The 52,162-nt window shown below is 74.6% G+C and carries 55 protein-coding genes and 5 pseudogenes (1 of these 60 only partly in view); 25 read left to right on the top strand and 35 right to left on the bottom strand.

The genetic code is table 11. From position 1 onward, the window contains the following. Positions 1 to 705: the 3' portion of a phosphotransferase family protein gene (locus ACZ7C5_RS23435; protein ID WP_470323383.1), read on the top strand. Its footprint begins 42 nt before the window's first position; only the last 705 of its 747 coding nucleotides appear in the window; its start codon lies beyond the left edge, outside the window; the stop codon is at positions 703 to 705. A gap of 307 nt (positions 706 to 1,012) precedes the next feature. Here ACZ7C5_RS23435 and ACZ7C5_RS23430 read toward each other — a convergent pair whose 3' ends face one another. The 5 genes and pseudogenes from ACZ7C5_RS23430 to ACZ7C5_RS23410 form a co-directional block, all read right to left on the bottom strand. Then, positions 1,013 to 1,378: an iron chaperone gene (locus tag ACZ7C5_RS23430; protein WP_188301210.1), complete on the bottom strand. Its 366-nt coding sequence runs from the start codon at positions 1,376 to 1,378 to the stop codon at positions 1,013 to 1,015. A 139-nt stretch (positions 1,379 to 1,517) separates the two neighbouring features. Next, positions 1,518 to 1,787: pseudogene (locus ACZ7C5_RS23425) on the bottom strand (nitroreductase family protein); the annotation flags it as partial. Between the two features lie 36 nt (positions 1,788 to 1,823). Further along, a complete protein-coding gene (locus ACZ7C5_RS23420; RefSeq protein ID WP_401090446.1) occupies positions 1,824 to 2,027 on the bottom strand; it encodes a DUF397 domain-containing protein in 204 nt (67 codons plus the stop codon). Positions 2,028 to 2,102: 75 nt separating this feature from the next. Further along, complete coding sequence (locus tag ACZ7C5_RS23415) at positions 2,103 to 2,309, bottom strand: DUF397 domain-containing protein (RefSeq protein ID WP_401090448.1); 207 nt, start codon at positions 2,307 to 2,309, stop codon at positions 2,103 to 2,105. Beyond that, positions 2,294 to 2,907 (bottom strand): annotated as a pseudogene (locus ACZ7C5_RS23410) (DUF5753 domain-containing protein). Before ACZ7C5_RS23410 ends, ACZ7C5_RS23415 begins: the two are co-directional and overlap by 16 nt. Between ACZ7C5_RS23410 and ACZ7C5_RS23405 the strand changes: the two are divergent. Beyond that, the gene (locus ACZ7C5_RS23405; RefSeq protein ID WP_401090452.1) at positions 2,891 to 3,187 is read left to right on the top strand and encodes a hypothetical protein; all 297 of its coding nucleotides are present in this window, start codon (positions 2,891 to 2,893) and stop codon (positions 3,185 to 3,187) included. The pseudogene ACZ7C5_RS23410 and the gene ACZ7C5_RS23405 overlap by 17 nt on opposite strands. A gap of 224 nt (positions 3,188 to 3,411) precedes the next feature. After that, positions 3,412 to 4,383: an RICIN domain-containing protein gene (locus ACZ7C5_RS23400; RefSeq protein WP_470323382.1), complete on the top strand. Its 972-nt coding sequence runs from the start codon at positions 3,412 to 3,414 to the stop codon at positions 4,381 to 4,383. Between the two features lie 873 nt (positions 4,384 to 5,256). Here ACZ7C5_RS23400 and ACZ7C5_RS23395 read toward each other — a convergent pair. From ACZ7C5_RS23395 to ACZ7C5_RS23380, 4 genes and pseudogenes are all read right to left on the bottom strand, one after another. Next, on the bottom strand, positions 5,257 to 5,715 hold the full coding sequence (locus ACZ7C5_RS23395) for a hypothetical protein (protein WP_401090458.1): 459 nt from the start codon (positions 5,713 to 5,715) through the stop codon (positions 5,257 to 5,259). A 342-nt stretch (positions 5,716 to 6,057) separates the two neighbouring features. Then, positions 6,058 to 6,540, bottom strand: a complete 483-nt coding sequence (locus tag ACZ7C5_RS23390) for a hypothetical protein (protein ID WP_401090460.1) — start codon at positions 6,538 to 6,540, stop codon at positions 6,058 to 6,060. Beyond that, positions 6,483 to 7,004, bottom strand: a complete 522-nt coding sequence (locus tag ACZ7C5_RS23385) for a hypothetical protein (RefSeq protein ID WP_470323381.1) — start codon at positions 7,002 to 7,004, stop codon at positions 6,483 to 6,485. The genes ACZ7C5_RS23390 and ACZ7C5_RS23385 overlap by 58 nt, the downstream gene beginning before the upstream one ends. A 93-nt stretch (positions 7,005 to 7,097) precedes the next feature. Beyond that, positions 7,098 to 7,390 (bottom strand): annotated as a pseudogene (locus ACZ7C5_RS23380) (DUF6875 domain-containing protein). A 179-nt stretch (positions 7,391 to 7,569) separates the two neighbouring features. Here ACZ7C5_RS23380 and ACZ7C5_RS23375 point away from each other — a divergent pair. Next, entirely contained in the window at positions 7,570 to 7,947 is a 378-nt protein-coding gene (locus ACZ7C5_RS23375) for a hypothetical protein (RefSeq protein ID WP_470323380.1), read from the top strand. A gap of 241 nt (positions 7,948 to 8,188) precedes the next feature. Here the strand turns inward: ACZ7C5_RS23375 and ACZ7C5_RS23370 are convergent, their stop codons facing one another. Both ACZ7C5_RS23370 and ACZ7C5_RS23365 read right to left on the bottom strand, forming a co-directional pair. Continuing rightward, complete coding sequence (locus ACZ7C5_RS23370; RefSeq protein ID WP_470323379.1) at positions 8,189 to 9,688, bottom strand: FAD-binding protein; 1,500 nt, start codon at positions 9,686 to 9,688, stop codon at positions 8,189 to 8,191. Between the two features lie 63 nt (positions 9,689 to 9,751). Continuing rightward, positions 9,752 to 10,090 carry a hypothetical protein gene (locus ACZ7C5_RS23365; protein ID WP_470323378.1) on the bottom strand — a complete coding sequence of 113 codons (339 nt, stop codon included), beginning with the start codon at positions 10,088 to 10,090 and terminating at the stop codon, positions 9,752 to 9,754. Between the two features lie 272 nt (positions 10,091 to 10,362). On the opposite strand from ACZ7C5_RS23365, the gene ACZ7C5_RS23360 reads away from it, so the two are divergent. Beyond that, positions 10,363 to 10,668 carry a YciI family protein gene (locus tag ACZ7C5_RS23360; RefSeq protein WP_401090468.1) on the top strand — a complete coding sequence of 102 codons (306 nt, stop codon included), beginning with the start codon at positions 10,363 to 10,365 and terminating at the stop codon, positions 10,666 to 10,668. A gap of 203 nt (positions 10,669 to 10,871) precedes the next feature. Here the strand turns inward: ACZ7C5_RS23360 and ACZ7C5_RS23355 are convergent, their stop codons facing one another. Then, the gene (locus ACZ7C5_RS23355; protein WP_401090470.1) at positions 10,872 to 11,210 is read right to left on the bottom strand and encodes a hypothetical protein; all 339 of its coding nucleotides are present in this window, start codon (positions 11,208 to 11,210) and stop codon (positions 10,872 to 10,874) included. A 32-nt stretch (positions 11,211 to 11,242) separates the two neighbouring features. Then, the gene (locus ACZ7C5_RS23350) at positions 11,243 to 12,163 is read right to left on the bottom strand and encodes a hypothetical protein (RefSeq protein WP_401090471.1); all 921 of its coding nucleotides are present in this window, start codon (positions 12,161 to 12,163) and stop codon (positions 11,243 to 11,245) included. A gap of 543 nt (positions 12,164 to 12,706) precedes the next feature. On the opposite strand from ACZ7C5_RS23350, the gene pgm reads away from it, so the two are divergent. Further along, a complete protein-coding gene (pgm, locus tag ACZ7C5_RS23345; protein WP_470323377.1) occupies positions 12,707 to 14,347 on the top strand; it encodes a phosphoglucomutase (alpha-D-glucose-1,6-bisphosphate-dependent) in 1,641 nt (546 codons plus the stop codon). A gap of 72 nt (positions 14,348 to 14,419) precedes the next feature. Here the strand turns inward: pgm and ACZ7C5_RS23340 are convergent, their stop codons facing one another. Continuing rightward, a complete protein-coding gene (locus ACZ7C5_RS23340) occupies positions 14,420 to 15,601 on the bottom strand; it encodes an MFS transporter (RefSeq protein ID WP_470323376.1) in 1,182 nt (393 codons plus the stop codon). Positions 15,602 to 15,771: 170 nt separating this feature from the next. Here ACZ7C5_RS23340 and ACZ7C5_RS23335 point away from each other — a divergent pair, with 170 nt between their 5' ends. The 3 genes and pseudogenes from ACZ7C5_RS23335 (at position 15,772) to ACZ7C5_RS23325 (ending at position 17,650) form a co-directional block, all read left to right on the top strand. Beyond that, complete coding sequence (locus ACZ7C5_RS23335; protein WP_470323375.1) at positions 15,772 to 16,104, top strand: ArsR/SmtB family transcription factor; 333 nt, start codon at positions 15,772 to 15,774, stop codon at positions 16,102 to 16,104. A 131-nt stretch (positions 16,105 to 16,235) separates the two neighbouring features. Further along, positions 16,236 to 16,646 (top strand): annotated as a pseudogene (locus tag ACZ7C5_RS23330) (pseudouridine synthase); the annotation flags it as partial. 119 nt (positions 16,647 to 16,765) lie between these two features. Next, positions 16,766 to 17,650, top strand: a complete 885-nt coding sequence (locus ACZ7C5_RS23325) for an alpha/beta hydrolase family protein (protein ID WP_470323374.1) — start codon at positions 16,766 to 16,768, stop codon at positions 17,648 to 17,650. A 36-nt stretch (positions 17,651 to 17,686) separates the two neighbouring features. On the opposite strand, the gene ACZ7C5_RS23320 is transcribed toward ACZ7C5_RS23325, so the two are convergent. Continuing rightward, positions 17,687 to 18,622 carry a Fic family protein gene (locus ACZ7C5_RS23320; RefSeq protein WP_470323373.1) on the bottom strand — a complete coding sequence of 312 codons (936 nt, stop codon included), beginning with the start codon at positions 18,620 to 18,622 and terminating at the stop codon, positions 17,687 to 17,689. 207 nt (positions 18,623 to 18,829) lie between these two features. Further along, positions 18,830 to 19,537, bottom strand: coding sequence for an SDR family oxidoreductase (locus ACZ7C5_RS23315; RefSeq protein WP_401090485.1), 708 nt, complete (start codon positions 19,535 to 19,537; stop codon positions 18,830 to 18,832). 150 nt (positions 19,538 to 19,687) lie between these two features. Between ACZ7C5_RS23315 and ACZ7C5_RS23310 the strand changes: the two genes are divergently transcribed. Next, entirely contained in the window at positions 19,688 to 20,410 is a 723-nt protein-coding gene (locus ACZ7C5_RS23310; protein ID WP_470323372.1) for a TetR/AcrR family transcriptional regulator, read from the top strand. A 679-nt stretch (positions 20,411 to 21,089) separates the two neighbouring features. Here ACZ7C5_RS23310 and ACZ7C5_RS23305 read toward each other — a convergent pair. After that, positions 21,090 to 22,550 (bottom strand): purine-cytosine permease family protein, encoded by a 1,461-nt coding sequence (locus ACZ7C5_RS23305; RefSeq protein WP_401090489.1) that lies wholly within the window; start codon positions 22,548 to 22,550, stop codon positions 21,090 to 21,092. A 239-nt stretch (positions 22,551 to 22,789) separates the two neighbouring features. Then, positions 22,790 to 23,440, bottom strand: coding sequence for a GNAT family N-acetyltransferase (locus ACZ7C5_RS23300; RefSeq protein WP_401090491.1), 651 nt, complete (start codon positions 23,438 to 23,440; stop codon positions 22,790 to 22,792). A gap of 237 nt (positions 23,441 to 23,677) precedes the next feature. Between ACZ7C5_RS23300 and ACZ7C5_RS23295 the strand changes: the two genes are divergently transcribed. Beyond that, a complete protein-coding gene (locus ACZ7C5_RS23295; RefSeq protein ID WP_470323371.1) occupies positions 23,678 to 24,958 on the top strand; it encodes a competence protein CoiA family protein in 1,281 nt (426 codons plus the stop codon). Between the two features lie 218 nt (positions 24,959 to 25,176). Next, positions 25,177 to 25,950 (top strand): dienelactone hydrolase family protein, encoded by a 774-nt coding sequence (locus ACZ7C5_RS23290; RefSeq protein WP_401090495.1) that lies wholly within the window; start codon positions 25,177 to 25,179, stop codon positions 25,948 to 25,950. A gap of 478 nt (positions 25,951 to 26,428) precedes the next feature. Here ACZ7C5_RS23290 and ACZ7C5_RS23285 read toward each other — a convergent pair whose 3' ends face one another. From ACZ7C5_RS23285 to ACZ7C5_RS23275, 3 genes are read right to left on the bottom strand one after another with little or no spacing between them, the layout of a single operon-like run. Continuing rightward, complete coding sequence (locus ACZ7C5_RS23285) at positions 26,429 to 27,226, bottom strand: hypothetical protein (RefSeq protein ID WP_470323370.1); 798 nt, start codon at positions 27,224 to 27,226, stop codon at positions 26,429 to 26,431. Between the two features lie 57 nt (positions 27,227 to 27,283). Continuing rightward, positions 27,284 to 28,105, bottom strand: coding sequence for an alpha/beta fold hydrolase (locus tag ACZ7C5_RS23280; RefSeq protein ID WP_401090499.1), 822 nt, complete (start codon positions 28,103 to 28,105; stop codon positions 27,284 to 27,286). A 37-nt stretch (positions 28,106 to 28,142) separates the two neighbouring features. Next, entirely contained in the window at positions 28,143 to 28,808 is a 666-nt protein-coding gene (locus ACZ7C5_RS23275; protein ID WP_401090500.1) for a DUF4097 family beta strand repeat-containing protein, read from the bottom strand. Between the two features lie 289 nt (positions 28,809 to 29,097). Here ACZ7C5_RS23275 and ACZ7C5_RS23270 point away from each other — a divergent pair, with 289 nt between their 5' ends. Further along, positions 29,098 to 29,859 (top strand): helix-turn-helix domain-containing protein, encoded by a 762-nt coding sequence (locus ACZ7C5_RS23270; RefSeq protein WP_401090502.1) that lies wholly within the window; start codon positions 29,098 to 29,100, stop codon positions 29,857 to 29,859. A 100-nt stretch (positions 29,860 to 29,959) separates the two neighbouring features. On the opposite strand, the gene ACZ7C5_RS23265 is transcribed toward ACZ7C5_RS23270, so the two are convergent. Next, positions 29,960 to 30,898 (bottom strand): NADP-dependent oxidoreductase, encoded by a 939-nt coding sequence (locus ACZ7C5_RS23265; RefSeq protein WP_470323369.1) that lies wholly within the window; start codon positions 30,896 to 30,898, stop codon positions 29,960 to 29,962. A gap of 109 nt (positions 30,899 to 31,007) precedes the next feature. Between ACZ7C5_RS23265 and ACZ7C5_RS23260 the strand changes: the two genes are divergently transcribed. Both ACZ7C5_RS23260 and ACZ7C5_RS23255 read left to right on the top strand, forming a co-directional pair. Beyond that, on the top strand, positions 31,008 to 31,481 hold the full coding sequence (locus tag ACZ7C5_RS23260) for a winged helix-turn-helix transcriptional regulator (RefSeq protein ID WP_470323368.1): 474 nt from the start codon (positions 31,008 to 31,010) through the stop codon (positions 31,479 to 31,481). Between the two features lie 122 nt (positions 31,482 to 31,603). Next, the gene (locus tag ACZ7C5_RS23255) at positions 31,604 to 31,993 is read left to right on the top strand and encodes a hypothetical protein (RefSeq protein WP_470323367.1); all 390 of its coding nucleotides are present in this window, start codon (positions 31,604 to 31,606) and stop codon (positions 31,991 to 31,993) included. A 20-nt stretch (positions 31,994 to 32,013) separates the two neighbouring features. On the opposite strand, the gene ACZ7C5_RS23250 is transcribed toward ACZ7C5_RS23255, so the two are convergent. From ACZ7C5_RS23250 to ACZ7C5_RS23240, 3 genes are all read right to left on the bottom strand, one after another. Then, the gene (locus tag ACZ7C5_RS23250) at positions 32,014 to 32,616 is read right to left on the bottom strand and encodes an AAA family ATPase (protein ID WP_401090510.1); all 603 of its coding nucleotides are present in this window, start codon (positions 32,614 to 32,616) and stop codon (positions 32,014 to 32,016) included. 71 nt (positions 32,617 to 32,687) lie between these two features. Beyond that, positions 32,688 to 33,224: a DUF6328 family protein gene (locus ACZ7C5_RS23245; protein WP_401090511.1), complete on the bottom strand. Its 537-nt coding sequence runs from the start codon at positions 33,222 to 33,224 to the stop codon at positions 32,688 to 32,690. Positions 33,225 to 33,235: 11 nt separating this feature from the next. Then, a complete protein-coding gene (locus tag ACZ7C5_RS23240; RefSeq protein ID WP_401090513.1) occupies positions 33,236 to 33,838 on the bottom strand; it encodes a MarR family winged helix-turn-helix transcriptional regulator in 603 nt (200 codons plus the stop codon). Between the two features lie 48 nt (positions 33,839 to 33,886). Between ACZ7C5_RS23240 and ACZ7C5_RS23235 the strand changes: the two genes are divergently transcribed. The 4 genes and pseudogenes from ACZ7C5_RS23235 to ypfJ all read left to right on the top strand — a co-directional run bounded on the left by ACZ7C5_RS23235 (position 33,887) and on the right by ypfJ (position 38,056). Then, on the top strand, positions 33,887 to 34,807 hold the full coding sequence (locus ACZ7C5_RS23235) for a DMT family transporter (protein WP_470323366.1): 921 nt from the start codon (positions 33,887 to 33,889) through the stop codon (positions 34,805 to 34,807). 76 nt (positions 34,808 to 34,883) lie between these two features. Next, complete coding sequence (locus ACZ7C5_RS23230; RefSeq protein WP_470323365.1) at positions 34,884 to 35,423, top strand: hemerythrin domain-containing protein; 540 nt, start codon at positions 34,884 to 34,886, stop codon at positions 35,421 to 35,423. Positions 35,424 to 35,920: 497 nt separating this feature from the next. Then, a pseudogene (locus ACZ7C5_RS23225) lies at positions 35,921 to 36,913 on the top strand (translation factor GTPase family protein); the annotation flags it as partial. Positions 36,914 to 37,150: 237 nt separating this feature from the next. Continuing rightward, the gene (ypfJ, locus tag ACZ7C5_RS23220; RefSeq protein ID WP_401090518.1) at positions 37,151 to 38,056 is read left to right on the top strand and encodes a KPN_02809 family neutral zinc metallopeptidase; all 906 of its coding nucleotides are present in this window, start codon (positions 37,151 to 37,153) and stop codon (positions 38,054 to 38,056) included. Between the two features lie 67 nt (positions 38,057 to 38,123). On the opposite strand, the gene ACZ7C5_RS23215 is transcribed toward ypfJ, so the two are convergent. After that, positions 38,124 to 39,038, bottom strand: coding sequence for a LysR family transcriptional regulator (locus tag ACZ7C5_RS23215; protein ID WP_401090520.1), 915 nt, complete (start codon positions 39,036 to 39,038; stop codon positions 38,124 to 38,126). A 139-nt stretch (positions 39,039 to 39,177) separates the two neighbouring features. Between ACZ7C5_RS23215 and ACZ7C5_RS23210 the strand changes: the two genes are divergently transcribed. From ACZ7C5_RS23210 to ACZ7C5_RS23200, 3 genes are all read left to right on the top strand, one after another. Further along, positions 39,178 to 39,645 (top strand): hypothetical protein, encoded by a 468-nt coding sequence (locus tag ACZ7C5_RS23210; protein WP_401090522.1) that lies wholly within the window; start codon positions 39,178 to 39,180, stop codon positions 39,643 to 39,645. After that, positions 39,638 to 41,278, top strand: coding sequence for a multicopper oxidase family protein (locus ACZ7C5_RS23205; RefSeq protein ID WP_401090524.1), 1,641 nt, complete (start codon positions 39,638 to 39,640; stop codon positions 41,276 to 41,278). Before ACZ7C5_RS23210 ends, ACZ7C5_RS23205 begins: the two co-directional genes overlap by 8 nt. Positions 41,279 to 41,606: 328 nt before the next feature. After that, positions 41,607 to 43,244 carry an alkaline phosphatase D family protein gene (locus tag ACZ7C5_RS23200; RefSeq protein WP_401090526.1) on the top strand — a complete coding sequence of 546 codons (1,638 nt, stop codon included), beginning with the start codon at positions 41,607 to 41,609 and terminating at the stop codon, positions 43,242 to 43,244. Between the two features lie 63 nt (positions 43,245 to 43,307). On the opposite strand, the gene ACZ7C5_RS23195 is transcribed toward ACZ7C5_RS23200, so the two are convergent. Then, a complete protein-coding gene (locus ACZ7C5_RS23195; RefSeq protein ID WP_470323364.1) occupies positions 43,308 to 44,450 on the bottom strand; it encodes a DNA gyrase subunit B in 1,143 nt (380 codons plus the stop codon). 359 nt (positions 44,451 to 44,809) lie between these two features. On the opposite strand from ACZ7C5_RS23195, the gene ACZ7C5_RS23190 reads away from it, so the two are divergent. Continuing rightward, complete coding sequence (locus ACZ7C5_RS23190) at positions 44,810 to 45,091, top strand: hypothetical protein (protein WP_470323363.1); 282 nt, start codon at positions 44,810 to 44,812, stop codon at positions 45,089 to 45,091. A gap of 219 nt (positions 45,092 to 45,310) precedes the next feature. Here ACZ7C5_RS23190 and ACZ7C5_RS23185 read toward each other — a convergent pair whose 3' ends face one another. From ACZ7C5_RS23185 to ACZ7C5_RS23175, 3 genes are all read right to left on the bottom strand, one after another. Continuing rightward, a complete protein-coding gene (locus ACZ7C5_RS23185; RefSeq protein WP_401090532.1) occupies positions 45,311 to 46,534 on the bottom strand; it encodes a glycosyltransferase in 1,224 nt (407 codons plus the stop codon). Between the two features lie 67 nt (positions 46,535 to 46,601). Beyond that, positions 46,602 to 46,994, bottom strand: a complete 393-nt coding sequence (locus ACZ7C5_RS23180) for a PIN domain-containing protein (RefSeq protein WP_188298222.1) — start codon at positions 46,992 to 46,994, stop codon at positions 46,602 to 46,604. After that, a complete protein-coding gene (locus ACZ7C5_RS23175) occupies positions 46,991 to 47,281 on the bottom strand; it encodes a hypothetical protein (protein WP_188298223.1) in 291 nt (96 codons plus the stop codon). The genes ACZ7C5_RS23180 and ACZ7C5_RS23175 overlap by 4 nt, the downstream gene beginning before the upstream one ends. 145 nt (positions 47,282 to 47,426) lie before the next feature. On the opposite strand from ACZ7C5_RS23175, the gene ACZ7C5_RS23170 reads away from it, so the two are divergent. Beyond that, positions 47,427 to 47,924: a phosphoribosyltransferase gene (locus ACZ7C5_RS23170; RefSeq protein WP_188298224.1), complete on the top strand. Its 498-nt coding sequence runs from the start codon at positions 47,427 to 47,429 to the stop codon at positions 47,922 to 47,924. A gap of 100 nt (positions 47,925 to 48,024) precedes the next feature. Here the strand turns inward: ACZ7C5_RS23170 and ACZ7C5_RS23165 are convergent, their stop codons facing one another. The 4 genes from ACZ7C5_RS23165 to ACZ7C5_RS23150 form a co-directional block, all read right to left on the bottom strand. Next, positions 48,025 to 48,339, bottom strand: coding sequence for an isocitrate lyase/phosphoenolpyruvate mutase family protein (locus ACZ7C5_RS23165; protein ID WP_470323362.1), 315 nt, complete (start codon positions 48,337 to 48,339; stop codon positions 48,025 to 48,027). A gap of 17 nt (positions 48,340 to 48,356) precedes the next feature. Then, positions 48,357 to 49,514: a glycosyltransferase gene (locus tag ACZ7C5_RS23160; RefSeq protein ID WP_470323361.1), complete on the bottom strand. Its 1,158-nt coding sequence runs from the start codon at positions 49,512 to 49,514 to the stop codon at positions 48,357 to 48,359. 82 nt (positions 49,515 to 49,596) lie between these two features. Next, positions 49,597 to 49,740: a hypothetical protein gene (locus ACZ7C5_RS23155; RefSeq protein WP_401090539.1), complete on the bottom strand. Its 144-nt coding sequence runs from the start codon at positions 49,738 to 49,740 to the stop codon at positions 49,597 to 49,599. A 60-nt stretch (positions 49,741 to 49,800) separates the two neighbouring features. Further along, positions 49,801 to 50,169 carry a hypothetical protein gene (locus ACZ7C5_RS23150; protein ID WP_470323360.1) on the bottom strand — a complete coding sequence of 123 codons (369 nt, stop codon included), beginning with the start codon at positions 50,167 to 50,169 and terminating at the stop codon, positions 49,801 to 49,803. A 426-nt stretch (positions 50,170 to 50,595) separates the two neighbouring features. Between ACZ7C5_RS23150 and ACZ7C5_RS23145 the strand changes: the two genes are divergently transcribed. Continuing rightward, positions 50,596 to 51,129, top strand: coding sequence for a pyridoxamine 5'-phosphate oxidase family protein (locus ACZ7C5_RS23145; RefSeq protein WP_401090543.1), 534 nt, complete (start codon positions 50,596 to 50,598; stop codon positions 51,127 to 51,129). A 38-nt stretch (positions 51,130 to 51,167) separates the two neighbouring features. Here ACZ7C5_RS23145 and ACZ7C5_RS23140 read toward each other — a convergent pair whose 3' ends face one another. Further along, a complete protein-coding gene (locus ACZ7C5_RS23140) occupies positions 51,168 to 52,082 on the bottom strand; it encodes a hypothetical protein (protein WP_470323359.1) in 915 nt (304 codons plus the stop codon). Positions 52,083 to 52,162 lie beyond the last annotated feature (80 nt).

The raw sequence follows: 52,162 nt of genomic DNA, 5'->3' as shown, positions 1-52,162 counted from the left end.
ACTCTGCGCGTCGGCGACGTGTTCCTGAAGGTGGACGCCGATCAGGCGCGCGTCGACGCCGAGGTCGAGGCGATGTCCCTGGCGCCGGTCCCGACCCCGGAGGTCCTGTGGCGCAGGCCGCCCGTGCTCGCGATCACCGCACTCGCGGGGACGACGCTCGGGAGCCTCGGCGGGCCGTCGACCGGGTCGCCGGCGGCGTGGGCCGCGGCGGGTGCCGCCATCCGCCGGCTGCACGACGCGCCGCTGCCGCCCCGGCCCGGACGGGCAGGCCGGAGCATCGCCGCGCTGGCGGCGGAACTCGACGAGGAGTGCGGGTCGCTCGTGACGGACGGCGTCCTGCCCGCCGGCCTGGTCGCCCGCAACCGCCGGGTCGCCGAGGCCGCACTCCGGCCGTGGACTCCGGCGTTCACGCACGGCGACCTGCAGATCGCGCACGTCTTCGTCGACGGCGACGAGGTCACGGGCATCATCGACTGGTCCGAGGCGGGCCGGGGTGATGCCCTGTACGACCTCGCCACGTTCACGCTCGGGCACGAGGAGCACCTCGGCGACGTCATCGCCGGCTACGGCGCCGACGTCGACCTGGACGTGATCCGCGCGTGGTGGTCGTTGCGGAGCCTGCTGGTGGTCCGCTGGCTGGCCGGGCACGGCTTCGACCCGTTCGCACCGGGCTGCGAGGTCGACGTGCTGAGATCCCGGATGTGAGGCCGCGCGGGGCCTGACCGCCGCGGCCGGAAGCCGCCCTCCCGCCGGAAGCCGCCGGCCCCTCGCGCCGGAACGGCGGCGGGACTGCCGTGTTCACCGCCGCCGACTCGAACCACCGCAACCACACCGTCCGGGCCAGGGCCCCGCACGCCTGTCTGCGCCCTCGTCACCTGACCAGGCAATCCGGTGAACCCACGTGCTCACAGCACTGGGAAGTGTCGGGGACGTCCCGCCACGGGGATCGGGTCCTGGCCCGCCACCGGATCCCGTCGAAGACCTGCCGCCGCTCCCTCGGTGGCCGCCGGCGTCAGCAGACCGTGCCCGGCCGTGCCGCAGTGGCTCGCAACAGGTCCCGCAGCAGACCGAAGTCGATCGCCTGCGGCTTGCGGAACCGCAGACACCCCTTGCCCATGTCCTGCCCCGCCAACCGTTCGGCGAACGCCTCACGTACATCACTGCGCATCAGATAGAAGGAGATGTACTGCTTCTGGCCGGCGAAGGCGATCTCGACGACACCGTCCCGCTCATAAGCGGGCATGCCGTAGGCCATGAGCTCCGTGAAACCCGCCAGTTCCTGTCGGCACAGCTGTCGCAGCTCGACCAGCACGTCTCTACGCTCGTCGGGCACCTCAGCCAGGTAGCCGTCTACATCTTTCGCGGAACTTTGCACCATCCCAAGACGATATGCCGGATTCTTGGCCTCGGGTCGGGTTCCAAGCGCTCCCCGGGTGCAATGTCACTGACTCGACAGCGATCGCGAGCCGCTGACCTGCTGCGATGCCGTGGCCAGGGGGCTGCGGAAGGTTGCGAAGTCAGTGGCATTGTCCCTGGGCGTGGAACGTGGTGGTTGTCTCCAGGGCCGCCGGTCCTGTCGCGACCCGGTGCACCGGCGCGTTCTCGTCGGCGTAGCCGAAGGAGGCACCCACGAGCAGCCTCCCCTCGTCCACTCCGAGGCGGTCGCGGACGGTGTCGGCGTAGCAGCCGAGCAGGCCCTGCGGGCAACTGGCCACGCGGTGGGCGGTCATGGCCGGCAGCAGCGTCCGGAGGCAGGCGCCGGCGTCGGCGGGGCTGCTGTGCGCCGCCGCCCCGGGGGAGGGGCGGCGGGGTGTGAAGCCGGGCTACCGGCCGTCGAATTCGCCGGCCCGGACGGCGGTGACGAAGGCCTGCCAGGAGGGGGAGAGGAAGGCGAGGGCCGGGCCGTCGGGGTCCTTGGAGTCGCGCACGGGCATGAGGCCGGGGATGCCGTCGGCCACCTCGATGCACTGGCCGCCGCTGCCGCTGTATGAGCTCTTGCGCCAGATGGTGATGCGGGCGGGGTCCATGGGGTTGCCTCCTGAACGGGCCTTTTGGAGTGGGAAGTCGATGGGGTCGACTTCCCACTCCGAGGTGAAGTAGGGCTACCGGGTGTCGAATTCACCGGTGCGGATGGCGGTGACGAAGGCCTGCCAGGCCGAGGAGGGGAAGAGGAGGGCCGGGCCGCTGGGGTCCTTGGAGTCGCGCACGGGCATGAGGTCGGCGAAGCCGTCGGCGACCTCCACACACGTACCACCACTGCCGCTATGCGAGCTCTTCCGCCAGTGGGCGCTAGTCAGGTCGACATCCATTCAAAGTCCCTCCGTACCGCACGGATCATGGCTACCGATTCGGTCCGGCCCAAGGCCTCGACCACCAGGCGATCGTAGTCGTTGGTCAGCTTTGTGATCGCGTCAGGATCCCGATCGAGGTAGCCGCGCTGCTCAGTCTCGCCGTAAGAAAGCGTTTTGCGGTCAGGCATGGCAAGGAGGTGCACCAGCCGGGTAAACGGCCGGTTCTCGCCCAGCGAGTACGGCGCCACCTGGATGATGATGTTGGGTCGAGTAGCCATTTCTTCGAGGTGGAGCAACTGCTCGACCATGACGTCTCGGCCGCCGATGGGCCGCCTGAGGCAGCTCTCGTCGATCACCGCGTGCAAGAGCGGGGTGGCGTGCGGTCATAGATGTGCTGCCGGGCAAGCAGGAACTCGATCCGCTCGTGCGCCTGCTCCGGCGTGACGGTGCCTCGACGGAGGTTGCCCTGCTCCCAAGCGACTGCGTACGGCCGGGTTTGCAACAGTCCGGGGATGACGTTGATCTCGAAGAGCTTGATCCTCTCCGCGCTCGCCTCGTAGTTGGCGTACTCGGGAAAGCCCGGAACCAAGGCCGTGTGCTTGGCCTGGAAGTACATCAGCATCAAAGTCCCGCCCGTTTCCAGGACTCTCCACCTCACCGCCCGCCCCGCCGACCGCTACCTGGAACGCCTGAACCTCGTCTTCGACGGCGGCACCGTCCCCGGCACCGCCCGGATCACCGTCCCGCCCCGGCACCGCAGCGGACTGCTCGGCGCCCGCTTCGTCCCCGCCCCGGACCTGCCGGACGTCATGGCCCCCTCCCAGGCCGCCCGCGCCGCCGAAGCCCTCGCCGGCCGCACCCTCCCCGTCCTCCTCCACGGCCAACGCGCCGCCTGAACACCGCACTTCGGACCGGCGGGCGGCGGATCGCAACGTCCTGACTGATCGTCATACGACTCGCTCGGATGCGCTATCCGGCTACTCCGGACGGGTGAGAACCAGCGACAGTATGTATCCGGCCTCGATCACCGGCGGCCAGGATGTGGCGCGACCGGCGGGTCCGCCGAACGGGCGTACCGCCGTGCCGACACACCTCCCTGACCTGTTCTGAGGACACCTCCATGTCTGTGCTCCGCCTCCCGCGCCGCCTGGGCGCCTTCGCCGGTGCGACCGCGATGCTCGCCCTCGCCGCCGCCACGCCCGCCACCGCCGCCGCGCCGCAGCCGCGCGTGCCCTCCGCCCCGGGCCAGATCGTCAACGTGGCCACCGGCTACGTCCTGGACAGCGGCGGCGACAAGAGTGCCACCCGCGTCCCCGCCTACCTCTACAAGGACGCCGCGAACCCGTCCGACAACCTCAAGTTCACGTACGACCCGGACAGCAAGAAGATCCGCAACGTCGCGACCGGCTACGTCCTGGACAGCGGCGGCGACCAGAGCGCGGCCCGCGTGCCCGCGTACCTCTTCAAGGACAACAACAACGACCCGTCGGCCAACCTGAAGTGGGACTACAACCCCGCCACCAAGCAGATCAGGAACGTCGCGACCGGCTACGTCCTGGACAGCGGCGGCGACAGGAGCGCCGCCCGCGTCCCCGCCTACCTCTACAAGGACGCCGCGAACCCCTCCGACAACCTCCGGTGGAACTCGCCGGTCTTCGCGCCCACGGCCCAGGACACCCGGGGCGTCTGCCTGGACGCCGGGAACACCCGTACCAACGGCGGCCAGGTCCGCGTCTGGCAGTGCCTCGCCCACACCAACCAGCGGTTCACGGTCGACGACAACCACGTGAAGGTCGACGACACGATCGGCTCGGGCGCCCCGGTGTGCCTGGACACGGGCAACGGCCGCGACAACGGCGACAAGGTCCGCCTCTGGGGCTGCCTCGACCATCCCAACCAGCGGTGGATCGTGCGCGACGGGCAGTTCGTCGTCAAGGACACCGTCGGCACCGGCCGGGAGATGTGCCTGGACTCCGGCAGCTACCGCAACAACGGCGACGCCGCGATCATCTACCAGTGCTCCGCCACCAACCCCAACCAGAAGTGGATCGTCCAGCGCGGCTACCTCAAGCTCGCCGACACCCTCTCCTGACGCCACACCCCGCACCCCGCACGCCGGAAGCGCACCGGGCCCGCTCGCCGACACCGCCGGCGAGCGGGCCCGCCGGTCACCTGGCCGCGACGGGCGGGGCCACCGCGGCGAGCCGGCAGCGGACGGCCGTGGTCGAGGGACGGTCCAACGGGCGGTGGTACGTCCGGTGAGGGTGAGCAGTTCCCCGCCGCTCCACCGGTGGGGGACCGGTCCGCCGTCGGACTCCGTGCTCAGGGACGGCGGTTCGACGCCGACGATCAGCCGGCCCCCGGAGCCAGGCTGTCGTGCATCGCGTCCAGCGCCCGCTGCGCACTGTCCCGGTCGGGGAGCAGGGCGAAGGAGCCGGTTGGACATCCCGCTGCGGCGCCGCCTCGGAAGCCGGCGAGTATCCGGGCAGGGCCGGCCGGGAGCCGCCGCCCGGGAGCCGCCGCCCGGAAACCCGCCGGTGCCACACCCCCGCACCGCGAAACCCCGTGACACCCCCGGCGCCGCCAGGAGAGACTGCCCACCGGAACACGGGCACGTCGAAGAGCCGCAGACCGGAAGGGGCCGCCACCGTGGCACTGGCGAGGAAGGGGGCCCGGCGCATCGTCGTCGACGGCACGGAGTACCGCTGGCGGGTGCGCAGGCAGCACTGGTGCTGCGACTACGAGGGCACCACCCTCGGCTACGCCGTGCAGGACGAGCGGCGCCCCGGGACGACGCTCGTCGTGGACACCGGCCGGCCCTGCGCGACCCGGCCGCGGTGGCGACGGAGGTGGTCATGCCGCGGGAGGTCGCCGCGGGCATCCGGGCCGCGCGGGCACAGGGCTGGACGCCCCGCTCGGACGGCCCGCCCCTCACGCTGCGCCTGTCCGCGCTCTGACGCCCCCCTCAACCGGCGTGACGGCGGCGCCGGCTGCGCAGCACCAGCCACAGCCACAGCAGCAGGAGCGCCAGGCCGCCGGCGGCGATCGCCGTGCCCCGCTGCCAGGCGCCGCCCCCGTCGGGCGGGTACACCTTGCCGTCGTAGCCCAGGCCGCGGGCCTGCTCGCCCAGCAGCCGCGCCGGGAGGCGGCCCATCACGCCCGCGCCGGTCAGCTCGGGCTGCGCGGGGTCGTCCGGGGTGAAGGTGCCCTCGACCACGCACCGGCCGCAGTCCACGGCCTCCCCGGTCACGGTGAACACGCCGGGGCTGCCCGCCCCGTGGGCGACCGACCAGCCCGGCAGCGCGTACCCGGCCCCGGCCAGCAGTGTCAGCAGCGCCACCGCCAGCACCGCCCAGCGGATCGCCGCGGCCCGGAGCCCGCGCCGGCGCTCGTCCGCGTCGAGCGGCTTCCGCCGTCCGTCCATCGCTGCGTTCCCTCCGGGGTCCCCGGTCCGTGTTTCCGGGCCGATCGTGCCACATCCGGACGGTGCGGTTCCGGTCGGGCCGGTGGCCGGGGGCGCCGCTGCCCGGGGTGGTCGGGTGGTCGCCGTAGGCCTGGGCGAGGACGCGCAGCGCGTACGCGAGGCCGGGCGCGCGGGGGGTCCGACGGGCTCATCGCGGCGTGCTCCCGGGCAGGTCGGCCGACCGGGCCGGGTGGCCGACCGGGTCGAGCCTGGGCAGGTGGCCGTCGAGGGGCGGGGGCGCTTCGGCGCCGAAGACGTACGGCGGCGCAGGCGCAGGCGTGGTTGTCCCGGCGCGGTGCCCGGTCAGGAGCCGGTGCGGCGCACGGGGTGCCCGCCGGGGCCGGTGGTGAGCCAGGAGCCGTCGCCGAGCGGGTGGATGTCGTCCGGGTCCGCGGCGTGGGTGGCGAACTCGCCGTGGACGCGGCCGGTGCGGGCGTCGACGCGGTAGTGGCGCGACCAGTCCTGTCCGTCGTCGCTCTCGCCGACGAGGGTGGCGAGCAGGGTGTCGGGGGTCAGGTAGCCGCCGCTCCACTCCAGGAAGACGGTGTCCGGGTCGTGGCCGAAGTCGCCGGCGGTGAGGGTGAAGACGCTCGCGCCGCCGGGGAAGGCGTGGACGGTGAGGTCGTTCTGCCCGTGGTCGACGGTCAGGACGTGCTGCCCGTCGGGTGACAGGCCGATCAGGCAGCGGTCGTCGAAGGGGTAGCGCCACAGGTCGATCCGGCCGTCGCTCAGGCAGGCGCGGTACAGGGCCGTGCCGTCCTGTCCCTCGCCGACGTTGAGGAGCATGTGGCCGCTCGCCGGTGGGCCAGCTGCACGGCGCCGTGCCCGGAAGTCTCCAGGTCGGCGCGGGCCAGGACGGCCCCGGTGCCGGCGTCCAGGGCCACCCACTGGTCGGGGCGGCCGCGGCCGGCGATCCCGTCGGGCCGGTAGACCCACAGCACCCGTCCGTCCGGGGACAGTTCGCAGTCGGGCCGGTGGCCGTACGCGCCGTCCGCCGCCGGCTCGAAGGGCGAGCGCCACACCTGCGTGCCGTCCGCCGTGACGCAGACGGCCGCGTCGGGCGTCGTGTAGCAGGCGCGGCGCAGGCCGGCGTCGACGGTGTGGGAGACGACCTCGTCCCCGGCGGCCGGCCGGAAGGCCGCGTCGGGCGTCAGCACGCCCACCTGCCCGGCGGCCGGGGCGTAGGCGCGGACGAGCCCGTCGACGAGCCGTGTGACGGGGGGCACGGGGCGCGGGGTGGAGGGGGTCATTGCGGGAGGCTACCGAACCCCGAGGTGGCGCACGAAAGGGGGGCGCGCGGAGCCGGGCGCTGGCCGGGCTCCGCGCGCGCCGGGGGAGGGGGTTCAGGCGGCGGTCTGCCGGTGGGCGCGGACGCCGGTGACCAGCTGGGCGCGGATGCGGGCGGGGACCTCGGGGGCGAAGCGGGCCAGGTAGTGGCTCAGGTGGACCGCGTCGCCGGTGAGGAAGGGCGGGTCGAAGACCAGCAGTTTGCGCACCGCGAGCAGCGGGACGGGGCGCGCAGCGGTCTGAAGGAGTGGTTCCGCAGGCCGGGTTCCTCGCACGCCGGGTGGAACTGGCCGATCATCAGGCCCTGTTCGGCGAACTCGTCCTTGGCCCTGCGCTGGAGCGCGTCCAGGACGGTGGAGTCCGCGCGGTCGAGCCGGGCCGGACAGCGACGGCGGCCCGATCACCCGGACCGGCTCCGACGGCGGCCTGCTGGAACGCCCCCACACCACCGACACCGTCGACCTGTCACCGGGCGAACGCGCCGACGTCGTCATCGACTTCTCCCGCTACCGCCCCGGCACCGGCGTCGTGCTCACCGACTCCATGCCGCCCGGCCCCGCCGAACACGTCGGCCAGGTCCTGCGCTTCGACGTCGGCCGCCCCGCCCCCGGCCCCTCCGCGGTGCCCGACCGGCCGCGCACCCTGGCACCGCCCGGTGCGGCGGTGCGCGAGCGCACCGTCGTGCCGAAGGTCGAGACCGGCGGCGGCCTCGCCCCGCGCGGCCTGATCGACGGCAAGGCGTACGACCCCGCCAGGGTCGACGCCTCCGTCGCCTTCGGCACCTCGGAGATCCGGACGGTCGTCAACGCCGACACCGACATCCCGCACGACTTCCACCGCACCTGGCGCAGTTCCGTGTCCTGGCCCGCAACGGAGCGGCCCCCGGGCCGGGGGAGGCGGGGCTGAAGGACACCGTGCGCCTGATGCCCGGCGAGAGCGTGCGCCTCCAGGCCGTCTTCGACTCCTAACGCGGCCGCTACCCGTACCACCGCCACCTGCCGGACCGCTCCGCGATGGGCATGACGGCCCGGCCGGAGATCACCTGACCCCGCCCGGGAGCCCCGGGGTCCCGGTGCCCCGCCGGGCCGCCGGGCCGCCCGCGCCGGCGTGAACGCGCGGACGGCCCGGCGGTCAGGGAGCCAGGGGGTCAGGACGCGTGGATGCCCTGGCCCGGCGTCAGGACGCCCGCCGGGTCGAACCGGCGCTTGGCCCGCGCCACCTTCTCCCACTGCCCCCCGTAGTGACGCCGCCAGTCCTCCCGCGTCATCCCCGGCACCGCCCCGATCAGGTACCGCTTGCCGCCCAGCTCCACCGCCAGGTCGTACAGGCGCCGGTTGCGCTCCAGCATCGCCGCACTGTCCGACCCCGGGCCGGGGAAGGCCAGCAGGTCGAAGTGCCAGCCCACCTCCTGCTGCCCCGGCAGCACCGCCAGCGGCGCCCTCACCTTCGAGCGCAGGTACGGGTAGAACAGCAGCAGCCCCGCCCCCAGGTCGGCGGCGGTCAGCACCTCCGCGGCCCGCGCCATGAACGCCCGCGCCGACGACGCCGGCAGGAACACGCTCAGCCACGGCTTGGGCAGCGACCAGAACCCGGCCGCCCGCAGGTACCCGGCGAAGCCGTCCACCCGGAACGCGTACTCCCGCCAGCTCTGCTCCACCACCTCCGTCTCCACCGGGACCAGCCCGGCCAGCAGCGCCGCCCGGTCCACCGCCCGCCCGGCGTCCGCGAACGCCACCAGCTCCGCCTTGTAGCGCCACCGCGACCCGTCCGCGCTGCGCACCACGTCGCCGACCTGGAGGTCGAAGCGGCGCCCGGCCAGGACCTTCTCCTGGTCGGCGAGGTAGGCGTCCAGGTCGTCGTAGTACAGCGAGAAGACGTGGGCGCGCTCGCGGACCTTCACCAGGGCGAGGGTGACGCGCACGATGACGCCGACCTGGCCGCCGCCGGCCAGCACCGCCTCGAACAGCTCGCGGTTGCGGGTGGGCGAGGCGGTGACCAGCTCGCCGGTGCCGGTGACCACGTCCAGTTCCAGTACGTTGTCGACCTGCATGCCGTAGCGCTGGACGGCGCCGCCGATGCCGCCGACGCTCAGCGTCCCGCCCACCGACAGGTGCAGGTAGTCGGTGAGCACCGGCGGCACCCAGCCCGCCGCCAGGCCCGCCTCGGTGACCTGCGCCCAGGTCGCGCCGGCCTCGACCACGGCGCGTCCGGGCCGCACCGAGACGACCCTGGACAGGCCGCGGGCGTCGATGGCGACGCCGCCGCGCGGGTTGGCCTGGCCGTAGCTGGAGTGCGACTCCAGCCCGGCCGCGCCGAGCTGCGCGAGGTCGCCGCTCTGCCCGTTGACGGCCACCGGGATGCGGTGGCGGCGGGCGAAGGCCACCAGCTGCTGCACGTCGCGCACCGAGCCCGGGCGCAGCACCGCCCGGGGCCTGGCGGTGACGAGGTGGCCGAAGTCGCTGGAGAAGCGCTCCAGGCCGTCGCCCTGGAGGGTCACCGTGCCGTCCAGGGTGGGGAGTTCGGCGACGCCGGCGCCGCTCTCGGTGGCCCAGGCGGCGGTGGAGGTGTTCCAGCCGACGACGGCGGTGACGGCGCCGGCTCCGGCACCGGCGAGGAGGGCGCGGCGGGACAGTCCTGACCTGCTCATATCAGAATTTCTCCGATCGGTCGTCAAATAGGGATTGTTGTACCGCAACCATCGGGTGATCACCTACTGCCGCGCACCGCCGAGTTGCTGCTCGAAGCGCCGCAGCTCGGCCACCGGGTAGTCCCACATCCGGCGCTGGTGGGCCGGAGCGTGGCCGGGGACGCGCGCCGAGACGGCCCTCGCCTCCGCCAGCAGCGCCTCCCGCGCCTCGGGCAGACGGGCCGCCCGCGGCCCCTCGGCCGCCTCCCGCAGCACGAACGCCAGCTTGTACGCGTAGGCGTCCGGGCTGACCGTGAACAGCGCCCGGTACACCCACAGGCCCTCCTCGCCGTGCAGGATCCGCTCGTTGTGGCTCAGCAGCCGCACCCGCGCCCTGAGCACCAGGTCCTCGTGCACGCCCATGGTCCGTCCCCCTTCGTCGTCCGTGTGGTTCCTCCCGCCCGCCGCCCCTCGCGGTGCGCGGGCAGCACGCCGCGCACGCCGGCCGCCCGGGGCAGGGCGGCCGGCGCGGGGCGCTCGGTGGGATGCGCACGAGTCTGCGGGCCCGCGCCGGTGCGCGGCAAGGCGGAAGAAGGGTGTGCTGTGTCCTACCGAAACCTTGCCTGAGCTGGCAGGATTGGGCTCGGCACCCTCCCGGCGGGGGCCGCCGGGGCCGGGACACTAGCCTGGTGGGCATGTTCGTTCCGGAGCTGACGTACACCGCCGACCTGGAGTCGGTCGACGCCGTGCTGCCGCGGCACATCGCGTGGCTGGAGGAGCACTACGCGGCGGGCACCTTCCTCGCCTCGGGGCGCAAGGTGCCGCGCGACGGCGGGGTGATCCTCGCGGCGGGCACGGACCGTGCCTCGATCGAGGCACTGGTGGCCACCGACCCGTTCACCGAGGCCGGGCTGGCGCGCTACCGGGTGACGGAGTTCGTCGCCACCACCACCGCCCCCGCGCTCGCGGCGTACCGTCAGCAGCCGCCCGCGTCGGCCTGAGGGGGCCCCGGGGCCGGGACCGAACGCCCCGGGGGCAGCCGCGACGCCGCTTCACCGGGCCGGACCGCGTCCTGCGCTCCGCATCCGCTGCGGAGCCTCGCCGGCGGAGTCTCAGTGGCGGAGCCTCGCCCCGGACGCGTTGAGCGGGAAGCCGGTCCGGTCGGCAGGGCCGTCCCGCGGGCTTCCCGCTCCACCACCCGCCGCTACCGCGCGAGTTCCCGGCGCACCGTCGCGACGACAGCGGGGTCCAGGTGCCCCACGCCCCGGGCGAGGAGCCAGCGTTCCAGTGCCCGCCCGGGGTCCCGCAGGCGGCGCGGCGTCCCGTCCGGGCCGCGCAGGGTCACCACCCCGCCGGAGACGACGGTCCCGGCGCCGGTGCCGTGCGGGCCGGCCAGGACCCGCAGTCCCCGGTAGCCGAGCCCGACGTCCGGCGGCCCGCTCGCGGGCGCCGGCGTCAGCGCCCCGATCCGGCGCGCCAGCTCGTCGGCCGTGGCGGGTTCCAGGGGGAAGCGAGGGTTGGGCCGCCCGCTGTAGAGGTCCACCTCGACGACGGTCCGGGGCCCCCGGGCGCTCGTCAGTTGATCCTCTGCCGCTGGCTGTTGCAGCCGTAGAAGTAGCCGCAGAAGATCGTGTAGGGCCCGCGGTCGGCGGTCTCCGGGTCGTAGATCACGTTCCCGCTGTTGTCGTAGTTGCGAGCCGCCGTCCCGCCCGGCTTGTGGCCCCAGAAGCCCTCCTTCTGCCTCCGGTACCAGTGGTAGTCGCCGCCGCCGGGGATGACGACCAGGGCGACCAGGGGACGCGGCGCCTCGTTGTCGGGGAAACAGTCGAACCGGTGGTGCATGCCGTCGCAGAGCGCCGCGCGGGTCACCTCCTCACAGGTGATCTGCGTGTACATGCTGCCGCAGCCGCGGCCGGGCTGCGCGAAGGTGTTCGTGCGCCAGTTGCTGGCGTAGTTGTAGCAGTTGTTGTTGTCCAGGACGTTCGGGTCGTTGTTCCAGAACCCGGGGTTGAACGCCCCGACCTCGATCGTGCAGGTGACCGTGGGGTTCTCCGCCTGACCGCCGCCCGCCGGCCCGACCCGGTCCTTCAGGGAGGCCCGGCCGCTGCTCGCCAGCTGTTCGAGCAGGAACTCCCGGAACGACGCGTCGACCGGTGGCGTGGGCCCGGCGAGGGCGGCCGGGGCCTGGCCCCAGTCCGCGAGGGTGACCAGCCGCTCGGCGACCTCGGCGGAGCGCCCGGCGGGGGCCTGGGCCCCCGCCGGGAGGTACAGACGGGACTCCACGCCGAAGTCGTGCGCGAGTTCGTCGTCGAAGGTCTCCAGCCAGAACCCCCGCAGGCCCAGGGGGCCCGCGGGCGGGTCGGAGGGCCGGGGGCCCGAGAACAGTGCCCGGTCCCGCGTCAGCTCCCGCAGGGCTGTGCGCGCCCGTGCCGCGTCGGTGATGTCCGCGACGGGGTTGGGCCGGCCGGAATAGACGTCTGCGGTGATTCTCAGCATGTGCCCGGTCTCCTTGGACGAGAAGTGGCTTGGGGGCGGGCGCCGACGGGCCGGTCCGCCACCGGACGCGCCCGACCTGACGCGGGGCCGGGGCGGCGACGGGACGGCGGGCGCGGCCCGGCCAGGTGCGGCTCGTTTCTACACGTCCCACCGCGGCCCGGAACCCCGCCGCGCGGTGACACCGCCGGATGTCGTCCCAGCGGTTCAATTCCACAGGGACGCGCACCCGGTGGGGCCGGGTGCGCGGGGCGGCGACCGGGGAGGCCGGGCACACCTGCCCGAAGGAACCCGCCCCGCGCTCGCGGCGCACCGTCGGCAGCCGCCCGCCCGAAGCCCGCCCGAAGCCCGCCCGAAGCGGACCTGAAGCCTGTCTGAAGCGGACCTCAAGCCCGCCTCAAACCTGCCTGAAGCCCGCCGTCCCCGTCGTCGCTGCCGCCCCGGACCGCCCGCGCGGTTCGGGGCACGGTCGCGTTCTGGCTACGATCGGTGAGCGCGGGACGGGGACGTGCCGCGTAGTTACCGACTTTCGGCGGGAGAAGACGGATGGCACACGCACGGGCCGGGCAGCCGGCGCAGCCCGGTGACCTGGTGGACGTGGCGAGGCTGGTGACGGCGTACTACGCGCTGAACCCGGACCCGCAGGAGCCCGGGCAGCGGGTGGCGTTCGGGACCTCGGGACACCGGGGCTCGTCGCTGGACGCTGCCTTCAACGAGGACCACATCGCCGCGACCACGCAGGCGATCTGCGAGTACCGCGCCGAACAGGGCGTCGCCGGACCGGTGTTCCTGGGCGCCGACACCCACGCCCTCTCGGAGCCGGCCAAGGTCACCGCCCTGGAGGTGCTGGCCGCCAACGGCGTCCACGTCCTGATCGACGACGCCGACGGCTACACCCCCACCCCGGCGGTCTCCCACGCGATCCTCGCCCACAACCGGCGCAGCCCCCGCGCCCTCGCGGACGGCATCGTGATCACCCCCTCGCACAACCCGCCGCGCGACGGCGGCTTCAAGTACAACCCGCCCAGCGGCGGCCCGGCCGGATCCCAGGCCACCGGCCGGATCCAGGACCGCGCCAACGAACTGATCCGCGAGGGAATGCGCGGCGTCAGGAAGGTCCCGTACGCGCGGGCCCTGGCCGCCGCCACCACCGGACGCCACGACTACCTCGGCAGCTACGTCGAGGACCTGCCCTCCGTCCTGGACCTGGACGCGGTGCGCGCCGCCGGGCTGCGCATCGGCGCCGACCCGCTGGGCGGCGCCTCGGTGGACTACTGGGCGCGCATCGCCGAGACCCACCGCCTGGACCTGACCGTCGTCAACCCGGTGACCGACCCGACCTGGCGGTTCATGACGCTGGACTGGGACGGCAGGATCCGCATGGACTGCTCCTCCCCGGCCGCGATGGCCTCCCTCATCGGCCGCAAGGACCAGTACGCCATCGCCACCGGCAACGACGCCGACGCCGACCGGCACGGCATCGTCACCCCCGACGGCGGCCTGATGAACCCCAACCACTACCTGGCGGTGGCCGTCGACTACCTCTACCGCCACCGCGCCGACTGGCCCGGCGACGCCGGCGTCGGCAAGACCCTGGTCTCCTCCTCGATGCTCGACCGCGTCGCCGCCGACCTCGGCCGCGCCCTGGTGGAGGTCCCGGTCGGCTTCAAGTGGTTCGTCGACGGCCTGCTGGAGGGCTCCATCGGCTTCGGCGGCGAGGAGAGCGCCGGCGCCTCCTTCCTGCGCCGCGACGGCGGCGTGTGGACCACCGACAAGGACGGCATCCTGCTGGCCCTGCTGGCCGCCGAGATCACCGCCGTCACCGGCACCACCCCCAGCACCCGCTACCGCGAGCTGACCGGGCGCCACGGCGCCCCCTCCTACGCCCGCGTCGACGCCCCCGCCGACCGCGAGCAGAAGGCCCGCCTGGCCCGGCTCTCCCCGGAACGGGTCGGCGCCGGCGAGATCGCCGGGGAGAAGATCACCGCCGTCCTCGCCAACGCCCCCGGCAACGGCGCCGCGATCGGCGGCATCAAGGTCTGCACCGAGAACGCCTGGTTCGCCGCCCGCCCCTCGGGCACCGAGGACGTCTACAAGATCTACGCCGAGTCCTTCCACGGCGACGACCACCTCGCCCGGGTCCAGGACGAGGCCCGTGCCCTGGTCGGCGAGGTCCTGCGGGGCTGAACCCCCGCGCGGGTGCCCCGGACCGGCTCACCGCCGGCCCGGGGCACCCGCGCCGTTCCCGGGCCCGCTCCCTCACACCCGGGCGGGCCGCGCCGCGGCCTCCCCGGCCCGCGCCGGGCGCTCGTCGCGGGTGCTCGCCGCCGCCACCGCGCACGCCACCAGCGCCAGCACCGCCGCCACGAACGGGAACCACCGCCCGCCCAGCACCGAGATCGCCGCCGACCCCGCCACACCCCCCGCCGCCGTCCCCAGGTACAGCGCACTGCTGTTCAGCGAGATCAGCAGCGGCGCGCTCCCCGGATCGATCGACGCCAGCCGGTGCGGCAGCGCCACCGACACCGCCCACCCCGCCAGCGGCACCACCAGCGCGTACCCCAGCGCCCCCGGCATGCTGCGCCCCAGCCACGGCAGCGCGGCGAACGCGCCCGCGGCCACCGCCGAGCCGGTCAGCAGCACTCGGCGCACCCCGACGCGGTCCACCAGGCGCCCGCCCAGCCAGCTGCCGGCCACCGACATCACGCCGCTGGTGAGCAGGATCAGGCTCAGCCGGTCGGAGTCGCCGCCGGTGGCGCCGGCCACGGCGGTGGACAGGTAGATGTAGACGCTCTGGAAGGCGAGGAAGAACACCAGCGTGGTGGCCGCGGCGCCCAGCACCCGGCGCTGCCCCAGCGGCGCCAGCCGGGCCTTCAGGGCGGGGGCGGCGGTGGGGGCGGGCAGGTCGCGCAGCAGCAGCGCCAGGCCGGCCAGCGCGGCCAGGCCCAGGGCGGTGACCAGCCACATCGTCATCCGCCAGTCGGTGCGCCCCACCCAGGTGCCCAGCGGCACCCCGAGGGCGGTGGCCACCGTCATCCCGCCGAGCACCGTCGCCAGCGCCCGGCCGCGCCGCTCGGGGGCGACCAGGGTGGTGGCCACCGCGTTGGCGGTCGGCGTGTAGAGGGCGGCGCCGACCGCGGCGAGCACCCGGGTGGCCAGCAGCAGCCCGTAGCTGGGGGCCAGCGCGCTGAGCGCGTTGGCGGCGCTGAACACGGCGAGCGCGATCAGCAGCAGGCGCCGGCGCGGCCAGCGGGCGGTGAGCGTGGCCAGCACCGGGGCCAGCAGCGCGTAGCCGAGCGCGAAGACGGTGACCAGCTGGCCGGCGGCCGGCACCGACACGTCCAGGTCGGCGGCGATCGGGCCGAGGATGCCGGCGAAGACCATCGAGTCGGTGCCCATGGCGAAGGTGCCGAGGGCGAGCAGGAGCAGAGGTACGGGCACGGGAGGGCCCCCCGGGGCGCATGGGACGGATCGGCGGACGGACTGCCGGACGGACCGCCCGGCAGACTGTTGGATAGGCATGCAACAGTTTGACGCTCGTCAAACACTCGGGGATGGGTGGATGATTGTCAAACCATCCGTTCACCCCCGGCGGTCCGAGGAGCAGTGCCATGAGCGACGACGAGCGGCTTCCCCAGCCCGCCACCGCCGACATCGACCTCGTCACGGTCCTGCACGCCCTCGGCGACCCCGTACGGATGACCCTGCTGCTCAGCTACGCCGACGACGCCGAACACTCCTGCGCCCCCCGCGACCTGGGCCTGGACCACCTCCACAAGTCGACCGTCTCCCACCACATGCGGGTGCTGCGCGAGGCCGGCGTCACCACCACCCGCGTCGCCGGCCGCAACCGCTTCGTCAGCCTGCGCCGCACCGATCTCGACGCCCGTTTCCCCGGGCTGCTCGACGCGCTCCTGGACGCCCCGGCAACTCCCTCGCGGTAAGGGCCGGCCGGGTCCTCGGGCGGGCTTCGCCCCGGCTGCCGCCACGGGCGTAGGCCCGTGGTCGCAGGGCGCCGCGGGCCTCCTGCCGCGGGCGGACGCGCGGGGCGGCGGCGCGTCGGCACAGTGGGCGGGTGACCGGATCCCAGCCCAGCCGCCCGTCCGACCCCCTGCCCGACTCCCCGTCCGGCTCGCTGCCCGGCCGCCTGTCGGGCAGCCCGTCCGGCTCGCTGCCCGGCCGTCGGCCCGGCCGTCGCGGTGTCCTCGGGGCGCTCGCCCTGGGTGCCGCCGCCGTCGCCTCCGCCGCCGTCGCCTCCGGTGCCGGGCCCGTCCGCGCCGACGGCGTGCCGGGGCCCCGCCTGAGCCTGCCCGCGCCCACCGGCCCCCACCCCGTCGGCGCCGAGACCGAGGGCATCATCCTGCTCACCAACCACGGCGAGCTGGCCCACCGCCTCACCCACCCGCGGTACGGCGTCACCAAGACCTACCTGGCCGCGATCCAGGGCCCGATCCCGCGGGACCTGGGCAAGCAGCTGGCTCAGGGCGGTACCTGAGCGATCCCGCCCGCACCGACGCCTGGGCCCCCACGCCGCGCCCGCGCGAGCTGCGCGCCCGTCTCTGGTACCCGGCGGCCCCCGGCGCCCGTGGCCCGTACGCGCCGTGGATGAGCCCGGCCGAGACCGCCCACCTGCAAGCCGCCTACTTCGCCGTCCCCGGTGCCCGCCTCGCCTGGCCCGCCACCCACGCCCGCCCCTGCGCGCCGGTGGACCGCGGCCGCCGCCACCCCGTGGTCCTCGCCTCCCACGGCTCCGGCGCCGACAGCTCCTTCAACACCGTCCTCGCCGAGGAACTCGCCTCCCACGGCCACGTCGTCGCCGCCGTCGACCACACCTTCGACGCCGGCGAGGTCGAATTCCCCGGCCACCGCCTCGAAGTGCGCGACAAGGCCCGGGTCCAGGCCATGACCGACGCCGGGATCGTCGCCTACCGCGCCGCCGACGTGCGCCTCCTGCTCGACCGCCTGGAACGCGGTCCGCTGCCCGCCGGCCTCGACACCGCCCTCGACCTCGACGCCGTCGGCATGTTCGGCCACTCCATGGGGGGCGCCACCACCGTCCAGGCCCTGCGCGACGACCCGCGCATCCGCGCCGGAGCCGTCCTGGACGGCCCCCTGTTCGGTACCGCCGCCACCGCCGGCCTGGACCGCCCCCTGCTGCTGATGGCCTCCGCCTGGGACAGCCCGGCCCGCGACGCGATGTGGGACGCCCTGTGGCCCCACCTGACCGGCTGGCGCCGCCGCCTGACCCTCACCCGCTCGGGCCACCTCTCCTACTGCGACCTCCAACTCCTCGTCCCCCAGGGCCAGTCCGTCTTCGCCTGGCCCGCCGACCGGCTGGAGCACTTCCTGGGCACCGGCGACCCCCGCCGCGCCGTCGACGCCCAACGCGCCTTCCTCACCGCCTACTTCGGTCTCCACCTGCGCGGCATCCCGGCCCCCCTGCTGGACGCGCCCACACCCCGCTGGCCGGAGATCCGCTTCGACGCCTGAACCCGCCGCGCCGGCCTCCCGCGCGCCGGCCACCTGCTACCCGGCGGTATACGGGTTGACGATGGTGTGGTGCCGGTGGGCGGTCTCCAGGACCTCCTGCGGGAACCGGGGCCCGGCGATGTAGTGGCGGCCCTTGGTCTGCCCCACCGCTGTCAGCAGTTCCGCCTTGGTCAGGGCCTGCAGGTCCCGCGTCGCCTGCTGGGTGTTGATCGCTTCGGCCTTCTCGTAGCGCGAGCGGCGCACCCTGCCCACCATGGCCACTTCGTGCAGAGCGGTCGTCTGCCGCTCGGTGATCCCGTGCCGGCCGGCCGCCTCGATGAGCTGGGTCCAGCAGTCGTTGGAGCGGTCGACGCGGCGCTGGACCCGCTGCGTCTGCTGGTGGTACGCGAGGAGATTGAACTTGATCCACGGCAGGGTGTCCCGCTGGGGTGACCAGACGGGACCGCCGACCTCGCGCAGCACCTTGTAGTACTCCCAGGTGTTGCCGGGCATCCCCAGCCACTCCTCGATCGAGGAGAACTCGGGGGCGAGGACTCCGCCCCGGGCGATCAGGAGGGTCTGCAAGGAGCGGGACATCCGGCCGTTGCCGTCCGACCAGGGGTGGATCTTCACCAGGTTGAGGTGGGCCATCGCGGCCCGTACGAGGACGTGGCTGTCGAGGTCGCCCTCGTTGAGCCAGTCGACGAGCTCGCTCGTCAGGCCGGGCAGCAGTTCGTGGTCCGGTCCCTCGTAGTCCGTGGCGAGATCATCACCGGGGGCGGTGATCCGGATGGCCGTCCTGCGCCACTGTCCGGCGGTCCTGAGCGGGTGGTGGTGGCCCTGGAGCATCCAGTGCAGGGCGTTGAGGAGTTCCTTGCTGTGGCGGAAGTCGGCGGCGTCGTGGAGGGACTGGATGTAGGTCATGGCCTGCTGGTAGGCCAGGGTCTCCTTCTTGTTCTCGTCGCTGGCCTCGACCTCGCGCTCGCCGTCCATCAGGTCGGCGACGTCCCTCGCGTCGACCCGGTAGCCCTCGATGGTGTTCGAGGCGGCGATGGCGGATGTCGCCGGAGAGCCGGCGTCTCTGCTCGGGGGTGTAGGCGCCGGGAGGGTGGTAGACGTGCCACAGCGGCATGGGATGCGCTCCTGGGTGTCGGTGTTTCGCGGGTGCGGCGCGGTGCGGCGCCGTTCGGGGTGCGGCGGTCAGCGGCCGATGCGTACGGCCAGGCCCTCCACGGGCCCGGACAGGGCGGCCTTGAGGGCCCGGGTGGCGTCGTCGACGAGCACCTCGCTGTCGCCGCGCGCGAGGGCGTCCAGGACGGCCCGCGCGACCTCGGCCGGCGGGATCTTCTCGACCGGGACGGCCGCGACCATCTCGGTGTCCGCGAAGCCCAGGTGCACGCCGAGGACCTGGGTGCGCTGGGCGGCGAGCTCCAGGCGCAGCGAGTTGGTCAGCGACCACAGCGCGGCCTTGGACGCCCCGTAGGCCCCGGAGCCCGAACCCCAGGACAGCAGCGAGTGGATGTCCACCAGCGCGCCGCCGCCGCGCGCGGCCAGCACCGGCGCGAACGCCCGGGCGATGCGCAGCGGGCCGAGGACGTTGGTCTCGAAGGTGGCCCGGATCCCGTCCAGGTCGCCGGTCAGCAGCGGTGCCGGGTACAGGACGCCGGCGTTGTTGAAGACGATGTCGACGTCGCCGGCGAGGGCGGCCGCGGCGGCCACCGAGGCGTCGTCGGTGACGTCCAGGGCGAGGACCTCCACCCGCGGGTCCCGGCCGGCGCCGGGGGAGGGGGTGCGGGCGGTGGCGTAGACCTTCGCCGCGCCGCGGGCCAGCAGTTCCCCGACGAACGCCCGGCCCAGGCCGCGCAGGCCTCCGGTCACCAGGACGGTGGAGCCTTCGATCACGGTCATGTGCGTCTCCTCGCTCTCCGGGCGGCGCCGGCCGTTGCCTGGCGGGCGCCGCAGCATTTAGATTATTATCATCATCTAAACCGGATGGGAAAGTAGGCACACCACACCGGCACACCACACCGCCGACCGCCGGAGGAAAGGAGCCACGGCATGCCCCGCGTGTCACGCGCCGAGGCCGAACGCAGCCGCAGCCGCGTCATCGACCACACCGCCCGCCTGATCCGGGAGAAGGGCACCGGCCAGGTCAGCGTCCCCGAGGCGATGGCCGCCGCCGGCCTCACCCACGGCGGCTTCTACCGCCACTTCGCCTCCAAGGACGACCTCCTCGCCCAGGCCCTCGCCGCCGCCTTCACCGAACGCCGCGAAGCCATGGAACAACTCGCCGGCCAGCCCCCCGCCGGACACACCCCCCGCGACGAGTTCCTCGACCGCTACCTCTCCCCGCTCCACCGCGACCACCCCGGCCACGGCTGCGCCGCCGCCGCCCTGGCCGCCGACGCCGCCCGCACCGAACCCGGCTCCCCCCTGCGCACCGCCTACACCACCGGACTGCGCGAACTCCTCGACGCCCTCGCCGCCCTGCCCGACGGTGCCCTGCCCGACGGCGCCGCCCTGCCCGACGGTCCCGCCCTGCGCGACGGCGCCGCCCTGCCCGACGGTCCCGCCCTGCGCGACGGCGCCGCCCTGCCCGACGGTCCCGCCCTGCGCGACGGCGCCGCCCGCCAGGACACCCTCGCCGACCTGTCCACCATGGTCGGCGCACTGCTCCTCGCCCGCGCCAGCGACGACGACACCCTGTCCGCGGAACTCCTGACCGCCGCCCGCCACCGCCTGACCGCCGCCCGCGCGGACAACGGCCGGGCACCCGCGTAGCGCCGTACGGAACCGGGAACGGAAGGACCCCCCACATGCCGACCGGGCCGCCTCCGGAGCCCTCAAGGCCGTCGCCGCGGTCGCCGGCCCCCGGGTCAGGCGCGCCGTCGCGAAGAACCTCGACGTCCTGAAAGACCTCCTCGAAACCCGCTGACCCCCTGCACTCCCGACATTCAACGTCGGGGAACGGCACCTCGGGTCTCGACCGCCGACCCGAATTCCGATCACCGGATCGACGTACTACCGGCGGGCCGGGGCCGACCGCCACAACATCCACGTCGACACCGCGAGCGGCGCGAAGGAGTCCCGCCCGGAGCCCGACCCGGTGCCGCAGTTCCTCCCGCCCGGCGACGCACCGAAGATCACCGGGCTCGACCGGCACTCCCGCTCCGCCCTCCACCGTGGGCCGGCCCCCGCCCCGCGTGAGAAGTCGGCCCGGCCGACTTCTCACGCGGGGTGTCTCGCCGCCCGGGGCTCCCGGGCCGTGAGGGCTGCCGCTGCGCGCCGGAAGTCGGCCGGGCCGACTTCTCGTGCGCGGGGGCGTTCGCCGGGGTCTGGGCGCCGGGCTTGCTCCCGTACGGGCCGGGCGCCGTCGGCGGGGGCGGGCGTGGCCGGGAAAGCGGACCGCCCGGTGGCCGGCTCGACGGAGCGGGCGACCGGGCGGTCCGGGGGCGTGCGGTCAGACGGTGACCCGTTCGGCGCGCTGCGCCGGGACGTCGGCGGGGGTGTTCTCCCGGGGCGTGGGGAGCACGGCCATGATCACGGCGGAGATCACGATGGTCGCCGCCCAGGCCAGCCCGTACCGGCCGACGGGGGTGTCGGAGAACGGGCCGGCGAACCAGTCGCACTTGGTGAAGGCGAGCCCGGTCAGCAGCGCGAGCACCCAGGAGACCATCGCCTGCCAGCAGAAGCCGCCCTTGTACCAGTACCGGCTGTTCCTGCTGGTGTCCATCAGCGCGGCGGCGTCGTAGCGCACCGCGCGCGAGCGGCGCCGGAACATGTCCACCGCGTAGACGCCGATCCAGGCCGAGAAGGAGACGGCGAGCAGGATCAGGAAGGTGATGAAGGAGCCCAGGAAGCTCTTGGCGACCAGCATCAGCAGCAGGCCGCCGACCAGCGAGATCACGGCGTTGATGCTGACGGCCATGGCGCGCGGCAGCTTCACGCCCATGGTCTGCGCGGTGAAGCCGGCCGAGTACATGGAGAGGCTGTTGATCAGCAGCATGCCCACGATCGCGGTCAGCAGGTAGGGCACGGCCAGCCAGGTCGGCAGCAGGTCACCGAGGAAGGAGACCGGGTCCGCGGCCTGCGCCAGGCCGGGGGAGGCCACCGCCATCACGGCGCCCATCAGCACCATCGGCACCATCACCAGGCCGGCACCGGAGACCGTCACGCCGACGATCTTCCGGCCGGAGGCGGCGTGCGGCAGGTAGCGGGCGAAGTCCGGGCCGGTGGGGACCCAGCTGATGCCGCCGGCGGCGATGGTCCCGATGCCGGCGATCATCATCGCGGTGGTGCCCGCGGGCTTGGAGAAGACCTCGCTCCAGTGCATGGTCGCGACCAGGTAGCCCAGCACCAGGACGCTGAAGACACCGAACAGGTACGTCGACCAGGTGTTGCAGACGTTCAGCGCCTTCCGTCCGAGGCCGGAGACCAGGAAGGTGCAGGCGACGAAGGCGAACAGCGTGATGACGATCAGCGCGGTGTTGCTCCTGACGCCGAAGAGCAGGTCGAGGACGGTCAGCACCGCGTAGGCGCCGGTGACGGCGTTGATCGTCTCCCAGCCGAACCGGGCGACCCACAGGATCGCGCCGGGGAAGAGGTTGCCGCGCACGCCGAAGGTGGCCCGGGAGAGCGTGGCACCCGGGGCCCCGCCCCACTTCCCGGAGACCGACAGCACGCCGACCATGCCGAAGGAGGCGAGTGCGGCGCACGCGGCGACGATCAGGACCTGCCAGAAGTTCAGCTGGTTGAACACCACCAGGGCCGCGCCCATGGTGAGGAGCAGGACGCTGATGTTCGCCGCGACCCAGGTCGGGAAGAGCTCGCGGACTCTGCCCCGGCGTTCGTGGTCCGGGACGGGTTCGATACCGCGGGTCTCTATCGCGCCGCCGGTTTCGGCGGTGGACGGGTTGTCCATGAGGGTGGCTCCGTGCGTGTGAAGCGGAGATAAAACGGGCAAATAGAACATTTATGGAACTCTTCGCGCGTAGCGCGGGGATTGAGTCATCCTACTTTGCCCGCTTCGCCTTCCGGCCTGGGCCGGAGTCCTCCGGAGGCGGGGCAAGCGCGAGGCGTGTCAGGGACGGGACAGGCCGGTTGTGCGGGAGGCGGGCCTCCCGCACAACCGGTGCCGCGGGACCGGGAGCGGCGCTCCGGTCAGGCGGGGGCGCCGAACAGGGCGCGGGAGGCGTCGGTCAGGCCGGTGACGGTGACCGGGGTGCGGGCGTGCTCGGCCCAGGCCTCGGGGGTCAGGCGCAGGCGCTCGGAGACGACCACCCGCCCGTCCAGGACGTCGCGGTCGATGCCGTCGCCGCGGTAGCCGAGCCGGCGGGAGACGGCCAGGGAGGCGTGGTTGTCGGCGAAGGAGAGCGAGGTCGCCGACTGGGTGCCGAGCTCGGCGAAGGCCAGGTGGAGCATCGCGGCGCGCATCTCGGTGCCCAGCCCCCTGCCCTGGTGCTCCAGGCCGAGCCAGGAACCGGAGACGATCTCGCGCCGCACGCCGAACTCCTTGGCGCGCATGTCCTGGATGCCCACCGGGCGCCCCCCGTGGAAGACGACCAGGTTCAGCGCCCAGTCCCGCGGGCTCCAGCGGCCCAGCCGCAGCCAGTGCGACTGCGCCACGTGCCGGGCCCGTTCGGCGGGCGGCAGCTCGCCCCACGGCGTCAGGAACGGGCGGTCCCGGGGCAGGTGGACGCCGCGCGCGGCGACGCCGGCCACCTCGGCGAGTTCGTCCTCGGTGGGCAGGCGCAGTTCCAGGCGGGGCGAGGTCACGCGCAGCCCGTACAGGGGCCAGTGGTCGGCGATCATCGGGCCAGTGTGCCCAGCGGACGGGGCGGCGTGCACCGCCATTTCGGGGGCGCGCGCCGCAGGGGAGGCGCCGGGCGGATCGGGCGCGGTCCTCCTCCGGGGCGGCGAGGGCGGTCGCGCAGCAGGTGGCCGGTGTCGCGGCGTGCCCGTCCGCGCGTTGTCGAAGAAGCCCTTCCGGCGATTCCAAACATGCGCAGCGGTGTTCAAATCGCCGGTTCCTGTTCCTATTCTCCGGTCATGGCTAACGGCGTGTTCCACACCGTGTACGGCATCGAGATCGACCTGACCCTGCCCGACCTCGGCGACCCGGACCGTCCCGGTCTGCTGGAAGAGATCACCACCCCGATCGAGCGGCGCGAGCGCGAACTCCTGGAGTGCCTGGACCACCGTTCCGGCTCCTGCCGGGCCGAGGAGCACGGCCGGTCCCCGTGGATGACGATCCGTCGCCGCACGGCCGGCGGCCGCACCGGGTGGGTGGCCGCCCACCTGCCGGTGCGTCACACCCCCACGCCCGAGGAGAGCGCGAAGCACGAGGCGATGAAGGAGCGGATCGCGCGGGTCGCCGAGCGGCACGGTCTGCGCGCGGAGGTCGAGGCGCGCGCGACCGACGGGCGGGTGCGCACCGACGTCCTCGTCACCGGCGACCACGGCCGGCGGATCGGCTGGGAGGCCCAGTACGCCCCGATCAGCGCCGACACCGTCCGCCGCCGCTCCCGGGCGGCCGCCGAGCAGGGGATCGTCCCGCTGTGGGTGACCGACACCGACCGGTCCCCGGTCATCGGGCGGGCACCGTGGGCCAGGGTCGACGGCTTCGGCTGGAAGGAGATCGCCTCCCCGCTCGCCATGATGGTGCGTGCCGGGGTGCGCCACCTCCAGCAGTGGAAGTGCCTGCCGAGCAGCGAGCGGACCTGCCCGGACAACGGCGGCTCCTGCGGCCGGTTCCACGCCGGGTGGTTCCTGCCCGCGCTGTGCCTGCCGGCCGAGCCGCCCACCGAGGTCGACCGGCTCGTCGTCGCCAGCGCGGACGGCGAGTTCGTGCCGATGCGCATCCCCGGCCGGCGCGACCCGCGGGCCGTCTCCCGGATGTGGGTACCCGCCGACGACCGGGACCGCTGGCACGACATGTTCGGCCCCACCGGCGACGAGAACCCCCCGCCCGGGCCCGTGGCCGGGACCGCCTGCACCCGCCGGGGACCCGACGCGTCCTGCCGCTACGGGGAGGAGACCCTCACCTTCGACGACCACCGCCCCCGGCGCGGCAACCCCGCCGGCACCGGCCTGCACACCTTCGACGAGGTGCCCGCGCGGCTGTTCAGGGTGCCGCCGCAGGGCCGCGGGCTCGACGTCACCGCCGCCCAGCGCGGCACCGCGGCCCTCGCGCACGGCTGCGAGCCCTGGCAGATCGGCCCGTGCGCCGGCTGCGGATCGCCGATCCACCGCTACGGCGGCCGCGGCGTCCACGCCTGCGCGGCGTGCCGGGCGAGGGTCGCCCGGCGGGCTCGGCCCGCGGCCGGGTGAGACCCGCGGCCGGGTGGGGCCCGTCCGGGCACCCCGCGCTGACGTTTCACCAGGCCACGCCCTGTGGTACGTTCTGCGTCGCCGAGTGCGACCGCGACGAACCGCGGCCACGGACCGAGGAGGTGAGACCGATCAACGCAGTGACAGGTCGGGGCTCCCTCCCGTACGGAGGCTAGGGAGCGCCCGCGGACGGCAATCCCGAAAGGCGTGAACACGCCATGCAGTTCACCTCCCGTACGTCCACCGACGGCGTCACCGAGCAGCTCTTCATCCTCCCCGGCGTTTCCGGAACCGACGGTGCCGACGGCGGCGTCCCCGGCATCCCCGGCGTCCTGTGGACCCCCGAGGGCGACACCGGCCCGCGCCCGCTGATCCTCGTCGGCCACGGCGGCGGCCAACACAAGAAGGCCCCCGGTGTCCTGGCCCGCGCCCACCGCTTCGCCCGCGAGGGCGGCTACGCGGTCGCCGCCCTCGACGCCCCCGGCCACGGGGACCGCCCGCGCAGCCCGCAACTCGCCGCCGCCGTCGGCGAGTTGCGCACCCGCATGCGGAGCGGCGGGGACGTCAGCGCCGCCGTCGCCGCCCTGCACGAACTGCTCGCCGGCCAGAGCGTGCCCGAGTGGCGCACCGCCCTGGACGCGCTGCACCGGCTCCCGGACGTCGGCGAGTGCCCTACCGGCTACTGGGGCGTCTCGCTCGGCTGCGGCCTCGGCGTGCCCTTCGTCGCCGCCGAACCGCGGGTGCGCGCCGCCGTCCTCGGCCTCAACGGCGCCGAGACCTCCGCCGAGGCCGCCGCCCGGATCACCGTCCCGGTGGAGTTCCTGGTGCAGTGGGACGACGAACGCGTCCCGCGCGAAGCCGCCCTGGCCCTGTTCGACACCCTCGGCTCCCCGGACAAGACCCTGCACGCCAACCCCGGCGGCCACGGCGACATCCCCGCCTTCGAACTCGACAGCGCCCTGCGCTTCTTCGCCCGCCACCTGGGCGGCTGACGGCTGACGGCCGCGGGCCCTGGCGTCCCGCTCCCGGGCGCAGGGCCTGCGGCAGGCTCGGAGCCGGCCGCGCTGGGCGGCCCGCACCCCGGCCTGGAAGCGGCCGGCGGCGCCCAACCGGTCCATCAGGTCGGCCATCTGGCGCTTGACGGTGCGGGCGCAGCCGCCGGGCTTGCGGCCCGCCGCCTCGTCGGTGTGGCCGGCCGCGGCCAGCTCCAGCAGGGTGCGTTCGGCCGCGGTGAGGCCCTGCCCGTCCACCGGGACACAGGCTCCGAACGGGTCTGCCACGGACCAGAGTCGGTCGAACAGGGCGCAGGCGACGGACAGCATGCCGGGGCTGTCCACCTCCAGGGCGCCGCGGCGCGGGTCGGCCGGGTCCGGCGGGAGGACGAAGCAGGGTGGCGAGCGCCTTCGGCACCTTCCGGGACCTGTGACGCGGCCGGAGCACCGGGCTGCCCGGCGCCGCGCGCGGTGGTGGTCAGGGCAGCCGGACGGCTTCGAGCCCGGCGTCGTCCAGCAGTGCTTCGATCAGGGCCGGGGGCCCGGCGACCTTGGTGGCCCACAGGTCGTAGTCGGTGCCCAGGAGCCAGGAGCGGTCCTCGGCCCAGAGGTTGGACGGGCTGAAGTGGGTCCGCGGGTTGTCGTACAGGACACCGGCGTCGCCGAGGCGGCCCGTGCGGACGTGGGCGTTGTGGTAGTCGGCGTCCGCTCCGAGCGTCAGCGGGCTGTAGTAGGCCAGGCAGCGGGTGTCCGGGCCGGCCGGGCTGTGGGCGGCGAGGACGGCGGTCAGCCGGTTCCAGCTCTCGCGGTCCAGGCTGCCCTCGGTGGGCGGGAGGATGCCGAGCGGCAAGCTGCCCCGCTTCCTGACGGAGGGGAAGCAGGCGCGGGACGGCAGCAGCCCGTCGGGCACGGCCGGGTCGCCGGTGCGTCCGGCGAGTTCCGCCCAGCGCAGCCGCCGCCAGCCGGCGCCGGGGTGCCCGGCGCGGCCCAGGTCGCCGCCCGTGACGACGCCCGCCGTGTCGAAGTCGACGCCCGGCGCGACGAGTTGGGGCTCGGCGCTCCCGTCGGCCAGGCGTGCCTGGCGCTCCTCGTGGTGGGAGAGCGCGGTCGGCCCCCGCTCGTGCTCGTACATGGCGTTGAGCACCCAGGCCGCGGCGGGCATCGCGGGCGGCATGAACCCGGTCAGGCCGTCGCCGCACAGCTCCGGCAGCCAGCCGGCTGCGGTGGGCGGGGCGGGCGGCCACAGGTCCGCGAGCGGGTCCGGTTCCTCGGTCATGCGTTCCATGATCGCAGTGCCCGGCCGTGTCGTGGTGGTGGCGGGTGGTGGGGGCCGTCAGTGGCCGGCCCCGGGGCGGTCGAGGGCGGCGACCTCGCGTACGGCGTCGGCGACGGCGCGGAAGTCCTTCCTCAGGATCGCGTCGTGGTTGCTGGCGACCTTCGCGCCGACCTCGACGTACGGGTTGCGCTCGGCCAGCGCCGGCAGGCTCGCGCGGATGACCTCCTGTTCGTCGCCGCGGCTGCCCAGCGACGTTCCCGAGGCGACCACGTACCGGGTCGGGACGGTGAGGGCGTCCAGGACCGGGCCCAGTTCGCGGGCGACCAGGCCGAGTTCGACGTTGCAGTCGGCCATCTGCCCGGGGGTCATCCGCGGGGTCAGGCCGGTGGGGCGCAGCAGTGCCATGACCGGGCCCCACAGCCGGAACTGGCGGCGGATGCGCCGTTCCAGGTCGTCGGTGAGCCAGTCGTAGGGCTGGGCGCCCTCGACGAGGACGGTGCCGACGGTGCGGCCGGGGTGGCGGGAGGCCCGGTGCGCGGCGACGAACGCGCCGTAGGACCAGCCGACGAGCAGCGCCCGGTCCACGCCGCGGGCGGCGAGGACGGCGTCGACGTCCCGGACGGCGGCTTCGAAGGAGTAGTCCGCGGAGCGCTTCGACCTGCGGCCGCGGGCCCGCTCGTCGTAGGTGATGTGCCGCCACCGGGGGCCGAGTTCGGCGATGACCCGGCGCCAGTAGCCCTGGGTGGCGAACTGGCCGTTGAGGTAGAGCACGGGCAGGCCGGGGCCGCCGGTGTCGGTGGCGGCCAGGGCGGTGTCGTCGACCGGCACCATGCCGGTCCAGGCGGTCGGGTGGGTCGGGGGTGGGGCGGTGTTCGTCATGTCGTCCCCCTGGAGGGTGTCGGGCCCCGGGCCGGGGTCAGAGGCTGTGGGCGGTGATGTCGCCGTGGCTGGTGGTGGCGCGGATGTCGAGCACGGTGGTGCCGTCGTTGCGCAGGGCGTTGCCGATGCGGCCGTGGCCGGTGCCGGCGTCCAGGGCGGCGGAGACGCCGGCGGCGGCGCCGACCGTGATGTTCCCGGACTGGGTGGCCAGTTCGACGGTGCCGCGGTGGGCCTCGGTGATGCGGATGTCGCCGCGGGTGGTGCTGATCCGGGCGGGGCCGGCGAGCCGGCCGACCTCGACGTCGCCGTCGACGGCGGTCAGGTGCAGGCCCGCGGCCTCGTCGATCTTGGTCTGGCGGTACGCGCCCTCGAAGGCGATCTCGCCCAGGCGGCCGACGGCGCGCAGCTCGGCGGCGGCCGCCCTGCCCTCGACGGCGGAGCCGGCCGGCAGCCGGACGGTGACCTCCAGGGAGCCGGTGGGGCCGAGGAGCTGGTGTCCGGCGGCGGGGGTGACGATCCGCAGGACGCCGTCGGCGTAGGAGACGGTGGTCCGCTCGGCGGCCTGGACGTCCCGGTTCTTGCCGGGATCGGCGGGCCGGACCTCGACGGTGGTGTCGGTGCGCTCGGCGGCGATGAGCTGGACGCGGCCGCCGGGGACGTCCAGGACGGCGGTGATCGCGGCGGGGGTGTCGAACGTCTGCACGGTGTTCTCCCGGTACGGGTGCGGGTGGGGCGGGGACCCGGTTCGGATCCGCCCCGTTGGTGTTTCTGACATTGGAAACGCTACGTTGCTTTCAATGGATCGGCAACTAATTCGTTGCGTCAGATCGGCGATATTGCAGGTGAATGATGGGAAAGTGTTGCAACGGGCATGCCGGGCAATGCAACGACGGCAGCCGTGATCATTGCAATGGATGAAGGGTGAACGCTATGGTGGGGGCGGCCGGGCAGCACGCGCCGGTGAGAACCCGCGAGAACCGAGGAGAAGCGCGATGCCGGGAGGCAGGCTCACCCAGCAGGAACGCCAGCAGATCGCGCTGGGGCTGGCCGACGGCCTGCCCTACGCCGAGATCGCCCGGCGCCTGGAACGTCCCACCTCGACCGTCACCCGCGAGGTGATGCGCAACGGCGGCCCCGTCGCCTACCGCGCCGACCTCGCCCACCGGGCCACCGAGCGCCGCGCCCAGCGCCGCCCGCCCGCCCCTGCCGGCACCCCGCGGCCCGGGCCGCGGCAGCCAGGGCGTGACAGCGAGGCCGTGGCCGCGTACGAGGAGCAGTTCACCACCGTCCTGATGGGCTCGGGCCTGTCCCGGATGGGCGCCAGGGTGATCACCTGCCTGTCGACCACCGACGCGGGCAGCCTCACCGCCGCCGAACTGGCCCAGCGCCTCCAGGTCAGCCCCGCCTCCATCTCCAAGGCGATCGCCTTCCTGGAGAGCCAGAGCCTGGTGCGCCGGGAACGCGACGAACGCCGCCGCGACCGCTACATCGTCGACGACGAGCTCTACTACCAGGCGGTCATCGCCAGCGCCCGCGCCAACGACAGGGTCATCGAGGCCGCCCGCGAGGGCGTCGCCGTCCTCGGCCCCGGCACCCCCGCCGCGATCCGCCTGGAGAACATCGCCCGCTTCCTCGACTTCATCAGCGAGAGCATCGTGCGCGCCGCCGAACAGGCCCGCGAAGTCCTCCACACCAGGCCCGTCACGGGCGGCGCGGGCGGCGGTGCGGACTCCGCGGGCCAGGGGGCGGAGTAGGAAGTCGGCCGGTCCGACTTCCCACTCCGGCCCCGCAGTTCAGGCCACCCGCAGTTCAGGCCGTCCGGCGTGGGCGGCCTTCCCCCGTTCCGGGGTGCGGTCAGGGGGTCAGGACCAGGCGGCCGCGCAGGCCGCCGGCCTCCTGGCGGCGGTGGGCGTCGGCGGCCCGCTCCAGGGGCAGGGTGCCGGCGACCCGCAGGGTGAGGCGGCCGTCGGCGGCGAGGGCGGACAGGCGGGTGAGGGCGGGGCCGTCGGCGGTGATCCACACGTTGGTGACCCGGATGCCGCGCAGGGCCGGCGGCGCGCTGCCCGCCGCGACCGCGACGAAGGCGCCGCGTCCGCGCACCGCGCCCAGGGCCCGTATACCCAGCAGGGCGGCGTCGACCGCGCCGTCGACCCCGCCGGGCACCGACTCCCGTACGGCGGCGGCGAGGTCGGGCGCGGTGCGCGGCACGAACCACTGGGCGCCCAGGCCGCGCACCAGCTGTTCGTCGTCCGGCCCGGCCAGCGCGACCACCCGCAGGCCGCGCAGGGCGGCCAGTTCGACGACGAATCCGCCGACCGCGCCCGCGGCGCCGGTGACCAGGACGGTGGAGCTGGCGGGAAGGCCGAGCCGGTCCAGGGCCTGGTCCGCGGTGAGGCCGTTCAGGGGGAGCGTCGCGGCCTGGGCGAAGCCGGCGCCGGCCGGGGCGGGGGCGAGCGTGCCGGCGTCCAGGACGACGTGCTCGGCGTAGGTGCCGAGGTCGGTGTCCAGGCGGTCGCGCAGGCCCACCACCCGTTGCCCGGGGGCGAGTTCCGTCACGCCGGGCCCGACGGCGTCCACCGTCCCGGCCACGTCCCAGCCGAGGCCGGTCACCGCCCGGGGCGCCATCAGCCCGGCCCCGGCGAGCAGCCCGGAGCGGGTGACCACGTCCACCGGGTTGACCGCGGCCGCCGCCACCCGCACCCGCACCTGGCCGCGCCCCGGCTGCGGCAGCGGCACCTCCACCAGCTCCATGACCTCGGGACCGCCGAACTCCCGCACCACCACGGCTCGCATCACACACACCCTTCACGGCTCGGCAACTTCGCCCAACCTAAGGAGAGTTACTCTCCACCGGGAAGTACGCACCGGGAAGTGCGTACCGAACGGAAAGGAGAGTGGGCCGGTGCCCACCACCGACGCCGCCCAGCGCCGCGCCGCCGAGGCGGCCGCCTACGACGCCTACCTCGCCTGGTGCCCGGCGCGCCAACTCCTCGACCGGATCGGCGACAAGTGGGTCAGCCTGGTCGTCAACGCCCTCGCCGACGGTCCGCTGCGCTACAGCGGCCTGCGCCGGCGCCTGGCCGGGGTGAGCGAGAAGATGCTCACCCAGACCCTGCGCGCCCTGGAACGCGACGGGCTGGTCAGCCGCACCGTCACCGCCGGGGTGCCGGCCCGGGTCGACTACGCGCTCACCGCGCTCGGCCGGGACCTGCTGCCGCTCATGCGGCAGATCAAGGCCTGGGCGGAGCGCCACATGCCGCACGTGCTGGCGGCGCGCACCGCCTACGACGACGCAGCCGCCTACGACGACGGGCCGGACGGGCAGGTCGGGCGGGACGGGCAGGGCGGACGGGACGGGCGGCGGGCGCAGGGCTGACCGCCGCGCGGACGGGGACGGTCCGGGCCGCAACCTTTCCGGGGGCGGTTCGTTGGGCCGTCCGGTTCGAGTGGCCGGCCGGGGCGGGAGCGCGTCCCCGGCCCTGAGGGACGGGGACGTTCATGACCGACACCGACACCGCCGCGGGCTCCGCGGTGCGGGGCGGCAGCCCGGATTCCGCGGTGGACCGGGTGGCCGACTTCTACGGCGCCTACGTCGACGCCGTCGACGACGGCACCGACGACCTGGGTACGCAGCTGCGCGCCCACTACCTCACCGAGGACCTGCGCCAGCGGCTGGCGGCCTGGGAGGAGGCCAACCACGCCGACGGCGTGCTGCGCGCGCAGGACGTGCCCACCCACTGGGAGGTGCGCTACCACGACTCGGGTGCCGGGCACCTGTTCACCACCGTCACCCTCACCTGGGGCACCGGCCCCGACGCCGGGCACACCCGGCTGGCGGTGCAGAGCGACCTGAGCACCAAGCTCATCTCGGACATCGAGGAGGGCTGACCTGCCCCGCCCGGCCGCCGTCACGCGAGGGCGGCGGCCAGGCGCTCGGGCAGGGTGGCGTACGGGCGGCAGTCGACCACGGGCAGCGCGTGTGCGCGGGCCTGCCCGGCGAGCCAGGCGCTGTAGCGCGCGCTGACGGCGGCGCGCCCGGTCTGGGGGCCGCAATCCGGCTCGCGCTCCGCGTAGTTGGCGCCGATGCGCGCGGGGTCGTCCTCGTGCAGGAAGACCGCGCGTACCCGCCGGCCCTGTCCGGCGGCCTCCGCGGCGGCGCGGGCGGCGGCGGCCGGGGTGAGGTAGTCGCCCTCCACGATCGCGGGCACGGGCACGGTGAGCCGGTTGCGCACGACGCCCAGCAGCGCGTCGTCCAGGGCGCGGGCGGTGGCGATCTGGAGTTCCAGGACACGGTCGGCGCTCAGTGCGTCGGGGTCGGGCAGGTCGTCGAAGTGGTGCAGTCCGGGGTGGCCGTCGGGGGTGGTGGCGGCCTGGAGGGCGGCCACCACGTCGTCGAACTCGACCACGAACGCGCCGTGCCGCGCGGACAGGTGGGCGGCGGCCCGGCTCTTGCCGAGCCCGGAGGCACCGCCGATCAGCAGGACGTCCCACGGGCTGTCGTCTGTGTGCATACCGGCACGCTAGACGGTCCGGATGCGGACGGGCTCCGTGGGGTGGGGGAGACGGGTGCGGTCAGGTCTGGTCAGGCCCGGTCGCGGTTGGCGGAGCGGCGCAGCGTCCAGGGCAGGACGAACCACAGCCCGGCGAAGGTCAGCGCGATGGCACAGGTGATCGGCACCGCCGGCACCGTGCCGAGGACGACGTCGAGGACCAGCAGTACGGCGCCGGTCAGCGCGGTGGCGAGCAGCAGCAGGCCCACCTGGGCGACGCGGACCGAGACGGCGACGATCCGCTCCTTGCCGGGGTGGCGGTACAGGCCGCGGTGCAGGGCGACGGGGGTGGCCAGGACGGCCGCGGCGACGACCGACAGCAGCAGCGTGACGACGTAGATGTCCTGCTGGGCGTCGGTGAGCTGGGCGAAGCGCGGGGTGAAGGCGACGCCGAGCAGGAAGGCGAAGACGATCTGCACGCCGGTCTGGAGCACCCGCAGTTCCTGCAGCATCGCCACCAGGCGCCGGTCGGCCCGCACCGCCGGGTTCCCCCAGCCGGGCGGGGGAGCGGAGTCGGACCGGTGGCCGGGCGGCGGCGGTGGGGAGGACGGGGGCGGTGCGCTGGTCATGGGTCAGCTTCTCATGACCGGCCGTCACCACTCGACTCCGCACGGTGCACGCTCCCTGCGTCGGGCCCTGCGTCGGGCCCGGTGCCGGGGCCGGTGTCGCCCCCGGCGCCGTCCAGGCGGTGCTGCCAGGCGGTGAGCAGCGTCCGCAGGGCGCCCGCCTCCTCGGGGGCCAGGTGCGCCAGCAGGCGGTGCTCGTTGCGGATGTGGGCGGTGAACGCCTCGTCGAACAGGCGCCGCCCGGCGTCGGTGAGGGCGACCACCCGCCCGCGCCGGTCGTCCACCGCCGGGCGGCGGGTGACCAGCCCGGCGCGCTCCAGACGGTCGATCCGCTTGGTCATCGCCCCCGTGGTCACCATGGTGTGCGCGGCCAGTTCGCCCGGGGCCCGCTCGTACGGGGCGCCGGCCCGGCGCAGCGCGGCGAGCACGTCGAACTCGCCCTCGCTCAGGCCGTAGCGCTGGTAGACGAGGGTCAGCTCGGCGGTCAGGCGTGCGGCCAGGCGGTGCAGGCGCCCGATCACGGCCAGCGGGGAGACGTCCAGGTCGGGGCGCTCGCGCCGCCACCCGGCCTGGATCTGCGCGACGTGATCGGGGTGCTGCCCGGCGGAGTGCTCCATGCGGCCATCCTAACCCGGGTAGCTTCCCGGGAAGCTATATTGCCTTCCATGGAAGCCAATATGCGATGGGTGCTGCTCACCGCCCTCGCCCCCGTCGCCTGGGGCGCCAACTACTGGGTCACCCACGCCCACCTGCCCGCCGGCCACCCCCTGTGGGGCGCCGCCCTGCGCGCCCTGCCCGCCGGACTGCTGCTGCTCGCCCTCGCCCGCAGCCGCCCGCACGGCCCCTGGTGGTGGCGCAGCGCCCTGCTGGGCCTGCTCAACACCGCCGTCTTCTTCGTCCTGCTCTACCTCGCCTCCCAGCTGCTGCCCACCAGTGCCGCCGCCACCGTCATGGCCGCCTCCCCCCTCGCGATGCTGCTCACCGCCTGGGCACTGGCCGGGCAGCGCCCGCGCCGCGCCCACCTGGCGGGCGCGGTGGTGGGCCTGGCCGGGGTCGCGCTCGCCCTGCCCGGGCCCGGCGGCGGGATCGGCTGGACGGGTCTGGCGGCCTCGGCGGCGGCGATGCTGATCTCCTCCGTCGGCTACGTCCTGGCCGCCCGCTGGCGCGAGGGCGCCGACCCGCTCGCCGCCACCGCCTGGCAGCTGACCGCGGGCGGCCTGGTCCTGCTGCCGCCCGCCGTCCTCGTCGAGGGCGCGCCCCCGGCCGTGGACGGGCCCACCCTGCTCGCCTTCGGCTACACCACCGTCATCGCCACCGCGCTCGCCTTCGCCTGCTGGTTCGCCGGGCTGCGCCACCTGCCGGCCGCCACGGTGGGCCTGCTCGGACTGCTCAACCCGCTCACCGGCGTGCTGCTGGGCACCGCGCTGGACGGCGACCCCTTCGGGGCGCGCCAGGCGGCGGGACTGGCGCTGGTGGCCGCCGGAATCCTGCTCGGCCGCCCACGCGCCCGGGCGGCCGAACCGTCCGCGGGGCCTGCCGCGGAACCGTCCGCAGGGCCCCACTTGCCCGCCGGCCGGGCCACGTGATCGGATGGCCCGAGCATCGCGTGCCGATGACGGACCGCGTCAGGCATGGAGGTGCCGAACCGAAGGGACCGCCCCCGTGGCCTCCCCCTCCACCGGCCGTACGGCCGCCCTCAGCCTGGAACTCTCCCGCGCGCACCAGGACTTGCGCCGCCGCCTCGCCGACCTGCGCACCAACCTCGGCGGACCACGACGCCCGGACGCCGACGACGGCCGGCTCCTCACCCACTGCCTGGCCTTCTGCACCGCCCTGACCAACCACCACCAGGGCGAGGACACCGGCCTGTTCGCCCAACTCCTGCGCGAACGGCCCGACCTGGCGCCGACCATCGCCAAACTCGTCGAGGACCACGGCTTCATCACCCACATCCTCACCCGGGTGCGCGACCTCGCCGACCAGGCCGCCGCCGGCGCCGTCCCCGGCGCCGTCCCCGGTGCCGCGCCCGGTGCCGACCCGGAGGCGATCGGACGCGAACTCGACGGGCTCGCCGCCATCATGGACTCCCACTTCGCGTACGAGGAACGCGCCATCGGCGCCGCCCTGGACGCCGGGGTGAGCGACGACGGCTGGTCCGAGCCGGTGCTGCGCTTCGGGACGCCGTCCAGCCCGGCGCCGTAGAGCCCGGCCCCGTAAAACCCGTCGCCCCGACGGGCCCGCCGTCCCTACACTCGCCACGCGGCCGCGCTCCGACGCGCGGCCGACCGCGCCGACCGTGACGACCGCGCCGACCGTGACGACAGCAACGAGGAGAGGGGGCGAGCGGCCGTGCCCAAGCAGAGCGCCGCCGCCCCCTCTCCCGCGTCGCGGTACGAGGTGATCCTGGTGCCCCCGTCCTCCCGGTGCCCGCTGCGCGGCCGGCACCGGAGCAGTGCCGCCACCGCCTGAATCCGGCCCCGGTCCGATCCCCGAGGCCTTCTCGCGGAAGCACATCTGACGATCAGTCAGTTCACCGGCACTGCCCGATCGCGCGCCCGCCACCACGAAGAACCGCCTCGAAAGGCACCCGGGCCATGCGCACCCACACCACCATCGCGATCACCGCCGCGACCACGGACACCATCGCCGCCGTCCGCAACCTCGGCATCCTCGCCCACGTCGACGCCGGCAAGACCACCGTCCTGGCCGACCGCCACACCGAGACCGAACGCGCCCGCGCCGGCGACATCGTCGCCGTCGTCGGCCCCAAGCACACCCGCGTCGGCGCCACCCTGTGCGACGCCGGCCACCCCATCGTCCTGGAGGCCCCCGTGAGCGCCGAACCGGTCGTCACCGTCGCCGTCGAGGCCCGCCGCGCCGCCGACACCGACAGGCTCGCCACGGCGCTGGCCCGCCTGGCCGAGGAGGACCCCTCGCTGCGCGTGGCCACCGACCCGGAGACCGGCCAGCGCATCCTGTCCGGCCTGGGCGAACTGCACCTGGAGGTCGCGGTGGAGAAGATCCGGCGCGACAGCGGCATCGAGGCCGCGGTCGGCCGGCCGAAGGTCGCGCTGCGCGAGGCCCTCGTCGAGGGCGTCACCGGCTTCGTCCACCGGCACGCCAGACAGGACGGCGGCGCGGGCCAGTTCGCCCGCCTCGTCCTCGACGTCCACCCCCTGCCTCCGGACACCGAAGGGGAGTTCGCGTTCACCTCCACCGTCACCGGCGGACGGGTCCCGCGCGAGTACGTGCAGGCCGTCGAGGCCGGCTGCCGCGACGCCCTGGCCGAGGGCCCGCTCGGCGGCCACCCGGTCACCGGCGTCGCCGTCACCCTCACCGACGGGGCCACCCACCCCAGGGACTCCTCCGAACTCGCCTTCCGCACCGCCGCCCGCCTCGGCCTGCGCGAGGCACTGCGCGCCTCGCGGACGCACCTGCTGGAACCCCTCGCCGAGGTGAGCGTCACCGTGCCCGAGGACGCGCTGGGCGCCGTCCTCGGCGACCTCGCCGCCCGCCGCGGCCACGTCCGGGCCACCGAACCGGGAACCGGCACCACCGCCCAAGTCAGCGCACTGGTACCGCTGGCCGAACTCTTCGGCTACGCGGGCCGCCTGCGCGGCCGCACCCAGGGCCGCGGCACCTTCACCACCCGCCCGGCCGGCTACGCCCCGGCGCCCGCGCCGGCCGGCTGATCAGTGCGGCCCGGCTGAGCACGTGCCGCCCCGCTGGGCATGTGCCGCCCGGTCCTCCCCGTGACGGGAGGGCCGGGCGGCGCCGCTACAGCGCCCCGGCCCCGACCGGGCCCCGCTGCGCCGGGGCGGGGGCCGGGGCCCGTAGGCTGGGCTGGGCCGTGACGGTACAGACCGTCACCAGAACGCACAAAAGCGACCGGCAGAAGCGACCGGCAGAAGCGGGCAGGGCAGGGGCACATGCAGTTCGACGACCAGGGCGACCTCGACACCTCGCAGGTGGACGACCGGCGCGGCATCCCGGGCGGGAAGGTCGCCATCGGCGGCGGGGCCGTGGGCCTGATCGCGGTGCTGTTCGCGGTCATCCTCGGCGTCGACCCGCAGCTGCTGGGCCTGTCCTCCGGCGACGGCTCCTCCTCCAACTCCTCCGGCACCCGGACGGCCGGCGAGGTGCAGCAGGCCTGCAAGACCGGCGCGGACGCCAACAAGCGCCAGGACTGCCGGATCGTGGCGGTCACCAACAGCCTCCAGGAGTTCTGGCGCACCGAGCTGCCGAAGCGCGCCAACGTCCCGTACAAGAACGCCGAGACGGTGCTGTTCACCGGTCAGGTCTCCACCGCCTGCGGGTCGGCGACCTCCGCGGTGGGCCCGTTCTACTGCCCCGGCGACAAGAAGGCCTACTTCGACCTGGGCTTCTTCAACGAGCTGTCCGCCCGCTTCGGCGCCAAGGGCGGCCCGTTCGCCGAGTCCTACGTCGTCGCCCACGAGTACGGCCACCACATCCAGAACCTCACCGGCGCCATGCAGAAGGTCGGCAACGACCGCCAGGGCGCCAACAGCGGCTCGGTGCGCCTGGAGCTCCAGGCCGACTGCTACGCCGGGGTGTGGGCGCACCACGCCACGACCACCCCGCAGGCCTCCACCGGCCGTCCGCTGATCGCCTCGCTCACCGACCAGGACATCGCCCAGGGCCTGGACGCGGCCGCGGCGGTCGGCGACGACCGGATCCAGCAGGGCGCCACCGGGCGGATCAACCCGGAGGCCTGGACGCACGGTTCCGCCGAGCAGCGCAAGGCCTGGTTCACCACCGGCTACCGCAGCGGCGACGCCGCCCAGTGCGACACCTTCTCGGCCGCCAGGCTCTGACCGGGTCCCCGACCGGGCCCGTCGTCAGAACCCGCCGTCCGCCCGGCTGCCGTCCGCCTGCCCGTCGTCAGAACCCGCCGTCCGCCCGGCTGCCGTCCGCCTGCCCGCCGTCCGCCCAGTCCCAGCCCGCGATCGCCTCGCGCAGCCGGCGGGCGGCGGCGGGCAGGCGCGCCTGACCGTCCCAGAACAGGGTCAGCGAGCGCCGGCACTCGGGGCTGTCCACGCCGACCCACACCAGCGGCAGCCGGGTCGCGGTGCGCCGGGCGATGGCGGGCACCAGGCCCACGCCCAGGCCCGCGCTGATCAGTTCGGCGATGGCGCCGGCCTCGTCGCTCTCGCAGACGATCCGCGGCACCAGGCCGTGGGCGGCGAACAGCCGGTCCAGCAGGCGGCGTTGCCAGTGCCCGGGCCGGGCGGCGATGAACGGCCGCTGCGCGAGCTCCTCGACGCCCACCGCGGTGCGGTGGGCCAGCGGATCGCCCACCGGGACGGCCAGCCCCACCTCCTCGTCCAGCAGCAGCACCGACTCCAGGCCCTCGGCGGCGACCGGCTGGGAGACCACGGCGAGGTCGACGTCCTGGGCGCGCAGCCGCCGCGCCGTCTCCCGCGCGGACAGCTGGTGCAGCTCGATCTCCACCCCCGGGTGGGCGCGCTTGAACGCGGCCAGCGGCCCGCCGAAGGCCAGGAAGGTCTCCGAGGCCAGCCGCACCGTGCCCGGCCCCTGCGCGGCGGCCTCGGCCACCGCCCGCCGTCCGGCCTCCAGTTCGCCCAGCGAGCGCTCCACGTAGTCGCGGAACAGCCGCCCGGCGTCGTTCAGCCGCAGCCGCCCGCCGCGCTCGAACAGCGGCGTGCCCAGCTCGGCCTCCAGCCGGGCGATGGATCGGCTCAACGACGGCTGGGCGACGCGCAGTTCCCCGGCCGCCCGGCTCAGGTGCTCCAGCCGCGCCACCGCCAGGAACTGGGTGAGCGTGTTCAGGTCCACGAAGTCCTCATGCCCCCACGGTCATCACGCCATAGCAATACTGATCTTGGACAGGATAACCGGACGGTCATAGCGTCGGGGGCGGGGCCGCACACCGGCACACGGTGCGGCCCGAGACCGGTACGAGGAAGGACCCCCCATGGCCATCGCCGCCCCCAGGACCCCACCGGAGCCCGAGGCCCGGTCCGCCGCGGGGGAGCGGACCGGGCCCGCCGGACGGACCCTGCGCGCCCTGGCCGCCGCCCACACCGCCGTCCTGTTCGGCCAGCCCGTCTTCGCCGGCGTCTACCTCAGCGGAGACTTCGACGCCCTCGGCTGGCACGCCGCCGGCGCCGACGCCGTCACCACCCTCGGCTACCTCCAGCTGATCGCCGCCCTCGTCCTGTGGCTACGGCTGCGCCGCGCCTGGCCGCTCGCCGCCAGCCTCGCCGTGGCCGCCGCCGAGACCGTGCAGTACTTCGCCGGACTCGGCGGCGCCCTGTGGCTGCACCTGCCCCTGGGCGTCGCCACCATCGCCGGCACCGTCGTCCTCACCACCGCCCTGTGGCGCACCCCGCTGCCCGCACGGCGCACCGCCCCCGCGCGCGAGGGGGACGACCGTGCCTGAGCCCCACGACAACCGCCCACCCGGCCTGACGCGTCGTCAAATTCTGGGCATCGGCGGCGCCTTCGGCCTGCTCACCACCGCCTCACTCGCCACCGCCGCCGCCCTCGCCCGCCGCCCCGCCACCACCGGCGCCCGACTGCGCAGCACCGCGGCGCTGCCACCCCCGTACCAGGTCCCGCTGCCCCTGCCCGCCGTCGCCAGACCCGTCTCCACCGCCGGCGGCACCGACCACTACGACATCGTCCAGCGCGAGACCACCGCCGAGATCCTGCCCGGCCTCACCACCCGCCTGTGGACGTACGGCGGCACCTTCCCCGGCCCCACCATCGAGGCCCGCCGCGGCCGGCCCGTCACCGTCACCCACCACAACGAACTCCCCGTCCCCACCGTCGTCCACCTCCACGGCGGCCGCACCCCCGCGGACTCCGACGGCTACCCCACCGACCTCGTCCTGCCCGCCGCCTGGCCCGACACCCCCCACACCATGCCGGGCATGGCAGGCATGTCAGGCACGGACGGCCACGGCACCGGCGGCCACATGACCGACCCCCGCGCCGTCACCAGCCGCCTGAAACGCGACTACACCTTCCCCAACGACCAACGCCCCACCCTGCTCTGGTACCACGACCACCGCATGGACTACACCGCCCCCGCCATCTGGCGCGGCCTCGCCGGCCTCCACATCGTGCGCGACGACACCGAGGACAACCTCGGCCTGCCCGCCGGCCCCCGCGAGATCCCCCTGATGATCACCGACCGGGCCTTCACCGCCGACGGCGCCCTCAGCTACCCCTCCCTCGACCCCACCCTGCGCACGACCCCCGGCGTCACCGAACCCCACCTCGCCGGCGTCCTCGGCGACGTCATCCTCGTCAACGGCGCCCCCTGGCCCGTCCACGAGACCGACGCCACCCGCCACCGGCTGCGCCTGCTCAACGCCTCCAACGCCCGCCACTACGAACTCGAAGCCCTCACCGAGGACGGCCGCCGCCTCGACCTCGTCCAGATCGGCGCCGACCAGGGCCTGCTCGCCACCCCCGTCACCCACCGGACCCTGCCCACCGCCCCCGCCGAACGCCACGACCTCGTCATCGACTTCGCCACCGCCCCCATCGGCTCCCTCGTCCGCCTCGTCAACCGCCTCGGCACCGGCCGCACCCGCGACGTCATGGCCTTCCGCATCACCCGCCCCGCCACCGACGACAGCCGCATCCCACCCGTCCTCGCCACCGACCTGCCCGACTGGCACCGCCAGGACGCCGTCCGCACCCGCGACTTCGCCTTCCGCGCCGGCCGGATGAACGGCGGCCACGGCTGGCTCATCGGCGGCCGGCCCTTCGACCCCGCCCGCACCGACGTCACCGTCCCCCTCGGCGACACCGAGATCTGGCGCCTGATCGCGGACGTCCACCACCCCGTCCACCTCCACCTCGTCGGCTTCCGCATCCTCACCCGCGGCGGCAGACCCCCACTGCCCCACGACGCCGGCCTCAAGGACACCGTCTCGCTGCGCCCCGGGGAGTCCGCGGAGATCATCACCCGCTTCGACGGCTACCGCGGCCGCTACCTCTTCCACTGCCACAACGCCGAACACGAGGACATGGGGATGATGGCCAACCTGGAAGTCGTCTGAACGCCGGGTGAGTGCGGGGGGCGGGTGAGCGCGGGCAGGGGGGCTTGACCGGCCCATGGTGCGAGCCGCGCCCACCGGGCCCGCCGGCGGCCGGGATGCCCGCGGCCGAGCGGGCCGAGACCGGTCAGGGCGGGGCAGGACAGGTCGGGGCGGAGGTGGAAGAGACCGGAATGCAGCATTCCGAGCAGCTCGGGGCGATATGCCGGACCTTCACGGGGCTCCCATCAGATGATCACTCTGCTGCCCTGATCCCGACCCCCGCCGTACGGGGCGGTCCACTCCAATTCCCTTCGCACACCCCCCGAGCAGCGAAAGGCCACCACCCCCCATGACCCGCCCCGCCGACCACTCCACCGCCGACCGGATGCTGCGCGAGGCCGCCGCCCGCCTCGACCGGCGCCGCTTCCTGACCGTCACCTCGGCCGCCGCCGCGCTCGCCTTCAGCGTCAACATCCCCACCGCCGGTGCCGCCGACAACGAGATCGCCCCGCGCGCCATCGGCGACAACCCCTTCACCCTCGGCGTGGCCTCCGGCGACGCCACCTCCGAGGCCGTCGTCCTGTGGACCCGCCTGGCCCCGCGCCCGCTGGAGCCCGGCGCCGGCCTGCCGCCCACCGGCTCGGTGAAGGTCGGCTGGGAGATCGCCCGCGACGAGAAGTTCCGCCGCGTCGAGCGGCGCGGCACCGCCCGCGCCCACGCCGAGTTCAACTACGCCGTCCACGTGGACGTCGACGACCTCGACGCCGCACGCGAGTACTGGTACCGCTTCACCGTCGGCTCCTGGTCCAGCCCCGTCGGCCGCACCCGCACCGCCCCGCCGCGCGGCAGGAAGCTCGACAGCGCCCGCATCGCCTTCGTCTCCTGCCAGGCCTACGAGGACGGCTACTTCACCGCCTACCGCCACCTCGCCAACGAGTCCCTGGACGCCGTCTTCCACGTCGGCGACTACATCTACGAGTACGGCATCGACTCCGTCGGCGGCGACCGCAAGTACACCGACCGCACCCTCGCGGCCCACTTCAACCACGAGACCACCACCCTCGAGGACTACCGGCTGCGCTACTCCCTCTACAAGAACGACCCCGACCTCCAGGCCGCGCACGCCGCCCACCCCTGGTACGTCACCTGGGACGACCACGAGGTGGAGAACAACTACGCCGCCGGCATCCCGGAGAAGAACCAGGACCCGGCCCCCTTCGTCGCCCGCCGCGCCGCCGCCTACCGCGCCTACTGGGAGAACCAGCCGCTGCGCATGCCCCAGCCCCGCGGCACCGAGCTGACCCTCTACCGGCGCGTCCACTACGGCAAGCTGGCCCAGTTCGACATCCTCGACACCCGCCAGTACCGCGACGACCAGGCCAACGGCGACGGCTGGCAGTACCCCACCCCGGAGTCCGACGACGCCAAGCGCACCCTGATGGGCGCCACCCAGGAACGCTGGTTCGCCGACGGCCTGCGCCACTCCAAGGCCACCTGGAACGTCGTACCCCAGCAGGTCGTCTTCTCCCGCCGCAAGAACACCACCGCCGACCGCTCCAAGCTCTCCATGGACGCCTGGGACGGCTACCCCGCCGCCCGCGAGCGCTTCCTGAAGACCGTCGACCAGTCCGGCGTGAAGAACCTGGTGCTGCTCACCGGCGACGTGCACGTGGCCTACGCCCTGGACGTCAAGCGCAACTTCGACGACCCCAACTCCCGTACCGTGGGCGTGGAGTTCGTCGGAACCTCGATCAGCAGCGACGGCGACGGCGAGGAGAAGCCGTCCAACTGGAGCACCCTCATGGCGGCCAACCCGCACATGAAGTACTACGACGGGCGCCGCGGCTACACCGTGCTCACCCTCGACCAGCGCCGGGCCCGCGCCGACTACCGGGTGGTCTCCCACATCACCCGCCCCGGCGGCACCCTCTCCACCGCCGCCTCCTTCGTCACCGAGGCCGGCAACCCGGGCATCCGCCCCGCCTGACGCCGTCCGGCGCCGAACGGCCCCGGCCCCGCCGCCTTGAGGGAGGCGGCGGGCCCGGGGCGCTCACGCGCTCCGGGCGGCCTGCCGGACGACGGCCGCGGCCTGCTCCGGGTGCGCCTCCAGCCACGCGCCGAGGTGCTCCCGGACGGCCCGCCCGACGCAGCCGCGCACGGTGTCGTCGCCGAGCACGTCGCGGGTGGAGCCGTGGAACTCGGGCCGGTCGAGCTTCACCGACACGACCGCGGTCAGGCCCGCGCCGGCCTGCCGGGCGGTGAGGCCGGGGTCCGCCGCGCCCAGCAGGTCCCGGCGTCGTGCGTAGGCGTCGAGCGCGGCCGCCACCCCGTCGCGGAATCCCGCCTCGTGGGTGCCGCCACGGGGGGTGGGGTGGCAGTTGGCGAAGCTCCGGACCCGCTCGTCAGGGGCGTCACGCCAGCGGAGGGCCACCTCCATCGTCCCCGCCATCCGCGGGTCCTCCTGCTCGAAGCCGATGACGTCGGGGCCACCGGGGTCGTCGGGGCCGCCGTGCGCCGTGCGCGCGTCGAGGAGGCGGACGTGGTCCCGCGTCCCGCCGGGGAACCGGAACCGGAGCGACCGGGGGCCGTCCGAGCGGCGGCTGTCGGTCAGCAGGACGTCCAAGTCCCGGTTCAGCAGCGCGAGTTCCCGGAAGCGGTCCGCCAGGTCGTCGAACGGGAACTCCGTCGCCCCGAAGATCTCGGTGTCCGGCCAGAAGGTGACGGTGGTGCCGCTGCCGGCCGCCGGCCCCGCGTCGGTGACCGGGGTGACGGCGACACCGCGAGCGTACTCCCGCACCCGTCGGACGCCCTCGCGCCGGACCTCGGCCGTCAACCGGCTCGACAGGGCGTTGGCGACGACGGGGCCAACGCCCGCGCGGCCGAGCATCACGTCATGGCGGCCGCCGAGCCCCGCCCCGGCCCCTGTCCGGGGCGTCAGGGCCTCCAGGCTGCTCTCGCCCGGGCCGTCGTCCGCGACGCGCACCCCGCCGTCGGACGTGAGGGTGATGTCGACGCGGCCGGCCCGGCCGGCCAGGACTTCGTTCACGGCCCGGTCGGCGACCTCGAACACCATCTGGCCCAGGCCCCGTTCACCGGTCGAGCCGATGTACATCCCGGGGCGCTTCCGAATCGCTTCCCGGCCCTCCGGTACCTGGATCCGGACGTTGTCGTACGTGCTGTCGTCCTGACTCACGGTGTCCCCTCCGAAGCTGCCCGGCAGAACTCCCCAGCCTAGGCGATTCTCGGAATGACACCAGGTCAGAGCCTGTCTGCCGACGGCGTGTACGGCCGCCTGAGCGCCCGTCCCGAGGGTCGCGGACGGCATCCCCACATGTTATTTGAACGCGTTCAATATCTTCCGTAGAGTGGCCGCGGCCGAGTGATGGGGGTTCGCGCCGTGATCGCCGCTGTGGTCCGACGAGGTGTTCGACTGGGAGTCCGGATCGGAGCCGTGCCCGCCGGGCTGGCCTGTTCGGCATGGCTCGGCGTCGCCGTGGCCCGACTCCTCGAAGAGCCGCACGCCCTGACGGGGGACTCGCCCGAATCGCGATCGTGGTCGGCGGAAGCCTGGGTGTCGGCGTTCTGACCGGCGCGATCACCGGCGCGGCACTTGCGCTGTCACCCGAGTGGCTGGCCCGGCACGCCTCGCTGCGAGGACTGCTCGCCGGGACCGTCGCCGGAACGGTGTACCTCGGCGAGACCGTCGTCGTGGCCGTGGCGTCCGATGCCGGCTACGGGCCCGTGCTGCTCACGTTCCTGTCCACGCCCGTGGTCGGCGTCGTGGCAGCGGTGCACAGCGGTGACATCCTGGGGCGCACCACCGGGCCCCGATGAGCCCGCTCCTCCGGCGCGTTGGACGGCGCCGCCGCCACGACCACCCCGGCAGGCCTGGGCCCGGGGCAGCCGTGGATCGCGGTCGTGCCCCCGCCAGGAGGGCGGTGCCGTACCGGATCCCCAGCGGAGGACGCCCGTTCCGGTCCCGCCCGACGAGAGCCTCCGCAGGTGGTCCGGCCTCGTCCGGTCCCGGTCCGGGGTGTCCGTGGGCGGCGGGGCTCAGTGGCCGGGGGCCTCGTCGATCCGGGCGATGTGGGCGAGGACGGCACCGGCGCCGTCCTCGGCCGCCATGAGCCCGGCGACGGCGGCCGCGCGGCGGCGGACCGGTTCGGCCAGGGCGGCCGTGATCGCGGCGGCGAGGCGTTCGGCGGTGAGGTCCGTGAACGGCACGGGCTGCGGGGCCACTCCCAGCCGGTGCAGCCGGGCCGCCCAGAACGGCTGGTCGGCCATGACGGGCACCGGCACGGCGGGGATCCCGGCGCGCAGCGCGGCGCCGGTGGTGCCCGCTCCGGCGTGGTGGACGGCGGCGGCCGTGCGGGGGAGCAGCCAGTCGTGGGGGAGGTCGCCGACGGACAGGACGTCGTCGCCCGTGGCCTCCAGCCCGGCCCAGCCCGCCTGGACCACCGCGCGCACTCCGGCCCGCCGTACCGCCGCCGTCACCAGCTCGCCGAGCCGCGCGCCCTCGCCCGGTGCCATGCTGCCGAAGCCGATGAACACCGGGGCCGGACCGGCCTGGAGGAAGTCGGCCAGCTCGGCCGGGGGCTGCCAGCCCAGCGGCCGGGCGGGCCACCAGAAGCCCGCCACGTCGACCGGGGCCGGCCAGTCCGCCGGGCGCGGCAGCAGCAGGGGGCTGTAGCCGTGGACGACCGGACGGGTGCGGCCGAGTGGTTCCGGCGGCGGCGTGCCGGCAAGGCCGAGGCGCTCGCGCATCCGGGCCACGGCACCCGAGAACAGCCGGTCCGCGCTCCGCAGCCGCTCCTGTCCGGCCGCGAGGTTGCCTTCCGGTCCCAGGTCCGTGCCGCCGGCGGGGCCGGGCAGCGGGAACTCCCCGGTGGCGAAGGCGGGCGTGAGGTACGTGCCGAGGACGGGCACGCCGTAGGCCTCCCCGGCCGTCTGACTGAGCGGCGACGGGGCGAAGGCGGTGAGCAGCAGGTCGGCGCCGCCCGCCACGGCGTCCTCCACGCCGCCGGCGAGCCCGTCCACGTACGCGGTCAGCAGCGCGCGGCTCTCGTCCGGGGAGGTCGCGCGGGCCCTGGCCCGGATGAGCTCCTCCGGGTCTCCCGGCAGCGGCCGGTACTCCAGGCCGCAGGACTCGATCAGCGTCGCGAAGGTCGGATGGGCGACCACGGCGACGTCGTGTCCGGTGTCCAGCAGGCGTCGGCCCAGGCCGGTGAACGGCGCGACGTCCCCGCGGGAGCCGGTGGTGACGATCAGGATCCGCATGGGGTGATTCTCCACGGCGGCCCGGCGGGTGTCCGGGCCCGCTCCCGGTCTCTCCCGGCAGCGAGACCTACGGCTCCAGGCGGGGGTCGTCGATGTCGACGGTGACGATCCCCGGCGGATACAGCTCCGCACGGGCCGTCAGGACCAGGTGCTGCTGCGGACGCACCGGAGTGGGCAGGCTCGTGGCGATCGCGTGCGCCAAGTCCTGCCCCCCGTAACCGTCGCGGACCATCCTCGCCACCACCACGGCGGTACTCGCGTCCAGCGGCTCGAACTCCACGGAGGGCAGCGCCAGGACCGCGTGCGCGGCACCCTCGTCCTTGATCTCGGCCTCGACCAGGCACAGCACCGGCACCAGCAGATGCTGGAACGGGCTGTGCAGAGCGGCATCCACGATCCGGTGCAGACGCGGGTGGCCTGCGGCCAGCGCGGCCAGGGCGCTGGAATCCAGAATGATCACGCGCTGCGCCGGGGGGCGACCTTGGCGCGCGCGTCCTCCGCGGCGATGCCGTAGACCCGCTGCAGCAGGTCCGGGCCCTGGTCCAGCTCCGTGTCGGTGAGGGTCATCCCGAAGTGCTCGCGCAGCAGGCGGCGGCCCTCGGCGACGCGCTCGGCGATCTGCTCGGCGGTGGGCTGCTGTTCCACGAGCAGGGCCACCTGGGCGCCGATCGTGGTGCCGCGGGTGGCCGCAAGGGCGGCCAGCCGGTCACGCGTATCAGGGGAGACCTTGATCGTCGCATCAGCCATACCACGAGCGTACACCGATGGTGTACCGATGGTGTACCGGCTCGGCCGGTCCGGAGCGCGCGGCCGGGGTGGTGAACGCCACACTTGCGGTCCCGAGCGTGCCGGTGTTCGCGGCCCGGCCGGCGGCCAAGGGAGACTGGTCGCCGTGACTGATGTGCGTGAGACCCTGGATTACCAGACCTTCGGGCGGGCGGTGCGCGAACTCGCGCAGACGATCGCCGACGACGGCTACGAGCCCGACCTCGTCCTGAGCATCGCCCGCGGCGGGGTGTTCGTGGCGGGCGGCCTGGCGTACGCGCTGGACTGCAAGAACATCCACCTGGTGAACGTCGAGTTCTACACGGGCGTGGGCACCACTCTCGAGATGCCGGTCATGCTGGCGCCCGTTCCCGCCGCGATCGACTTCACCGACAAGAAGGTCCTGATCACCGACGACGTCGCCGACACGGGCAAGACACTGCGGCTCGTGCACGACTTCTGCGTCGACCATGTCGCCGAGGTCCGGTCCGCCGTCATCTACGAGAAGTCGCACTCCCTGGTGAAGTGCGAGTACGTGTGGAAGAGGACCGACGACTGGATCGAGTTCCCGTGGTCGACGCAGGGGCCGGTCGTCAGGCGTGACGGCCAGGTGCTCGACGCCTGATTCGGCGGTGGTACGCCGGTTCTCCTCCGGGGCGAGGACCGGCAGGAGCGGCGGCCGGCCCCGGGCGGCGGCCGTGGACACCCGCAAGGAGGGGGACCCGTCACTCACCGCCGCGACCGGCCGGCTCGGGCGGCAGGAGTCCCGCCGTCGCACCTGAGCCGTGTCCGGCGGTCAGAAGCAGCGCGTTGAGGGTGGCGTAGTCGAACCCGTCCTCCAGTGCGGTCGTCGTGCCTTTCTCCAGCAGTTCGCGGGTGGCCCGGTGGACCAGCCCGTACGCTGCCTCGGCGATGGAGGATCCCGCGCTGATGCGGGCGGCTCCCGCCTCGGCGAGCTCGGACACCGCTGGTGCGCCGGGGCCGGCCAGGACGTTCACGGGCAGGGACTGGGAGCCCACGAGTGTCGGTGCGGGGTGCATGAGCGAGCGATGCGCGCCTACGCCCCCGCGCAGGCCCGCAGTCGCGTGATGTCCAGCGAGGGCAGCCGTGACAGTTCGGCGCCGGCGGCGGTCATGGCGGCGGTGTGGCGGGAGTCGCCGAGGACGGCCGTGACGGCGGCGGCGATCTCGTCCCGTGTCGCGGTGAGGTCCAGCGCGCGGCCGAGGCCGCGGCGGGCGAAGGCGGCGGTGTTGTCCGGCTGGTCGGCGAGAACGCCCAGGCCCAGGAGGGGGGTTGCCCCCTGGACGGCGTCGAGCAGGGAGGCCCGTCCGCCGTGGGTCACGAACAGGTCCACGCGGCGCAGGAGTGCGGGCTGCGGGACGTGGTCGACGACCGTGATGCGGGGGTCCGCGCTCGGCAGGTCCCGTGTGAGGTCGCCCGCGGACACGATCGCATCGCAGCCGGCCGCGGAGAGGGCGGCCATGACCTCCCGGTACACACGTCCCACGACGCCGCGCAGGCCCGGCATGGCGGTGGTCAGGGTGCCGAGGCTCACGTAGACGAGCGGACGGGAGGAGGCGGGGGAGCGGTCCGGCCACCCGGGGGCGGCGGTACGGAACGACGCGACGGTGCGCCGGACCGCGCGGGCCGCGGGCGGGGGCGTTCCGTAGAACCAGGGGACCGGGGCGGGGGTGAGCATCGGTGGCAGTACGGGGGTGTCCTGCTCGTGCCGCTTGTAGAGGGACGCCAGCGCGGGCGCGATGTCGGTGTCCCACAGGTCCAGGAGCACCGGGCCCAGGCCGTTGTCCGCTGCCCACACGGGCAGCCGCAGGACCCTCGCCGCGAGGTGCGCGCCGAGGTCGCTGCACTCGGCGATCACCAGATCGGGCCGCTCGTGGGTCCACGCGCCGATCAGGTCACGGGCCTTCGCCTCGGCCTGCTCCGGCCAGAGCCGGCCGAAGACGTGGCGGTCGAAGTGCGCGTTCCCCGACTCCTTCCAGATCCCGCTCGCCGTCTGCTGGACGGCCGGGTCGTACGTCCAGTCCGTTCCCGCCCGGTGGAACTCCGCCTTCCGCCGGCGGGCTTCGCGGCGGAACATCGGCGGGGCGTACAGCGCGACGTCGTGGCCCTGTTCGAGGGCCGGGCCGATGACGTAGTCGAGCGCGGACACGTGCGAAGGTATCGGCTCCGCGGTGACGGCCGTCCGTAAGGCCATGGGGACTCCAATGCGTGCGCTGCGGGCCGGAGCCGGGAACTCCGGCCCTGCCTGCCGGGGGTCGGTGCTGCGTGGCGGGGCGTCAGGCGCCCGCGCCGGGGGACGGCGGCCTCCGCGACAGGCCCGGGCCGTCCGGGTCGTCCGGGCTGCCGAGGACGAGGACCTGGAAGGCCACGCCGGCGTAGACGGCCAGGAGCCGGGCGATCCTGCGAGGGGTGCTGAGCATGGTGGTGTGCCTGCCTTCGTCGGGTGTGGTCGGTGCGGTCGGTGCGGCGGTCGGTGCGGGTCACCAGGAGACGGCGTCGCCCGAGGACTGCTGCCAGTAGGTGACCTTGAGGGAGTCGTCCACGTAGGCGCGGGCCGGCTTGGAGGCCGCAGCCGCGGGGGCGGCGGGTGCGGGAGCCTTCGGCGCCGGGGTGCCGGCGGTGCCATTGGTGCCACCGCTGCCACCGTTGCCACCGGGGCCCGCGCCGGCGGTGGGCTCTGCGGAGGGGGCGGCCGCCGCCGCGGTGGGCGCGGCGGCCCTGAGCGAGGGGCCGGTCGCCGTCTCGATGACCCCGCTGCCGCTGTCGAGGCACCCGGTGACCGAGAAGGCGCCGACCACGAGGCTCGCGGCGGCGGTGACCAGACGGGTGCGGGAACTGCGGACGGACATGTGATCGCGCCCCTTTCGGCATCGGCTCGGGTGGCGTGTCGATCGGACGTCGATCGGACGACCGAAGCCTGCGCGGTGGTCCGTCCCAGCCGCCACGCCCGGCGCCGCGACAGGGAGGGTGGGACGGCGAACAGGGGTCTGACCAGCGGGGACGGGCCGGACCTGGGACGCCGGAATAGGACGCGGCGGGGGCGGACGGGACGGGCGCCGGCCCCGCGGGCGGGCGGACCGGTCGCACGGCGAGGCGGCCCTCCTCGACGCCAAGGCCCCCACCGCACCGGACGGCCGGTGCCGGAACCGCATGATTCCGGCCGGCCCCGGTAGCCGTGTCCCGGCCGACTGTCAGACCCGGCGGCTACCGTCCCTCATGTCCGCCGATCGCGGCGGGGCCTGTCCGTCCCGTCCTGTGGGGAGTGACGAACGACGATGAACGACGTGGAAGTCCGGCTCGACGAGCGGTTCAGCGACCCCGATGCCAGTGCGACGCCCTGGGCGACCGCCCGCGAGGCCCTGGAAGCGGCACAACTGTTCTGGATCACGACGGTCCGCTCCGACGGGCGCCCCCATGCCACGCCCCTGGTGGCCGTGTGGCTCGACGGGCAGCTCTACTTCACCACCGGCCCCGACGAGCAGAAGGCCGTGAACCTGGCCGGCAACCACCACGTGGTCCTGACCACGGGCTGCAACCACTGGGACCGGGGGCTCGACGTGATGGTCGAGGGCCCGGCCCTGCGCGTCACCGACCGCGCGCTGCTCGAACGCCTCGCCGTCGCCTGGACGGCTAAGTGGACGGGCCAGTGGCGGTTCCACGTGACGGACGGCGGCTTCGCCCACACCTCCGGGGGCGAGTCCCTCGTCTTCGCGGTGCGGCCGGCCAAGGTCCTCGCCTTCGCCAAGGGCGGCTTCAGCCAGACCAGCTACCGGTTCGACGGCAGTGGGGAGGCCGATCCGAAGAACTGACACATCGTCATGTCAGGAGCGCCCGACAGGAGCGCCCGTCAGGCGGCGGCGAGGCCGCCCGGGTCCGGACCGATGCCCTTCGCCGCCCGCAGGACCGCTCTCGCACGGGCCGCGCCACTGCGCGCCGCCGTCGCGTCGCCGCCGACCCCGGCCGGCCGGGGCACCAGGCCCGCACAGGGGCCGCAGATGCCGGGCCGGGGCACCGGATCGTGGCACCTGGCGCACTCGGCGTACCGGGCCGCGGCGGGCCGTGCGGCGGCCGGGGCGGGCGGCAGCTTGCGCTCCAGGCGGTAGCGCAGGACGGCGACCGCCGAGTGCAACGGGGCGGGCAGGCCCGGCAGCAGGGCCTGCGCGAGGTCGGCGGCGGTGCTGCCGCGCTCCAGCCACCGCGCGACCAGGGGCGCGAGTTCACGCGCCTCGGCCTCTCCCGGACGCAGGCGCGGCTCGGGGCGGACCACCCGGAACAGCGTGGCGACCGCCTCGCGCAACTGCCCGTCGTCGGAGGCCTCTTCGGCCCCTTCGATCTCCCTGACCGCTGGGGCCTCAACGACTTGCGGGCCGGGGAGGGAGGGTTCTTGGTACCGGTCCTTTGAAAGGGCGACAGCACCGCCGGCGGCCCCTCCACCGGGGACCGGACGGCTGACACCCGGCAGCGGCGCGAGCTGCGGGGCGTCGTAGACATGGGCCTCGCTGACGATCGTGCCGTCAGGCAGGCGGATCTTCTCGACCCGGTAGTACCCGGCGTCCTTCAGCTCCTTCAGCGCCTTGCGGATCGCGCCACGCCCCTGGGGGCTGGTGTCGGCCATCCGCCGGCCGTCCTCGCGCCGGCCGTCCGGACGGGAGAGGAGGTCCGCGAGCAGGCCGCGGGCGGTGTACGAGAGACGTCGGCACTGGAGCATGCCGTTGGGCAACACGGTGAAATCGCGCACGTGGGCGCTACGATGGACACGCATCGGGAGTGTTGGCTCCTGTTGCCTGACCCCGGGGTGTTGGTAGCACCGCCGGGGTCTCCTGTTTTTCGGTTGGATTACGG

Source organism: Kitasatospora sp. NPDC036993 (assembly GCF_055607525.1).
Note: the sequence above shows the minus strand (reverse complement) of the source record. Positions and strands in the feature narration are given on the sequence as shown.

Excerpts from the sequence above, each read along its gene's own strand:
- ACZ7C5_RS23315 (WP_401090485.1), bottom strand. The coding sequence starts at position 19,537 with ATGACCGTGATCGAAGGCTCCACCGTCCTGGTGACCGGAGGCCTGCGC.
- ACZ7C5_RS23300 (WP_401090491.1), bottom strand. The coding sequence starts at position 23,440 with ATGATCGCCGACCACTGGCCCCTGTACGGGCTGCGCGTGACCTCGCCC.
- ACZ7C5_RS23395 (WP_401090458.1), bottom strand. The coding sequence starts at position 5,715 with ATGGACGGACGGCGGAAGCCGCTCGACGCGGACGAGCGCCGGCGCGGG.
- ACZ7C5_RS23140 (WP_470323359.1), bottom strand. The coding sequence starts at position 52,082 with ATGCGTGTCCATCGTAGCGCCCACGTGCGCGATTTCACCGTGTTGCCC.
- ACZ7C5_RS23150 (WP_470323360.1), bottom strand. The coding sequence starts at position 50,169 with ATGTCCGTCCGCAGTTCCCGCACCCGTCTGGTCACCGCCGCCGCGAGC.
- ACZ7C5_RS23295 (WP_470323371.1), top strand. The coding sequence starts at position 23,678 with ATGGCTAACGGCGTGTTCCACACCGTGTACGGCATCGAGATCGACCTG.
- ACZ7C5_RS23155 (WP_401090539.1), bottom strand. The coding sequence starts at position 49,740 with ATGCTCAGCACCCCTCGCAGGATCGCCCGGCTCCTGGCCGTCTACGCC.
- ACZ7C5_RS23175 (WP_188298223.1), bottom strand. The coding sequence starts at position 47,281 with ATGGCTGATGCGACGATCAAGGTCTCCCCTGATACGCGTGACCGGCTG.
- ACZ7C5_RS23145 (WP_401090543.1), top strand. The coding sequence starts at position 50,596 with ATGAACGACGTGGAAGTCCGGCTCGACGAGCGGTTCAGCGACCCCGAT.
- ACZ7C5_RS23245 (WP_401090511.1), bottom strand. The coding sequence starts at position 33,224 with ATGACCAGCGCACCGCCCCCGTCCTCCCCACCGCCGCCGCCCGGCCAC.
- ACZ7C5_RS23310 (WP_470323372.1), top strand. The coding sequence starts at position 19,688 with ATGCCCCGCGTGTCACGCGCCGAGGCCGAACGCAGCCGCAGCCGCGTC.
- ACZ7C5_RS23280 (WP_401090499.1), bottom strand. The coding sequence starts at position 28,105 with ATGACGAACACCGCCCCACCCCCGACCCACCCGACCGCCTGGACCGGC.
- ACZ7C5_RS23335 (WP_470323375.1), top strand. The coding sequence starts at position 15,772 with ATGAGCGACGACGAGCGGCTTCCCCAGCCCGCCACCGCCGACATCGAC.
- ACZ7C5_RS23400 (WP_470323382.1), top strand. The coding sequence starts at position 3,412 with ATGTCTGTGCTCCGCCTCCCGCGCCGCCTGGGCGCCTTCGCCGGTGCG.
- ACZ7C5_RS23270 (WP_401090502.1), top strand. The coding sequence starts at position 29,098 with ATGCCGGGAGGCAGGCTCACCCAGCAGGAACGCCAGCAGATCGCGCTG.
- ACZ7C5_RS23370 (WP_470323379.1), bottom strand. The coding sequence starts at position 9,688 with ATGAGCAGGTCAGGACTGTCCCGCCGCGCCCTCCTCGCCGGTGCCGGA.
- ypfJ (WP_401090518.1), top strand. The coding sequence starts at position 37,151 with ATGCAGTTCGACGACCAGGGCGACCTCGACACCTCGCAGGTGGACGAC.
- ACZ7C5_RS23235 (WP_470323366.1), top strand. The coding sequence starts at position 33,887 with ATGGAAGCCAATATGCGATGGGTGCTGCTCACCGCCCTCGCCCCCGTC.
- pgm (WP_470323377.1), top strand. The coding sequence starts at position 12,707 with ATGGCACACGCACGGGCCGGGCAGCCGGCGCAGCCCGGTGACCTGGTG.
- ACZ7C5_RS23365 (WP_470323378.1), bottom strand. The coding sequence starts at position 10,090 with ATGGGCGTGCACGAGGACCTGGTGCTCAGGGCGCGGGTGCGGCTGCTG.
- ACZ7C5_RS23255 (WP_470323367.1), top strand. The coding sequence starts at position 31,604 with ATGACCGACACCGACACCGCCGCGGGCTCCGCGGTGCGGGGCGGCAGC.
- ACZ7C5_RS23325 (WP_470323374.1), top strand. The coding sequence starts at position 16,766 with ATGAGCCCGGCCGAGACCGCCCACCTGCAAGCCGCCTACTTCGCCGTC.
- ACZ7C5_RS23160 (WP_470323361.1), bottom strand. The coding sequence starts at position 49,514 with ATGGCCTTACGGACGGCCGTCACCGCGGAGCCGATACCTTCGCACGTG.
- ACZ7C5_RS23360 (WP_401090468.1), top strand. The coding sequence starts at position 10,363 with ATGTTCGTTCCGGAGCTGACGTACACCGCCGACCTGGAGTCGGTCGAC.
- ACZ7C5_RS23385 (WP_470323381.1), bottom strand. The coding sequence starts at position 7,004 with ATGACCCCCTCCACCCCGCGCCCCGTGCCCCCCGTCACACGGCTCGTC.
- ACZ7C5_RS23390 (WP_401090460.1), bottom strand. The coding sequence starts at position 6,540 with ATGCTCCTCAACGTCGGCGAGGGACAGGACGGCACGGCCCTGTACCGC.
- ACZ7C5_RS23210 (WP_401090522.1), top strand. The coding sequence starts at position 39,178 with ATGGCCATCGCCGCCCCCAGGACCCCACCGGAGCCCGAGGCCCGGTCC.
- ACZ7C5_RS23185 (WP_401090532.1), bottom strand. The coding sequence starts at position 46,534 with ATGCGGATCCTGATCGTCACCACCGGCTCCCGCGGGGACGTCGCGCCG.
- ACZ7C5_RS23350 (WP_401090471.1), bottom strand. The coding sequence starts at position 12,163 with ATGCTGAGAATCACCGCAGACGTCTATTCCGGCCGGCCCAACCCCGTC.
- ACZ7C5_RS23240 (WP_401090513.1), bottom strand. The coding sequence starts at position 33,838 with ATGGAGCACTCCGCCGGGCAGCACCCCGATCACGTCGCGCAGATCCAG.
- ACZ7C5_RS23320 (WP_470323373.1), bottom strand. The coding sequence starts at position 18,622 with ATGGACGGCGAGCGCGAGGTCGAGGCCAGCGACGAGAACAAGAAGGAG.
- ACZ7C5_RS23200 (WP_401090526.1), top strand. The coding sequence starts at position 41,607 with ATGACCCGCCCCGCCGACCACTCCACCGCCGACCGGATGCTGCGCGAG.
- ACZ7C5_RS23165 (WP_470323362.1), bottom strand. The coding sequence starts at position 48,339 with ATGCACCCCGCACCGACACTCGTGGGCTCCCAGTCCCTGCCCGTGAAC.
- ACZ7C5_RS23305 (WP_401090489.1), bottom strand. The coding sequence starts at position 22,550 with ATGGACAACCCGTCCACCGCCGAAACCGGCGGCGCGATAGAGACCCGC.
- ACZ7C5_RS23415 (WP_401090448.1), bottom strand. The coding sequence starts at position 2,309 with ATGGATGTCGACCTGACTAGCGCCCACTGGCGGAAGAGCTCGCATAGC.
- ACZ7C5_RS23430 (WP_188301210.1), bottom strand. The coding sequence starts at position 1,378 with ATGGTGCAAAGTTCCGCGAAAGATGTAGACGGCTACCTGGCTGAGGTG.
- ACZ7C5_RS23285 (WP_470323370.1), bottom strand. The coding sequence starts at position 27,226 with ATGACCGAGGAACCGGACCCGCTCGCGGACCTGTGGCCGCCCGCCCCG.
- ACZ7C5_RS23290 (WP_401090495.1), top strand. The coding sequence starts at position 25,177 with ATGCAGTTCACCTCCCGTACGTCCACCGACGGCGTCACCGAGCAGCTC.
- ACZ7C5_RS23250 (WP_401090510.1), bottom strand. The coding sequence starts at position 32,616 with ATGCACACAGACGACAGCCCGTGGGACGTCCTGCTGATCGGCGGTGCC.
- ACZ7C5_RS23420 (WP_401090446.1), bottom strand. The coding sequence starts at position 2,027 with ATGGACCCCGCCCGCATCACCATCTGGCGCAAGAGCTCATACAGCGGC.
- ACZ7C5_RS23265 (WP_470323369.1), bottom strand. The coding sequence starts at position 30,898 with ATGCGAGCCGTGGTGGTGCGGGAGTTCGGCGGTCCCGAGGTCATGGAG.